The following is a 57,671-nucleotide window of genomic DNA, read 5'->3' as shown; positions in this document are numbered from 1 at the left end:
ATTACTTCATACGGTACTTACTGGACCAGTTAATCAGCATTATACTGGGACAATTTTTCCAAACGCTGATGAACAAAAACTAATTCCTGCTGGAGCGCAAACGATAATTGAGATAATTTCTGGGTTCGTTAATACTTTACTAGGCTATGGTTTAATTGTTTACTTTTTAAGAATCATTCGTGATGAAGAGAAAAGTATATCGGACTTATTTTACTATTTTAAAAGTGGGCATCAATTTATTCGAGCGATTTTAGTTGGATTTTTAGTAGTTGTATTTACAATCCTATGGTCTATATTACTAATAATCCCTGGAATTATTAAGGCTCTAGCTTATTCACAAGTTGGATATATCTTAAAAGATTATCCAGACATGAAACCATTAGATGCAATTACGTTAAGTAGAAAAATGATGTACGGGTATAAATGGAAATTCTTTTTATTAGGACTTTCATTTATCGGTTGGGCTCTATTAGTAATTATTACTTTATTCCTTGCTTCATTTTATGTAGCACCATATTTTTATGCAACACAAGCTCAATTTTATCAAGAAGTAAAAGAAGCATATGAAGTGAAAAAAGAAACGATTTAAATAGTTTTAACGGTAAAGAGCTTAGAGAAACTCTTAAAGTTTTTCTAAGCTCTTTTTTATTTCATTAGTTGGTTTTAAGGATAAATAAATAACAAAGACACTAATGTAAGATGGTTGATTGATACTTATTTGTTTTTATGGTTGTCCTATATAAAATTAAATTTTTAATCAAAATTATGAATTGGGCTTAAATGAAGTTAATAAAAGTGGAAATTTAAACCTTCAAAATTGAATACGTCCACATTCATTGAGTATAATCTATCTATATATATGTACAGAATATAAAAATGACATATTGTACAAACCTACTAATTGGAGCTGGTTATATTGTTTGTTACTGGCGAGCTTGGTACATATCACGTTCGAATAAAAGGCGATGGTAAAGTTACAGTACTTTTAGAATGCGGAATGATGCATACACTTCATCAGTGGAGATATTTACAAGATGAGTTGAGTAAGTATGCCAAAGTGATAACATACGATCGATTAGGGTATGGAAAAAGCGGTATTTGGACGACAGAACGGTCTACAGAGCAACAGGCATTTGAATGTTATGATTTGTTACTAGCATTAAATATTAATAGTCCATTGATTGCTATAGGACATTCTTTAGGTGCATATATTATGTTTCAATTGTCTCGTCTTTTTCCAAATGCAATTCAATCAATGATTTTACTTGATCCTACCCATCCGACACTTGAGGAACATGAGCAGAAAATATATGATAAATTATTGTATCAATTTGCATTAATGATGAAGAAAGCGAATCAAATTAACCTTACTAAGGCCATTCCAAATAAGTTCATACATAAAATAATGAACACGACCCCAGAAAATCAGTCTGAAATAATTAGCTCTATAAAAAGCTTTAAACATTGGAAGACGGTTGTTAGTGAATGGAAAAACTTAAATTATAGTAACAGTCGTATAAAGGAAGCATTAAAAATAAAAATAAATACTCCTTTATTAGTATTAACCGCTTCGAATCAAAGTGGTTTACAATTTAACGCAAAGAAAAAAAAGGAATTACTAAATAAAGTTGAAAAATATCATAAAGAATATTGTGAAACAACGAATCGAGGAAGCCATCATACACTTGAAGGCTATACCCACTCATCTATTTATGGAAATAATGAAGAAAATGCAAAATCAATCAGTCATATTATTAAAAAACAAATTGATTTGTTGTATTAAAAAAGCTGTTTAAGTCAAATGAGACTTTAACAGCTTTTTTCTGTTATTTGAATTAGGACGATTGAGAATTCTTTTGATAGAGGCAGCAATCCCCCAAACTATAAAGGCATCAAATTGATATATATAAAGAATAGTGTTTTTTTAAAAGGAGTTTTAATGTAAGGCAAAACAAATTATTAGAAACATAGGGTATTTTGATTGTTTAAATGTTACTAAACGATCTACTTGATTGTAAATTTGTAATCTTTTGATGATGTTATTCATTAGATAATTTGTTTGTGGAATACTGACAAACTTTAGCAATTTCTTTTTTCAGAATATAAAATATTGAGCAATTAATTGTTTGAAGAAGAAAATTAATTATTAGTTAATAAGTTGCCGATTTGCCGATATTAGCAAAAAAACAGAGTATTTAATTTCTATTTTCCTCTAAGAAAAGGGGGAATATTAAGGTTTTTATAGCATCCTTTTTTATTTTGAGTAGTTGGTTGGAACGGAAGGGTTCTCGACTCCTATGGGAGATGCGGGAAGGCTGAGACCCCGCAGGCAATGCCGAGGAGGCTCAGGTCTCGCCCATTGGTAAGCGAGAAGCCTGTAGTGGAAATCAGCCACATACAGCTTCTTTTACTTTAAAAATATGGCTAATTGATTAACGAGTTCTTTTCTCAACAGAGTTTAAGTTTGTCTAATTAGACATACTTTTTTATTCCAAAAATCAACATTTAAATGTCAGAGCCTTCTTAATTATAAATAGAAAGATTGATGTGTAAAATATTTGGACTTTTATAAATAAAACGAATAAATTACTTGTCCACTCATAGAATGAAAAGAGAATATAGTGCAGGAGATGATATCATGACAAGAAGCTCAGTCCAATCAACGATGAAAAAACATGTTAAAGATTATACGTCACTCTATATTTTTGTTAGTGTGATCTTACTTTTTGGTGTCGTATTTGGAGCAGTCATTGTAAACAGTATGAATGTGAGTCAAAAGCAAGATGTTCTTTCTTTTATCACACATTTTTTTGGACAAGTTAATAATGGAGACTATATTAGTGGAAATGAAGTGTTTGTATCTAGTTATTCTTCACACTTGAAATTTTTGGCATTAATTTGGATTTTAGGAATTTCAATAATTGGGTTACCAATCATTCTCATTTTATTATTTATGAAAGGATTGGTAGTTGGATTTACAGTTGGTTTTTTAGTGAATCAATTAGGTTGGCACGGTATTTTATTAGCATTTTCTTCTGTTTTCCCACAAAATGTAATCGTATTACCATTATATATACTACTGACAGTTTTAGCTGTGCAGCTTTCCATTCGAATGATTCGAAAGCAATTTATTAAAAATGATAATGAACCAATTATGAAACAATTAGTCTCGTATTCAATTGTTTTTGGATTGGTTGCAGTTTGCTTAAGTATTGCAAGTATTATTGAAGCATATGGTTCAACATTTTTTTTAAAAGCGATCTCAGAAATAATTGTCTCAAAAAATTAACAAATAATTTTTGACACTTTCTCTTTCTTTGTTATAATTATTATCAAGTGGCGAGGGAGTGAAAAGAATGGAAGAACGAGTTGAACGAATAAAGAAACAACTACATTTAGCAGGATATAAATTAACACCACAACGGGAATCTACGGTTCGTGTTTTATTAGAGAACGAAGAAGATCACCTAAGTGCAGAAGATGTTTACCTCCTAGTGAAAGAAAAATCGCCGGAAATTGGACTTGCTACTGTTTATCGTACGTTAGAATTACTAACTGAGTTAACAATTGTTGATAAAATAAATTTTGGTGATGGCGTTTCTAGATACGACTTACGACATGAAGGTGCTCAACATTTTCACCATCATTTAATTTGCACAGTTTGTGGAGCAGTAGATGAAATTCATGAAAATCTATTAAGTGAAGTTGAAAAGACAGTTGAAGAACGTTGGAATTTTAAAATTAAAGATCATCGGTTATCATTTCATGGTGTGTGTCATCGATGCCATGATCAAAACGAAGAATAATAAAATGATTTTAATTTAATTAAAAATCATTTTATTTTAATTCCTAAAAAGTGGAGCAGTTTCGAGAAAAGAGTCTGCTCTTTTTCATGTTCTAAAAAAGACGCTTGTAATGATTAAAGGTGATTTTTACGATCAAATGAAGTATGATTTGTCCTATTTTTGCATAGTATGTAGTAATGATGTCTTTACTTCTAGCAAAAAGGTGGTGGTCATATGAAAAAAAGAGCTAGTATCGTTTTTAATGTAATAAAAGTTGCAATTTTATTCATTACTTGTACAATATTATTTTATTTTGCTATTCAATGGATTCATTCTGAATATGAAAATATGCATCGATATGACCGACCAGAAGGCTCAATGTTAAAGGTGGACACTCATCAAAAGGATGGTGCTTTTAACCAATTGGTACGGTTTTATCAAAACGGGGAGTAATGTAATGTGACAACGACTGATAAAACACCTTTTAAAAAAGAATTTGATTTTGCAACTGAGGACTTTATCCATTTTATTCAGGTTGAAAAAGGTTTATCTAAAAATACAATTCTATCATATGGTAAGGACTTAGAGAGCTATGGAAAATATTTAGACGTTGTTGAAAATATAAATGGTCTTTCAAACATAACTAGGATACATATTATTAGTTATTTAAAATATTTAAAGGAAAGAGATTTGACAGCAAGGACAATGGCTCGTCAATTGGCCACAATTCGCTCATTTCATCAATTTTTAATTCGTGAAGTTGATGGGATGAAAGATGATCCTTCACTATTAATCGAAATTCCAAAAGCACCAAAAGTACTTCCAAAGGTTTTATCACTCCAGGAAGTTGAGGCCTTATTAGAAGTACCTGATAGCTCTACATTTGGAATAAGAGATAAGGCAATGTTAGAATTATTGTATGCGACTGGTATGCGTGTATCAGAACTATTATCTTTAAATCTTTCTGATGCAAATTTAACGATGGGGTTTGTTAGATGTTTAGGTAAAGGAAGTAAAGAAAGAATTATTCCTTTAGGTAAACTTGCAATTGAATCAATTGAAAATTATTTAAAAATGGCTCGAAAAGAATTGTCCGGTAAAAAAAGTAATGATGCATTATTTCTAAATCATCATGGAAATAGGATGTCTAGGCAAGGTTTTTGGAAAAACTTAAAAAAACAGGCTGAAAAAGCAAATATTCAGCACGAATTAACTCCACATACTTTACGCCATTCATTTGCAACCCATTTATTAGAAAATGGAGCAGATTTAAGATCGGTCCAAGAAATGCTAGGACATGCAGATATTTCTACGACACAGATCTATACACATGTTACGAAGAATAGACTTAAGGATGTTTATAAAGAGTTTCATCCAAGAGCTTAAATTTAAGCTTTCAGACTGTCCGCCAAGCGCTCGCTTTCTTCGTTGCTTCGCCTGTTGAGCGGTGCTCATTACCGTGTGAGGGTAACTCCGCTCCTCGAAAGAAAAGCGCTCGCAATTAGTCTGGAAATCAAATTTTTAGTATTTTCTACACTCCAAGAGCTTAATTTAAGCTCTTTTTTCTTGGGAAATGATTGTTATATTGCTAAAAGCATAATATATTAAATTAATCATATATAAACTGAACTAGGCGATTTGAGAGGATGAATTAAATGATTACGATTAAGACTGAACGTGAAATTAACTTAATGAATGAAGCCGGGAAAGTATTAGCTGCTACACATAAGGAAATTGCAAAAATGATTAGACCAGGCATTACAACTTGGGAAATCAATCAATTTGTAGAGAAATTTTTAGCAGAAAATGGAGCAAAACCTGAGCAAAAAGGATATAGAGGATATGAATATGCAACATGTGCCTCAATAAATGATGAAATTTGCCATGGATTTCCTCGCAAAAAAGCTTTAAAAGAAGGAGATATTGTTACAATCGATATGGTTGTAAATTTAAATGGAGCACTAGCTGACTCAGCTTGGACATACGGTGTAGGAAATATTTCTAAAGAAAACAAGGATTTGTTAAAGGTAACGGAAGAATGCTTATATAAAGGAATTGAACAAGCGCAAGTTGGTAATCGTTTAGGCGATATCGGCTTTGCAATCCAATCTTATGCTGAATCTTTAGGATATTCTGTTGTGCGTGATTTCACAGGACATGGAATTGGACCGACTTTACACGAAGAACCTTATGTCCCACATTTTGGTATGGCAGGTAAAGGCTTACGACTTCGTGAAGGAATGGTTATTACAATTGAGCCGATGATTAATCTTGGTACTTGGCATTCAACAATGGATGGTAATGGTTGGACAGCAAGAACAAGAGATGCAAAGAACTCAGCGCAATATGAGCACACATTAGCGATCACAAGTAATGGACCAAAGATTTTAACGAAGCAATAAAAGTAAATTATTTACATTGATAATAATCGTGTAAATAAATATAATAAAACTATAAAAAACTAAAACAAACAATGATTAAAAATGAATTAAAATCTATTGACATATTGGACTAGTTAGAATAGTATTATATTATTAATAAACAATCGAATACTCCAAAGGGGAGTAGCGTCAGGAGAGATCCTGAAACAAAGTCGTCATTACATGAGAAGAAATTCTCATCGGCTTTGTTGGCATACATTTGTATGCTCAGCAAGACCTTTGCCGTAGAATTATTACTATTGGCATAGGTCTTTTTATTTTGTAGTCATGGGTACAGGTTGTTTAATAAAATAGTAGTTTTATAAGGGGGAAGAGTCATGGATTTATTAGGCGGATTAAGTATTGGAGTACTATTGAATGTAATTTTTATCGACCTGTTATTAAGCGGTGATAATGCAATTTTAATCGCATTAGCAGCGAAAAACTTACCAGCAGAACAAAAGAAAAAAGCAGTTTTATTTGGTACTATGGGTGCAATTGCTCTTCGTGTCGTATTTGCAGCAGTAATCGTGTATCTATTAAAAATTCCGTTTATTTATGCAGCCGGTGGGTTAATGTTATTATGGATTGCTTTTAAATTATTAGTCGATGACTCTGAACATGGCGATGTTAAAAGTGGTGCAACATTATGGGGAGCAGTTAGAACGATCATCATTGCTGATGCGCTAATGAGTCTTGATAATGTATTAGCTTTAGCAGGTGTATCACATGGTAGCTTAATTGCAATCGTAATTGGTATATTAATTTCAATCCCAATTATTGTTGGTGGAAGCTCATTATTAATGAAAATTATGAACAAATTTCCAATTATTACAACAATTGGTTCAGGTATTTTAGCTTGGACTGCAGCAGGTATGATTACTCATGAAAAAATGATTCACGATGTTTTTGAAAATAAAACAATTATTTATGCATTTAAAATTGTCATGACTGTAATTGTAATTGGAGCTGGTACAATTGTTGCTAGAAGAAAAGCACAAAAGCATCAAGTTGCAAATTCACAAAATCAAACAGCTTAATACATAAAAAGGCCCAGCTTTTATAGCTTGGGCTTTTTTATTTTAGATTAGGTATGTAAGAGTTAAATTTTACATATCATCTTTATTAGCAACTGGATAAAAAAGAAATTTTTTTAAGAATTATTTATGACAATTTACTATAATTCTGGGGAAATATAGTATCAATAGACACAAATTGGAAAATATATTTCTTGAAAAGAATTAGGACAATAAGTATACTTTAGTTGTCAGACATCTGACGGATGATTTTAGTTTCAGTTTGTTTTGATGAGTTAGGAGGAAAACAAATGAATAGAAAATTTAATAGAGTGTTCCTCGTTGTTATGGATTCTGTAGGGATTGGTGAAGCTCCAGATGCAGAAAAATTTAATGATGTTGGTTCAGATACACTAGGTCATATTGCTGAAGAAATGAATGGATTACATATGCCGAATATGGCAAAACTAGGTTTAAGTAATATCAGAGAATTGAAAGGGGTTCCAAAAGCGGATCACCCACTTGCTTATTATACAAAGATGGAAGAATCATCAGTAGGGAAAGACACTATGACTGGCCACTGGGAAATCATGGGTCTACATATTGATAAGCCATTTAGGGTATTTGCAGATGGATTTCCTAAAGAATTAATAAGTGAACTAGAAGGTCATTTTGGCCGTAAAATAATTGGGAATAAACCAGCTTCTGGAACAGAGATTTTAGTAGAACTTGGAGAAGAGCATATGAAAACAGGCGATTTAATCGTTTACACATCTGCTGATTCAGTTTTACAAATTGCAGCCCACGAAGAAGTTGTACCTTTAGAGGATTTATACCGTTATTGTGAAATTGCACGTAAATTAACATTAGATAATCCATACATGATTGGTAGAATTATCGCAAGACCGTTTGTTGGTGAACCTGGAAACTTTAAACGTACACCGAATCGTCATGACTATGCATTAAAACCATTCGGACGTACAGTTATGAATGAGTTAAAGGATGCGAATTTTGACGTAATCTCAATCGGTAAAATAGCAGATATTTTTGATGGTGAAGGAATCACTAAAGCATTACGTACAGTTTCAAATATGGATGGAATGGATAAATTAGTTGATACATTAAAAATGGACTTTACTGGTTTAAGCTTCTTAAATTTAGTTGATTTCGATGCCGTTTTTGGTCATAGAAGAGATCCACTAGGTTACGGTAAAGCGTTAGAAGAGTATGATGCAAGACTTCCTGAAGTGTTTGAACTATTAAAAGAAGATGATTTATTGATGATTACTGCCGATCACGGAAATGATCCAACATATACAGGTACAGATCATACAAGAGAATATGTACCGTTACTAGTTTATAGTAAACAGTTTTCAGAAGGTAAGGAATTAAACATTCCAAAAACTTTTGCAGATGTAGGGGCAACTATAGCTGAAAACTTTAATCTTAAAATGCCATCACATGGATCAAGTTTTTTAGAAAAATTGAGATAAGGTGGAGTTACAAATGAATAAAGAGAATATCGATAAAGCCGCTAGTTTTATAAAAAGTAAAGTTGACAGACAGCCTAAAATTGGATTGATTTTAGGGTCAGGCTTAGGAATACTTGTAGATGAAATTGAAAACCAAGAAAAAATACCGTATCATACGATTCCAGAATATCCTACATCGACTGTAGAAGGACATGAAGGACAATTAGTTTTCGGTACAATTCATGGTATTGAAGTAGTAGCAATGCAAGGAAGGGTTCACTTCTATGAAGGGTACAGTATGGAAAAAGTTACATTCCCAGTACGTATCATGAAAGAACTAGGGGTAGAAAAATTAATCGTAACGAATGCAGCAGGTGGAGTTAACACTTCATTTGAGCCTGGTGATTTAATGTTAATTACAGACCACATTAACTTTACTGGCACAAGCCCATTAATTGGCCCAAATAACCCAGAATTAGGTGTTCGTTTCGTAGACATGTCTTATCCATATGACCGTGAATTAAGAGAGCTTGCAAAAAATGCTGCACAAGAAGTAAATGTTAAGATGCAAGAAGGAGTTTACGCTGCATTAACAGGCCCTTCTTATGAAACACCAGCTGAAATTCGCATGTTTAGAACATTAGGTGCAGATGCTGTTGGTATGTCAACTGTATCTGAGGTTATCGTTGCGCGTCATGCTGATTTAAGAGTACTTGGTATTTCATGTATTTCAAACATGGCAGCAGGTATTTTAGATCAACCTCTAAACCACGAGGAAGTAATCGAAACAACACAAAGAGTAAGAGCATCGTTTTTATCATTAGTAAAAGAAATTATCCGCAAAATCGGTTAATATAAATTTTTTTATTGATGAGTAAATTTACAACATAAAAAAGGACTTCTGCATTACATATGTAGGAGTCACTTTTAATTAGAAGTAATAAACAAAAGAAAGAGGCGTTTCAAAAATGAGAATGGTAGATTTAATTGAAAAAAAACGTGATGGAAAAACTTTAACAACAGAAGAAATTAATTTTGTAATCAATGGGTTTACTGACGGTAGTGTACCTGATTATCAAATGAGTGCTTTTGCAATGGCTGTGTTTTTAAAAGGAATGACTGAAAAAGAATATAGTGATTTAACAATGGCTATGGTTCATTCTGGTGATACAATTGATCTTTCAAATATTGAAGGAATCAAAGTTGATAAGCACTCAACTGGTGGAGTAGGCGATACAACTACACTAGTATTAGGCCCATTAGTAGCTTCATTAGATATTCCAGTTGCTAAAATGAGCGGACGTGGATTAGGTCACACTGGTGGTACAATCGATAAATTAGAAGCTGTTGAAGGTTTCCATGTTGAATTAACAGAAGAAGAATTTACTAAACAAGTAAATGATATTAAATTAGCTGTTATCGGACAAACTGGTGACTTAACGCCTGCAGATAAAAAATTATATGCTTTACGTGATGTAACAGCAACAGTAAACTCGATCCCATTAATTTCTAGCTCAATTATGAGTAAAAAAATCGCTGCTGGTGCAGATGCAATCGTTTTAGATGTTAAAACAGGTGCAGGTGCATTCATGAAAGATATTGAAGATGCACGTGATTTAGCTAAAGCAATGGTAAAAATCGGAAACAACGTTGGAAGACAAACAGTAGCAGTTATTTCAGATATGAGCCAACCATTAGGTCTTGCGATTGGTAATGCATTAGAAGTAAAAGAAGCAATCGACACATTAAAAGGTGAAGGTCCAAAAGATTTAGAAGAATTATGCTTAATTTTAGGTAGTCAAATGGTTGTATTAGCTAAAAAAGCTGAAACATTAGAGGAAGCAAGAGCTAAACTTCTAGAAAACATGAAAAATGGAAAAGCTTTAGAAGTATTTAAAGCATTTTTAGTAGCACAAGGTGGAGATGGCTCTGTAGTAGATGACCCATCAAAATTACCTCAAGCTAAATATGTTCAAGAAGTAGTAGCACAGCAAGATGGTTATGTTTCACAAATCGTTGCTGATGCAGTTGGAACGGCTGCGATGAAACTAGGTGCAGGCCGTGCAACGAAAGAATCTGTCATCGATTTAGCAGTTGGATTAATGCTAAACAAAAAAGTTGGAGATGCAGTTAAAAAAGGCGATTCATTAGTTACTGTTTATTCAAACACAGAAGATATTAGTGAAGTTGAAAAAGACTTACTAGAAAATATTAAAATTTCATCTGAAAAAGTTGAAGAACCTACATTAGTTTATGATTTAATTATGGAAGCATAAGAATTTTAAAAGCTATTCTCTTAAAATGGGAATAGCTTTTTTATTTGTCTACTACATGAGTCATTCTTAGAACAGAATGCAATAAACTTAACCTAGGTATATTGACATCCGGCAATTTTATCCATTTCTTGTTCCATTTCAAGATTTTTGAAAAGGTATTTTATTAAAAAATACAGAATTTAATTATAAAGAAATATTAATGTGAATAAGGAATGAGGTTATTTGATGTCCAAAAAGAGAGTAAAAGCTACAATTGAGCATGAGCATTGGAAAATACTACTTGGGTTTGAAGGAGTAAAAAAGGCAAAAAGTATAGGTGTAAATAATGAATAAAAATAGGCTGGAAGCTTTTAGTGACGGCGTACTCGCGATCATTATAACGATTATGGTCCTAGAAATTAAGATCCCACACAGTCCCGACATACAAGACTTATTAAAAATGTTCCCAACCTTTCTTAGTTATTTATTAAGCTTCATTTATGTCGGTATATACTGGAACAACCATCATCATATGATTCATACTTTGCAAAAGGTAACAGGTCCAATAATGTGGGCAAATCTGCATTTACTTTTCTGGTTATCTCTAATCCCGTTTGCTTCAGGTTGGATGGGAGAAAACCATTATAAGCCTTATCCTACAATGCTTTATGGTGTAGTCCTTTTACTGGCTGCAATAGCATATTTTATATTACAAGGGATCATTATCAAAATAGAGGGAAAGCATTCAAAGCTAAAACTAGCTGTAGGTAATGATTGGAAAGGAAAAGTATCGGTAGTTTGTTATTTAACTGGCGTTTGCACATCATTAATATGGCCTTCGTTCGCTCAAATCATTTATGTAATAGTTGCGATTATGTGGTTATTGCCTGATCGCCGAATAGAGAAGGTTATGCAAGTTAGTAAGTAATTTGCAATGAAGTAACAAGGCTACCTCATAAGTCTTGTTACTTGTCGTGTATTGAAATCATGGCGTTTTTCAGTGGCCTCGGATCGCCGAAGAGGCTCAGGTCTCGCCCCATGGAAAGCGAGAATCCCGTAGTGGAAATCAGCACCATACAACTTCCTTTGCGTTGAAAAAAATTAGTGATTTATTTCAAATTTATGCTCAAAAAAGAAAAAAATTTTCTTATATCATTATTGATTAATATTTAGTATAATTTTAAAGTGCCTCGTTGCATGGGTGGGAGAGGGAGCCAAATAAAGAGAGGAATTTCTTTGAAAAATTTATTGAACAAAAAATTTAATCTTGAAGGTAGCGGTACGACCATTAAAACGGAGATGATTGCAGGTGTTGTTTCATTTTTAACACTTGTTTATATTTTATCCGTTAATAGTACAATTTTGCATGATGCAGGTATACCGTTCCAAGGTGCAATGATTGCCACAATTCTTTCAGCTTTTTTTGGAAGCGTTATGATGGGATTATGGAGTAATTCGCCTTTAGTATTAGTACCAGGAATGGGCATCAACGCATTGTTTACTTATACAATGGTTGGTGAAATGGGAATGAATTGGAAAGAAGCACTTGCTGTAGTATTTATAAGTGGAATCTTATTATTCATTTTATCATTCACAAAATTAATTAAGAAATTAACAACGGCAATTCCATTATCACTAAAAAGTGCAATTACAGTTGGAATTGGGTTTTTCTTAACGTTTATCGGTCTTCAAGCTGGTGGGATTGTTGTAAAAAATGAAAGTACGTTTGTATCGATTGCCAATTTTTCAAACGTCGATGTACTAGCAACAGTTATTACACTAGGGATTGCGATTTATCTATTTATTAAAAATGTACCTGCAAACTTTTTAATCACGGTTATTTTAGGTACGATTATTTCATTCATTTTACATGGTGGAGTTGAAAAAGCACATGATACAACAAAAATTACAATGAAATCTGCAAGTGAAGTTGTCGGACAACTGACCTTTACTCATATGATGAGTTTTCCATTTTGGATTGCAGTATTTTCTCTGACAATGGTTGTATTATTTGAATCAATCGGAATTATTCATGGGCAATTAAGTATGATCAACCAAGAGCATAAGCAACAAAAGGTTGTTCAAGGAACTGCGTTTGGAATCTTATTATCAGGAATACTTGGAACTAGTCCAACAGTAATTGCTGTTGAAGGAAGTGCAGGTATTAGTTCAGGTGGTAGAACAGGACTTACATCTGTTGTAACTGGATTTTTATTTTTAAGCTGTTTATTATTTATGCCATTAATAGCTTATATTCCAACATCTGCGATTGCACCAATCTTAATCATAATCGGTTCATTAATGGTTAAACACATTACAGATATTCAATTGGATGATCCTACTGAGGCAATTCCAGCCTTCTTAATTTTAGCATTCATCCCTTTAACATATAGTATTATTGACGGAATTGCATTTGGTTTTATTGCTTATCCATTAGTTAAAATGGCAGCAGGTAAGAAAACTGAAATCACGCCATATATGGTAGCAATTTCAGCATTATTCTTTGTACGGTTTGCTTTAAACTTTATTGCATAATAAACGGCGCTGGTTCTTATATTGAGAACCAGCGCTTTTTATTTGAAAGATTTAAAGTTAATCAAAAAATTTATTTAATCGTTTATAGAAGAAATAGCCGACTACGGTACCAATTATTAAGCCGATCAAGTAAATAATCGTATTGTTCCCATTCGTAATGGTAGAAGTTAATAAAGCGATTAATGTTGCTGCAAGGTATACAAAAAGAACGTTTACGAATAAAGAGAATTTCTTATACACGAATAATTTTCCGTTATTTACATTCGCATTCCTGTTATAACACAATATACCAATTAGTAAAAAAGCAACAATATAAAGAACGATTATTGTTAAATTTCCATAATCAATAGTTGGATAGTGGACGATGTTTTCATTAAAATCTCTTGAAATTGAGAGAGAGCCTGTTTGATATGGAATAGACCAACTAGTTATACTTTTTTCAAAGTTGTTGTAAGATAGTTCATGGTTAAAAACACCCTTTAGATTTGAATAAATACTAAAGTATATAATACTTGGTGAGAAGATTGTAAAAATAGTGAAGAGCGTTTGAGAAAAATAATGACCTGTAATCGTTCCAATCGCCAGACCAATCGTAAAAAAAGCAATTGTAAAAAGTAAGATGACAGTAAAAATAGTAGCAAATGATGATGCGTCGATATATTTGTGAAGATTAGTAGTGTAATGGATTAATAGTGTTAAAATGATTAAGCTAAAAGTTGCCATTACAATATGAACAATGCCAAAGAACCATTTTGATAGAAAAATCTGCTTAGGTGAGTATGGAAGTGAAAATTGAAAATCAATGCCACCTGTATTTCGTCCGATGCCTATTAATAAGATGCTTAAAATTAAGACAATGATTACTGACATAAATGTTAGCGTACTAAAGTCAGAGATAAATAGATAAGGACTATTCGAATTTGTTAGTAATGCTTTATTTAAATCATCAGTGTTATTATAATAGCCAAAAGGAATGATGATTAGATAGACAAGATATAATAAAATAAGTGCAAGTCGAGATTGTTTAGAATGGATTAGCCATAATGCTTTACTAAACATATAATTCCCCTCCATCGTTTATGAAAAATAAATCCTCTAATGTCAACGGAAGTTCTTCTAAAAGAAGTGGATTTGCCTTTTCCATTTGTTTTATAAATTCATCCTTATTTCCATTAATAATGATAATGGCAACTTTACCAGTTTTAGAGAATACAGAAATTGCTGGGTCTTCTTCAAATTGTTTAGGTAAACCATTTTCAAATGCTACTTGTAGTTTGTAAAATTGGTTCGTACTTTCTTCCATTGTGGAAATTGAATTAATTCTTCCATCTTTAATAAATAAATATTGATCAATTATTTTTTCAAGTTCAGCTAGGTGATGTGATGAGATTAAAACCCCAACCGAGTTTGAGCTAGCATATTCAATGATTAATTGCAAAACAGTACGTTTAACAACTGGATCTAAGCCATTTGTTGGTTCATCTAAAATGACATAATTTGCACCTGTAGAAAAGGTCAATAATAAATAAATTAGTGTTCTCATACCTTTAGAGTATTTACGAAGGGAACCAAAAGGTAAATTATATTTATTTAATGATTCCATAAACGCAAACTTATTGAAGTTAGGATATGAATTTTCATAAATCGTAATAAGTTCATTCACATTATATTGTTTTATGAAGCTAGTAGAATCACTCATATAAGCTATTTGTCTTCTATTAATAGGTGAATCATTTATATCTACATCATTAATTTGAATTGAACCTTCATCAGGTGATAGGATTCCAACAATTGTTCTTAAAAGTGTCGTTTTACCAGCACCATTTCGTCCTATTAAGCCTGTAATTTTGCCTGTTTCTATTTGAAAGTTTAGATTTTTTAACACTTCACGGTCATCAAGTTTTTTACTTAAATGATGGATTTTTAGCAAACTAATCAGCCCCTTTTTTCGAATAAAATTCTTTTACCCAATTATTTATTTCTTCTTCTCTTATTCCATCGGCTAAACATTCAATTAATAAATTAGAAAGTTTATTTTTATATTTTAAAAGTACATCTGATGACACAGCCTCTTTTGATAAACCAATTACGAATGTACCTTTGCCTCTAATTGTTTCAATTACTCCATTTCGCTCGAGTTCCTGGTAGGCTCTACTAACTGTATTTGGATTTATGACTAGAGTAGTTGCTAATTCACGTACAGAAGGAAGTTTATCTCCTTTTACCAAAATATTTCTTAGCATTTGTTCTTTTGTTTGAAGAACTATTTGTTCCCAAAGCGGCAAATTGCTTCTTGGGTCTAAAATAATAATCAAAAGATCACCACCTCAAAAAGTTATAGTGTACTGAGTGTATTAAGTGTATGGGTGTGGTTAATACACTTTACTTATAACATATGTAGTTAAGTATGTAAATAGTTCCATGCTTTCTAATATTTTCATTTGAGTTTGATTAAACTACTTATATTTGGAAAAAATATGTATGAAAAGAATGGAGGGTTATAAATGAAAAAGGTAGTACTAACTCTTTTAAGTAGTGTAATGATCTTTTCATTATCACTACCAAAAGTAAATGCAAGAGAAACACAGAATAGTGATGTAAGTTTGGCAAAAAATGCGTTATCTTCTGTCATTATTGAACAAGATACTGGAAAGATTTTGTATGAAAAAGATGCTAGAAAAGAGCTTCCACCAGCAAGTATGACCAAAATTATGACGATGCTGATTATTATGGAAGAAATTAATAAAGGCAAACTAAAGTTAGACGATAAAGTTATGACGAGTGAACATGCTGCATCGATGGGCGGTTCTCAAATCTTCTTAGAGCCTGGAGAAGAAATGACAGTTAAAGAAATGCTTAAAGGAATTGCAATTGCATCCGGAAATGACGCCTCTGTGGCAATGGCAGAGAAAATTGCCGGAACAGAAGAGGCATTTGTTGGTTTAATGAATAAAAAAGCTAAGGAACTAGGTTTGAAAAATACTCATTTTGAAAATCCAACAGGCCTGCCAGCTCCTGGACATTATTCTTCAGCATATGATATGGCAATTATGGGAAGAGAATTATTAAAATATCCATTGATTACAAAGTTTACTGGAACTTATGAGGATTATTTAAGAAAAGATACAGAAAAACAATTTTGGCTAGTTAATACAAATAAATTAGTTCGTTTTTATCCAGGAGCAGATGGATTAAAAACTGGTTTTACTTCAGAAGCAAAATATTGTTTAACAGCAACTGCGAAAAAGAATAATATGCGAGTAGTTAGCGTAATTATGGGTGCACCAACATCTAAAGAAAGAAACGCCCAAATGACTAATTTATTGGACTATGCGTTTAACCAATATCAAGTAAAACAATTAATTAAACAGGGTGAAAATGTTAATAGGCTAAGTATTAGTAAAGGTAAATCTAAAGACGTAAACGTTGTTACGAAAAGTCCTGTTTCAGTTGTACTTAAAAAGGGTGAAGCTCTTAATAAAATAAAGAAAGATATTAAACTCAACACAAATCTTCAAGCACCAATTAAAAAAGGCCAAGTAGTAGGAGTTTTAGTCGTAAAGCAAGGTAGCAAAGTATTGTCTAAAACAGATTTAGTTGCAAATAAAGCAGTAAAAGAAGCTAGCTGGTATGACTTATTTAAGCGTACAGTTGGAGGATTCAACTAATTTTTTACGACTTATTTCGAGTATGACTAAAAAGATTTGACGTTTTACCACTAGTTTTGTCAGCTTGAAGGAATTCGGTTTAGTTTTAACGAAACTTTCAATAACCGTCAAATAAGGAGGTTATTGTAGTGAGTCTTAATATTGAACTAGAAGTGAAGAATGCAATCCTTTGTGTAAGACTAGCAGGGGAACTTGATCATCACACTGCTGAAGATTTACGTTTACAAGTAAACGAGGTATTAGAGTCACAGACTATCAAACATATTTTATTAAATCTTGAGCATTTAACATTTATGGATAGCTCTGGCTTAGGTGTAATTTTAGGTAGATATAAAGTTATTCGAAATAAAGGTGGAGAAATGGCAGTATGTTCAATTTCGCCATCAATTAAAAGGTTATTTGATATGTCGGGATTATTTAAGATTGTTCATTTAGCTGATGATGAGTCAAATGGACTTAATGTATTGGGGGTGGCATAATGCGAAATGAAATGAACCTTCAATTTTCCGCATTAAGTCAAAATGAATCATTTGCTCGAGTAACTGTAGCTGCATTTATTACACAGCTAGATCCTACTTTAGATGAATTAACTGAAATTAAAACTGTTGTTTCAGAAGCTGTTACAAATGCGATTATTCATGGGTATGAAAATAATCCTGAAGGCATCGTATATATTTCAGTTCTTCTTGAAGATCAGACTGTTACTTTAACAATTCGAGATGAAGGAATTGGTATTGTAGATTTAGATGAAGCAATGCAACCTTTATATACGTCGAAACCAGATTTAGAAAGATCAGGCATGGGGTTTACAATTATGGAGAACTTCATGGATCAATGTGAAGTAGTGTCGACAATTAATGTTGGTACTACGATTACGGTTAAAAAGTACTTATCAAATAGCAATGTTTTGAGTAATTAAGGAGAATCGCCTATGGACGTAGAAGTCAAGCAAGATCAACCCCGTGCGCAGTTAAAGGATAGTGAATTAAAAGCGTTAATTAAGCGTAGTCAGGATGGAGATCAACAGGCTAGAGACAGCATCGTCGGGCACAACATGAGACTGGTATGGTCAGTTGTTCAGCGCTTTATTAACCGCGGATATGAACCAGATGATTTATTTCAGATTGGTTGTATCGGCTTATTGAAATCAGTAGATAAATTTGATTTATCTTATGATGTACGATTTTCTACATATGCTGTTCCGATGATTATTGGAGAAATCCAGCGCTTTATTCGAGATGACGGAACAGTTAAAGTAAGTCGTTCATTAAAAGAAACGAATAATAAGATTCGAAAAGCAAAAGAAGAACTAAGTAAAACGCTTGGAAGAATGCCGACAATTAATGAAATCGCTACTCATATGGAAATTACACCTGAGGATGTCGTACTTGCTCAAGAAGCAAGTAGAGCTCCTTCATCAATTCATGAAACGGTGTATGAAAATGATGGTGATCCAATTACATTGTTAGATCAAATTGCAGATAACCATGAAACAAATTGGTTTGAAAAATTTGCATTAAAAGAAGCGATAAAACAACTTGATGACAGAGAGCGATTAATCGTCTACTTAAGATATTACAAAGATCAAACTCAATCAGAAGTTGCTGAACGATTAGGAATTTCACAAGTACAAGTATCAAGGCTTGAGAAAAAAATTCTCCAACAAATGAAAGACAAAATTAAATAAAAATATTTAGCTAGATATATAAAAGGCTGATGAATCGATATCATCTAAATACGATTCATCAGCCTTTTATTTTGACCACAACTTTTGCTACATACTCTCTATTCCTTGCCTAAGCCTCCATTTGCTACTTTTTTAGTCTCTCCTGCCATTAAGCCATAAAGCTCAGCCCTTAATTTCACTTATATTTTTAAAAAGTTTTCACATACTAGTTGTAATTGAATTCATAAAGCTTTGAAACTGAGGGGAAAGTATGAAAAAGGTATTATATATTAAACTGCTTAATCGAGTTGTTGTACAAGTAGGTAAACGTGTACTTCTAGAAGATATTGCACGCTTACAAGGAATTAATATTGATTTAAGCTCGATTAAAAACATCATTGTACATGAATCAAAGAAGGAGGATGGTACTCATACCGTTATTGATATATTAGAGCTTTTACCGTTGATTCAAGAAGTTGATCCTGATATTTCGTTTGAGCTTGTTGGGGTGACAATGTGTATTTTAGAACTTAAAAATACTGTTTCAAAGGATCGTTTCATACTGTTTTGTTTCGTTTGGATCTTGTTATTTACTGGTTCGTCACTAGCTATTATCTATTTTCACGAAGATGTTAGTATGCAGCAAGTTCAACAACGAATTTACTATATGATTACTGGAGAATATAATCATAAACCTTTATTACTCCAAGTACCTTATTCATTTGGGCTAGGAATTGGGATGATTTTATTTTTTAATCAATGGTTTAAAACTAGATTAAACGAAGAGCCGAGCCCTCTTGAAGTCGAGATGTTTCAGTACCAACGCTCAATGGATGAATATGTGCTAGTAAATGAAAATAAAAAGCCAACTAAGAGCGTGAATACAGATGATTAGAGAGTTGTTTATCGTATTTGTTGGTTTCTCAGGTGGAATTGCGGTTGGTACTGGATTTGTAGCGTTTTTATCAGTCATAGGAATTATACCGAGGCTAACCCAATTAACGAAAACGATTGAAAAGATCCGTGCTTACGAATTTGCCGTTATTTTGGGAGCAATTTTCGGCTGCTGGATTAGCTTGCGAAATACTGTTTTTAATTTGCCTAGTATATTTTCTGTTTTTATTGGGCTTTTAGCTGGAATTTTTATTGGGATGTTGGCAGCAGCTCTAACGGAAGTTTTAAACGTTTTCCCACTTTTAGCTAAACGAATTGGTATTCAAAAAAAAATTGTGTATTTATTAATGGCAATCGCATTAGGGAAAGTTTTTGGATCATTATTTCATTGGATTTATTTTATAGAGTAAAGGGTGTATGAAATGAGTGGAAAATTGAAAGCTAATTATAAAGAGAATATTAAACCATATAAACCTAAAAAACCTGTATTAAAAAATTGTATTAAAGCATTTTTAGTAGGTGGGTTTATTTGTTTTCTAGGTGAGTGTATTACAAAAATCTATATTAACTATTTTAATTTTACTGAAAAAAATGTGGGTGATCCAACGGTAGCTACTCTTGTTTTGATATCAAGCATTCTGACTGGATTAGGAATTTACGATAAAATAGGTCAATTTGCAGGAGCAGGATCGGCTGTTCCTGTAACGGGATTTGCCAATTCAATGACGAGTGCTGCAATGGAGCATAGAAGTGAAGGTCTCGTTTTAGGTGTTGCAACAAATATGTTTAAGCTTGCTGGATGTGTAATAGTATATGGCGTTGTGTCAGCATATGTAGTCGGAATCTTGCGCTATGCGTTCAAAGTATTATTTTAGGAGGTGATTTCCATGGCATTAATTGGGAAGCAAACATGGGAGTTCCAAAACGGTGTTTATGTTCAAGCAAGTGGAACTGCGGTAGGTCCAAGAGAAAATTTAGGTCTACTAGCTGGTAAATTTGATTACGCTTATGAAGATCTTCATTGCAATGAAGATAATTGGGAGTTAGCTGAAAGAGCGTTAATGAGAAACGCTATTTCAACAACACTAAAGAAAGCAAACAAAACGGTAGAAGATATTGATGTATTTCTAGCAGGGGATTTATTAAATCAAAATGTTACAGCGAATTTTATGGCTAGAGAATTGCAGTTGCCATTTTTATGTATGTTCGGAGCATGTTCAACTTCAATGGAAACAACTGCGCTCGGAGCCCAGTTAATCGATAGTGGTTACGCAAAAATGACATTAGCTGCTACAAGTAGTCATAATGCTACTGCAGAAAGACAGTACCGCTATCCAACAGAATATGGTGGGCAAAAACCAGATTCTGCAACATTTACAGTAACAGGAGCAGGTAGTGTGCTTCTTTCGAATAAAAAAAGCAGAATAAAAGTAAAATGTGCCACAATTGGTACAGTTCAAGATTTAGGCTTAACTGACCCATTTGATATGGGGTCAGCAATGGCACCTGCTGCAGCTTATACGATTGTGCAACACTTTAAAGATACTAATACGACTCCTGATGATTATGATTTTATTGTAACAGGTGATCTTTCAGCTGTAGGTGCACCAATTTGTGATCAACTTGTAAGAGAAGAAGGATATGACATGTCTGGTAAATATAATGATTGTGGATTGTTAATCTATGATCGAAAAAACCAAGAAGTATTTGCAGGTGGCAGTGGCTGTGCATGTTCAGCGGTTGTAACGTATGGTCATTTGTTTCAAGAGTTAAATAAAGGTACATATAAACGAATATTAGTAGCTGCAACCGGTGCTCTCTTGAGTCCTACAATGATTCAGCAAAAAGAGTCAATCCCAACAATTTCTCATGCTGTTGTTTTTGAAAGCTGCTAGGAGGTGTTTTAGATGGATTTTGTTAATGCTTTTATAGTAGGTGGATTAATTTGCGTAGTAGGTCAATTACTTTTTGATTTTACAAAATTAACACCTGGTCATGTAATGTGCATATTTGTTGTAATCGGGTCTGTATTAGATGGTTTTGGTATTTACGATAAGTTAATAAAATTTGCAGGTGCAGGTGCAACCGTTCCAATTACAAGTTTTGGACATTCTTTATTACATGGAGCGATGTCGGAGGCAAATGACCATGGATTTATAGGGATCGGTATGGGAATCTTTTCTTTAACTTCTTCTGGAATTTCGGCAGCAATTTTATTTTCATTTATCATCGCACTCATTTTTAAACCAAAAGGTTAATTTATGAAAAAGAAAAGGATCATTATCGTAACCGACGGAGATGTTTATGCACATCGGAGCATTGAGCATTTGGCAAAACAATTTGGCGGATGTACAATCTCGCAATCACAAGGTAATCCCACTAAATTTTCTGGTAAGAAAATGGTCGAAATTATAATGCAAGCACAAAAAGAACCAATATTTGTATTATTTGATGACAGTGGCTTTATGGGTGAAGGTCCTGGAGAAAAAGCTTTAAAACATGTAGCAAGTGATAAACATATTGAAGTTATTGCAGCACTAGCAGTCGCATCAAATACACATCATCAGGAATGGACCAAAGTTGATGTAAGCATTGATAACGAAGGGAATTTAACTGAATACGGTGTGGATAAATATGGTGTACCAGATATAGAGTTAGGAAGAATAAACGGTGACACTGTTTATAACTTAGATCAATTAAATATTCCATTAATTTTAGGGATAGGAGATATTGGTAAAATGGGTGGAAGAGATGATATAGCAATAGGGTCACCAATTACAAGAAAGGCGATTGAATACATCCTTGAGAGGAGTGAGCTCAGCTGACAACGGAAAAGAAGCCAACAAATCTTACGAATAAACTAGTTACAAATGCTCATACATTAAGTGAACGATTAGGTTATGGGGTAAGTTTTGATATTGGAAAACGAGTGATTTTTGTAGATAAAGTAGAAGTCCATCTATATTATGTAAACGGATTAACAGACACAAGTTTTATTCAAAGATTTTTAGACGATTTGATTGGTCTAGAAAAAGTTGAGAAAAATAAATCAATGTTTAAAAATATTGAAGATACGATTGTTCACCAATCAGTGGAGATTGTTTTAACATTTGAAGATGTTATTAAAAAAGTACTATCTGGTTTGATTGTCGTATTAGTAGACGGTGAGGATAAAGGGATTGCGATCGACGTTAGGAGCTATCCGGGGCGTGGTCCAACTGAACCAGATACTGAGCGAGTAGTACGTGGATCACGTGATGGGTTTACAGAAAATATTATTAACAATACTGGCTTAATAAGAAGACGTATTCGCGATGAAAATTTAAGAAATGAAATACTTCAAGTTGGTGAAAGTTCAAAGACAGATGTTTGTATATCATATATTGAAGGAATTGCACATGAAGAACTAGTTACAGAAATACGTGATCGAATTACAGGTATTCATGTAGATGGCCTATCAATGACTGATAAAAAATTAGAGGAATTTATTTTAAAACAAGGATATAACCCATTTCCTCTAGTGAGGTATTCAGAAAGACCTGATGTTATTGCAAACCATATCATTGAAGGGCATGTATGTATTATCGTAGACACGTCTCCAAGTGTAATCATTACACCTGCAACGTATTACCATCATGTTCAACATGCTGAAGAATTCAGACAAACTCCTGCAATTGGAACATTTTTTAGATGGGTTCGATATATTGGGATTTTTATGTCGGTTTTCTTACTACCATTTTGGTTGCTCTTATGTAACTATCCAGAAGTTTTACCAAAATCTTTAGCTTATATTGGACCAAAAGAAACAAGTAATATTCCAATTTATTTACAATTAATCATTGCTGACACGGGGATTGAGTTTCTAAGAATGGCAAGTATACATACTCCAAATGCCGTATCCACATCGATGGGTATTATTGCAGCGGTGTTAATTGGACAAGTCGCAATTGATGTTGGACTATTTCAACCAGAAGTAGTACTATACACGGCAGTTTCAATGATTGGGTCATATGCTACTCCTAGTTATGAGCTTGCTCTTGCAAATAAATTATCCAAATTCTTTATATTAATTTTAACGGCCATACTCGGTGTTAAAGGTTTTATGATTGGTTCAACATTATTAATTCTGTTCTTAGTAAGTCTAAATACTTTAAATACACCATATTTTTGGCCATTTATTCCATTCGACGGTAGAGCCTTCTGGCATTTAGTCATTCGAACAAAAGCTAGTGAAAAACAACATAAAAAAGGTGGGAAAACAATCGGCGATGCGACACTTTGATCATTCAGAATTAAAGAGCAATTAGAAAAACCCGTGGCATTTTATTAGGCCACGGGTTTTTGATTTTTATTTAAAGAAAGAAAGAATCGCATCAAATAAAGCTGAGAAGAAGTCTTTTAGTTTTTGAATAAAAGATTGACCTTCTTTAGTATTTAAGTACTCTGAGATTTTATTTTTTGCCTTTGTTAATTGATTTCCAACTTGATCCCAATTAATATTTAGATCTTTCATTTTCTCAAATAAAGCCATTAAACTAGCTTTTTGATCAGCAGTTAATGTTATGCCAAGATCCTTTGCTAATCGATCAATTAAAGATTTTAATTCATCGGTTGACATGTTTGGATTTTTAGCAAGCGCTTCTTTTACTTTAGCGACTAATTGTACTGCTTTATCATTACCAACTGAATCACCAAGTTCTGCAGTTTTAACCATTTCTTCGTTCGCTACTTTTTTAACATCATCAGGAATAACTTGACCTGAACTTAGCTCGTACGCTTTCATGATCCCAGTTAAAGCAGCTGTCCCAGATACTTCAAATGGTGCTGTAATAATAATATTTGCATCCTTTAAACCAGCTGTAATTAAAGCATTTGTATACATTGAGTTAGTAACCCATGAAATATTATTTGATTGAACGACGATGCCTGTATTTTTTTCACCAATTGTAATCATAGCAGATGAAAGAGCTCGAGTACCAATTTGAGCATTAGGTACAGTACCATCTAAATATTTATGTTCCTCTTGATTTGAAACAGTAACAATTCTAGCATCAGATGGAGCACCCATTTCAGCTAATAATGATTGCTTTTGCGTTTCAGATAAGTTTTGTCCAAGAGTAACGATTGTTTCACCAGGAACAGAATCCGCCAATACCGACAAAGGCATAGCTACTAATCCCATTGATATGGTGAACGCTAATATCTTTCGTTTTAACAAAAAGACACTCCCTTTACAATAATCCAAATTTTACATCTTACTACACTATTATAGTCATTTTAGAAAACTTGTCATTACTTTTTGTTTTTTGTATGATAAGAACAGCGTTACTAGTTTATTCAGTAATGAAAAATATAGGACAATTAAGTCTTATGAAATTGTTGTACATACATAAGGAGGATTTTATTATGAAAAAAGCAAGTATTACATTTGAAAATGGTGAACAACTATTAATCGAATTATTCCCAGAGCATGCACCTGGTACAGTTGAAAACTTTGAAAAATTAATTCGTGAAGGTTTCTACAATGGATTAACATTCCATCGTGTAATTCCTGGTTTCGTATCTCAAGGTGGAGATCCAAACGGTAATGGAACAGGTGGCCCAGGATACAAAATTAAATGTGAAACTGTTGGTAACCCATTAAAACATAAAGCTGGAGCATTATCAATGGCACATGCTGGAAAAGACACTGGTGGAAGCCAATTCTTTATCGTTCACGATCCACAACCACATTTAGATGGAGTACACACTGTATTCGGTCAAGTAATCGAAGGTATGGACACAGTTTTAAGAATGCGTAATGGCGATGTTATGCAAGAAGTTAAGGTTTGGGACGAAGAATAGTCGTATCAAAACTTGAGGCTTGTTAAAGGGCTTCAAATCAAATAAAATCAGCCACAAGGTTAATTCCCTTGTGGTTTTTTTACTTTACAAAGAAATTGAAGAATGAAGTGCCCTTAATATGAAATATTTTTGAAAAATGGATAGAATTACAAATATATTAAGGAATTGAGATAAGTTTGACACAATTACATTCACAAAATTTGATACCATATACATTTAAATAACTTGTGAAGGAGTGAAGTAACGAAATGATTTATAGTCTAAAGGAAAAATAGTGCGATCAGAAAAGACTTTAACACATGAAAATACTTCAGAAGAATTTCCGAACCTTCATTTGACATAAGTGTACCTAAAAGAAAAGTACACTTAGTTGAACTTGAGAATAGTACTACACCTGTTTAAGAATTAAGCGGGTATGTAAGTGGCTTGAAAATGAGTATAAAAAAATAAATTTACAACTTCCCCTTATGAATAAGGAGGTTTTTAAATTCAATGTGATCGATTTTTTAACACAGATTCGCTCATTATATCCATTTTTTATAATAGGTTTGATGATCTATTGCTACTATAAATTAAATAAAATAGTAAACTTTACCCTAAATGTAAAAAATCTAATAATAGGGAAACACATAATAATTTTGAGGAATAATTTTACATCAAGATAGCAGGAGTTAGAATTTTTACCTAATAAAGTTTGGAAAGAGAACTAGTCTAAGAAATTGAAAAACCACAAGTTCATGATACTTGTGGCTTTTGGCATAAACTTAATAAGTAATTAATGTTACTTAATCCAGCATTTACAGTAAATTTAATAACGTTGTTGATAAAAATGCTGATGATAGTAATTCTGATTATATTGATCTCCATATCCCTGCCTGCTTTGTACTTGTTGATTACAATTTTTTGGAGGCCCTATAAATACAGAAGGTTGTAAAGATTCTGTTGCAGTTTTCCATTGGTTTTCATCTAGACAGTAAGTATGCGATACAATGTTTGTTGGGGTTAACTTCAGTAAATCAGAAAATAAAATAACGTCAGGACTAGGTGCATTAAATATTGCTAATAAATGAGTATTGTCAACAGTTGCAATTTCATAGTGCCACCAGCCTTGTGGAACATTTGCAACTTGACCCGGCGTAATTGGGAAATTTAAAAGCTGTTTTGTATAAGGATTCAAAATTGAAACAACCGCAGACCCAGCTATACAATAAACTAATTCAGATGAATTTTGATGATAATGTGGCTCAACAACATTACTAACACTTAAAAAAATATCCAATAAAGATAAATTATCTAAGGAATTCAACTCATTAACGCTTAATTGATTGATTAAATTTTGATTGTCTTTCACAAATGCATTATTTTTATTCAAATCATAAGTATATTGAATACTTGGCGATGTATAATCCAAATCCAACCTCATAATAATCACCCTTTTTTAAAACTCTAACTAAAATTTACTTTATTCAATTAAACAATATTGGTGACAAAAGCCTAAGAGACAGGGATTGAAGTCTTTTATGAGCTCTTAAATTCATTTATTCTTTTCCCGTTACTTATTCCTCCTGTGGCTAAATCCTGTGTTTTGAGACTTGACAGAAAAATGTGTGAATTATATATTTGAAATATTGATATATTTGGAACGATTTTTAGTATTTGTCGTACTATAGAGGGATAATCAATCATATATTATGTATTGATTTAGAGGATATTTTAGAGTTTTAATAATGTTTAAGAGGGGTTAACATGTTAATTAGGTATAAGAAAACATATGAGAAAATTGCAATGGGCCTGCTTTCGTTTATGCCAAATGAGAAGACAGTAAAAATCTTAGTAAATACAATAAAAGAATATGAAACAAATGATGATAATCACTTGTTCCTTTGGAAATTAGACGATATTGTAGGGATTATTGGAATACAATTATTACCAGATAAAGTTATTTTGATTAAACATTTGAGTGTAAACCCTTCATTCCGAAATCAAGGTATAGCAACGTCACTTTACGATGCTATTAGATCTCAATATACTGACTATACAATTGTAACAACACAAGAAATAGCTTCATTTATTGAACATTGTCACACTAGTTTAAAGGTGTTATAAAAAGAAACTCATTACCGTCTATAATAATTCCGTTCTTAACAAGGTTTTGCGCCTAAAAAGCAAGCGCTTGCAACTTGTCTAAAAATCAGTTTTTTGTCAACACAGTAAAAGGTGCTCATTTTATGAGCACCTTTTACTGTGTTGGAATATAAAATAGACATTAGTTAAAACGTTAAGAGATATAATTGAAGTTAAATTTCTAATAATGCCGTTATCTTTTCGTTTTTTAGATTTTTTGTTTGTGGAATACGACCAAACTTTAGTTATGGATATTTTTCAGAATATAAAATATTGATATGTTAATTTTTTGAAGGAGAAATAATATTTTTAGCATATAAATAGACGATTTATCGATATTAGAAAAATAAAAAATAACTGAGGATTAATTTCTACTTTACTCTCAGTGTATGAGGTTTTTAAGGTGGTTTATCGTATGCTTTTATTGATGTAATGGAAATCAACCACATTCGACTTCCTTAAAGGGGAAATTTGTTGATTAATTGACAGGGTCTTTTTTAAACAGCAAAAAAAGTGCTCTTTTTTAAGAGCACCTTTTTAAATTTTTCTTCTTATTTCCAACTGCTTTAATCTTTCCGTTATAACATCTGATCGATCACGAGTTGAATGTTTATTTATTAATTCTTCAGTAAATGTTGAGTAATGTTCTTTTTGATTTTGATAACGCCTGATTAATTCACGGTCATTTAGTGGAAGATCAAAATGTGTGTAATCTGTTTCATTTTGAATAGCTAACTGTAATTCTGAAATGATTTTATTAAAGTGAATAGAGTCAAGTCCGGCCATTGCTAATAAATTTTCATCATTAGAAAATGCAATAACATGACGCATTAATTTCTTTGCACCAGTAAAGTTTCTTCTTCTATAATGATATAATACAACGGATAATCTAATTAAACCTAACCATACTTTTTTATAATCTTCATTTAGCTCAAGCTTCCACTGTTCTTCAAGAATTTCATGACATTCAAAAAAATCATGATCAAAATGGAAATGACATAAGTATTTTATGTATCGTTCATTTTTATTGTAATGGACCAAGTTTTTCACCTCTTTATTACTCAAATTTTAACAGAAATGGAATTATTTAAAAAGAAGAAAGCCTAGAGCTAATGTCTAGGCTTTCACGTTTTGTTTATTCACGGGGTTAAATTAGCAGACGAAAGCACATCCAACAATGATTAATAAAATAAATAATACTACGATTAAAGCAAAGCTTCTGCCGTGGCCGAAACCGCCGAACTCTGGAGAAACAGCACCTTTACTCATGAAATAACCTCCTAACAAAAAAATAATTCTCTTGCACTGATATCTTATGAAATTTATTAGAAATTGGTATAGGCAGAAATCTAAAAATTGTGGAACTATGTAACTTCATTAACGAAAAATCCTTTTCTGCTATATAGTTTTATGAAATAATACTTTATACTGTTAAAGAATATATTTTTATTATGAATGTAAGTTGGTGAGTAGTTTGTGAAGCAATATGAAGTTAAAATTGATGCATTTGAAGGGCCATTAGATTTATTACTTCATTTAATTCAACGATTTGAAATTGATATTTATGATATACCTGTATCTGAAATAACAGATCAATATGTTTCATATATTCATACAATGAAAGAATTAGAATTGGACATTGCAAGTGAGTATTTAGTGATGGCTGCTGAATTACTTGCAATGAAAAGTAAGAGTATTTTACCTAATCATGAAGAACAAGCTGATTGGGATGCGGTACTTGAAGAAGACCCTAGAGAAGAATTAATGAATCGATTAATTATATATAAGCAATTTAAAGAAGCGGCGATTGTATTTCAGGAAAAAGAATCAGAACGTGCGATGATTTTTACCCGAAACCCGGTTGACTTATCAGAATACGGACCTAGCCCAGAAGATATTGTGATGCCGACGGATGTAACGATTTACGATATGTTCGGTGCGCTCCAAAAGCTTTTTAAACGTAAAAAGTTACAAGAGCCGCTACAAACTAAAATCGTACGTGAAGAAATATCGATTGAAAAAAGAATGGATGAAATAATTACCTTCTTAAAAGGTATAAAAAAGCGAACTAATTTCATTAGTCTTTTCCCATATAATGATAAAGAAAGTATTGTAGTAACATTTTTAGCGGTTTTGGAGTTAATGAAAACAAAAGAAATTATCGTAGAACAGGAACAAAATTTTTCAGAAATTTTTCTAACATCACGGGAGGTTTTTGAAGAAAAGCAAGCTGAGGTGTACTTGTAATGGAGCAGGAAAATAATTTTTTAGGTGTTTTAGAAGGTTTATTATTTGTAGCTGGCGATGAAGGGATATCAATCGTTGAGCTATCAGAGACACTAGAACTAAATCAATCAGATGTTCTAGAACTAATTGAAACCCTAAGAAAAGAATATGAACAACCTAATAGAGGTTTACAGATTAGAATTTTAGCAAATCGATATAAACTTACTTCAAAAAGAGAGCATGGTGAGTTTTTCAAAAAATTAGTTGAAAGTCCATCGAATTCTTCGTTATCACAAGCGGCATTAGAAACTTTAGCGATCGTTGCATACCAGCAGCCAATTACGAGAACAGAAATTGAAGATATTCGTGGAGTTAAGACTGAAAAACCAATCCAAACTCTTGTCTCAAAATATTTAATAAAAGAAGTTGGACGAGCTGAAGGTACAGGGCGTGCAATTTTATACGGAACAACTTCCGAGTTTCTAGATTATTTTGGTTTAAAAAATATAAAAGAATTACCACCTTTACCACAAGATTTAAAAATGGAAGAGGTAGAAGCAGAAGCAGACTTGTTTTTTAGTAAATTTGAAAAGGAAGATTAGTTAAAAAATTCTGCAATTATTACCTTATCCTATGTTAAACTAATAGTATGGAAATCTTGGAGGGTGAAAGAATTGTTAATTTATAATTGTCATGGGTATGAATTAGTAAAGGCTCAACCAAATACTTCAGAAGATTTTTTTAATCGCTCTGAAGTTGAATATGAATATAATGGTCAAAAAATTGTAACTTCTGTTTTATATGTAAGATTCTTCGAAGAAAAACTGTCAGAATTTAGTGCGTTGGAAGCAACTAGACTATTTGAAAATGAAAATCTTTCGGTTGATTTTCGCGATATAGTTGCACTTGCATTAATTATTAAAAATCCTGACTATCGAGGAAGAAAGCGAATATATATTAATGAATTAGATCAATTCACAAAAGAGTTACAAGGTGTTGATTTTGATAAAGTAGTAGGCTATGCGAAAAGTATGAAACAAAATTCAAATAAAATTGAAATATCGATCTAAGTTAACGGAGGGAATAAAATGTCGAATAAGATGGTAGAGCATCAATTAAAAATTGTAGGAAATCAATTAGGTATTGTTGGTCTAGAATGTAATTTGTTTTTAAATAAGAATTCTTTACCGTCATTTCAACATGAAGATTCAAAAGTGGATAGTAACTACTTAGAGAAAATCCTGTCGTCACTACGTAGAATTACAGTTTATTGTGAGGACGCAAAGGAAGTGTGTGAGAAAATTTTAAGTGGACAGTTTCATAAAGCAACTGCAGAAAACACATTACATAAAATTTATCACAGATGCATTGCAGAATTTTTCTCTCCTAAAAATGATGCGTGGTATGAAAATAGCCGTGCAGCTTACACAGGTAATCAAGCGATTACTTTTTATAAAGCTGTGCCAACTACCATTCAAGATTTATTTTCGTCATTAGAAAAGGTTTTTCAACAAATGCGTGAAGAACTTGAGTATTATGAAACGGATTACTCAACAAAGCAAATGCAACAATACAAACAGTAATTAGAAAATAGTAAAATGTAAATAGTATGTTTAAGACAAAAGACTAGAAAAAATTTCTAGTCTTTTCATTTTGGTTTAAAACAATAAAAAAATTGGATATTTCTAGAAATTTACATACAGGATAAGTTACAATACAATTGAAATTTCTTTTGTAAGAGAAGAGGATTAGAAATGAAACAAATGTATTCAATAGGACAAAGGACAATCAAAACAGCAATAGGTAGTGGAATATCCCTCTTGGTTGCCGAAACACTCCATCTGCAAAATTATAGTACAGCTGCTGTAGTTACATTATTAAGCATTCAAAATACAAAACGCAGATCGTTTATTGTTGCGATCCAACGATTTGTTGCTTCAGTTATTGCGATGTTAATTGGGTGGATGATGTTTGAGTTTTTGAGTTATACACCATTGACAGTAGTCATTTATTTTCTGTTAACGATTCCTTTATTAGTGACATTAAAACTACAAGAAGGAATCATTCCAAGCTCAGTAATCGTTTTACAAATTTATGTAGGTAATGATAAATCAATTTCATTTTTATTAAATCAAGTAGAAATATTGGCAGTAGGGATCTCGATTGCTTTAATTATGAATACATATATGCCAAGTATTGAGAAGAAAATGATTGAATCACAAAAGAAAATCGAACAAAATTTTAAGATGTTACTTCTTGGGATTGCTTTAAAAATGAAGGGTAAGGATGAAGATTTACAAAATGATTTAATAAATGAAACTAAAGCCCTATTACATACTGCTAAAACATTAGCGTATAGACAAGTTGAAAATAGCTTTATAAAAACGAATTTATACTATATTAATTATTTTGAAATGAGGGAGCGCCAATTTGAAATAATAGCCAACCAAATTATTCCTTTATTAAAAAAAGTTGAGCTAAATTATCCTCATTCAAAAATTGTTGCTGAATTTTTTGAAGACACGGGTGTTTATTTAAAAGAAAAATCGACAGGAATTGAATTATTAGGTGAATTCAATCATATGATGAATGATTTCAGAAAGATGCCTTTACCTGAATCTAGAGATGAGTTTGAGACAAGAGCCAGTTTAATGATGATTGTATACGAACTGGAAAAAGTGATCTCATTAAAAATGGAGTTTTATTCAGAAAATCATACGGCTTTGGAAAAAGCAAATTAATCATCTAATAAATGTGATTCACCTATGTTAATAGCATGAATACAGGTAATAGCTATAATTTTAATGTCATACAATGAAGAGTAGAAGAGAAATTTATTTTCTCTGGTGGAGGTGTATGATGTTAAATCAATCTGAACTCGTCACTTACTTTCGGGAAGTCGAAATATGGTGTGCAAATGTATTACAGTTACTGGCTGAAAGATTTGACCATATTCAAGAAAAGGAATTATTAGAATATAAAATTAAGCTATTATTAAACAGAATGGGAACAACGAGTCATTATGTAGATCAAAATACTTTTTTAGATGAAATTAGTATGGATGTTGACGATATACAAGAACGGTTAATATCGATATTAAATGAAGAAGAGTATGACGATAGCTACGCATATCGTGTAATGGATGTTGAAGAAAAAGTTGGAATTGGTAAGCACGAGCTTCCACCATTACCTTATCCTTATAATGCGCTAGAGCCGTATATATCAAAAGAAATTATGATGCTACATCATGATAAGCATCATAAAAGTTATGTAGATGGTTTAAATAAAGCCGAGATTGAGTTAGAAAAGGCCCGGAAAAATAAACAATATGACTTGATTAAGCATTGGGAAAGAGAGCTTGCATTTCATGGGTCTGGACATTATTTGCATACGATTTTTTGGAATAATTTAAGTAAATCAGGTGGAGGGCAACCTCACGGAGCGCTATTAAAGCAAATTGAAGATGATTTTGGAAGTTATGATGACTTTAAAGAGCATTTTACACAAGCTGCTAAAAAAGTAGAAGGAGTTGGTTGGGCCATTTTAGTTTGGGCACCAAGAGCTAATCGTTTAGAAATTCTTCAAACTGAAAAGCATCAGCTATTTACTCAGTGGGATACAATTCCTTTACTAGTTTTAGACGTTTGGGAACACGCATACTATTTACAATATAAATTTGATAAGGATGCGTACATTACAAATTTTTGGAACATTGTTAATTGGCCAGATGTCAATTATCGATATGATTATGCTAGTCAATTAAAATGGCAACCATTTTACTAAATGCCATACATTATGAAGTGCTTAAATTCGCTAAAGGATTATACCTTAACGGATTTAAGCACTTTTTTTCTTAAAAAAAGTCATTTTTTTATAGTTTAATTCGTAAACTTGTACTAATTAGGACTAACTGTGGAGTTGATGCGAAAGATGAAAAAATGGCTGGTATTAGGAATCATTGGCTTATTTTTAATCGGAATTCTAATTCCGACGAATAATGTTAAAGCATTTGGAGGAGTTAGTGCTAGAAATGCCGTTTTGATGGACCAAAAAACTGGACGAATCTTGTTTGGTAAAAAAATGCATGACTCTGAAAGAATAGCCAGTATTACAAAAATTATGACTGCGCTTTTAGCTGTTGAGTCTGGTAAAATGCAAAATACTGTAACAATTAGTTCAAGAGCAGTTCAAACTGAAGGGTCGTCCATTTATTTAAAACCTGGACAAAAAATTAAGTTAGAGGATTTAGTGTATGGCTTAATGCTTAGGTCAGGGAATGATGCTGCTAATGCGATTGCAGAAGCTGTCGGCGGAAGCATAGAAGGTTTTATTTATATGATGAACGAAAAAGCAAAAGAAATCGGAATGAGTAATACATATTTTAGTAATCCGTCGGGTCTCGATCAGCAAGGAAAAGAACATTACTCATCTGCGTTTGATATGGCGTTATTAACTAGATACGCTATGCAAAATCCTAAATATGCAAAAATAGCTGGGACGAAAGTACATCGTGCGCCGAATACGGCAGAATCTTGGGACTATGTATGGAAAAATAAAAATAAATTACTCACTTTTATGTATAAGTATAGTACTGGAGGTAAAACAGGATTTACTAAAAAAGCAAGAAGAACACTTGTATCAACAGCTTCTAAAAACGGTATGGATTTAATTGTTGTTACTCTCAATGATGGGCAAGATTGGCAAGATCATATGTCGTTATTTGAATATGGATTTAGTCATTATCCTTTAACAAAAGTATTAAGTAAAGGCGGTATAAAGGAAGTAACCAATAAAAAATACAAAGGGCATGTTTATTTAAAGAATGATTTCTCTTATCCGTTAGAAAAGAAAGAGAGAGATCAGGTGAGAATAACCATCGAAATGCAAAAACCTACGAAAAAGAAAATCGCAAACGGTGCAATTGTTGGGAAAGCAATTATTGAATTAGAAGGGGAACAAATTGGGGTTCGAAATATTTTTTATAGTGATAGTAAAGTAAAAGTATTTACGAAAGAAATTATCCAAAATGGAAAAGATGTTCTATTAAGCTTAATGGGAGAGCACTCAGATGGTTAATATCATTTGGGTTGCTCTTACAATAATTGGTTTTATTTTTGCTATGGTCAATGGCACAATGGACGAAGTAAATAAAGCGGTATTCGATGGAGGAAAGCAAGCAATCACCATCATAATTGGACTAGTTAGTGTTCTTGTTTTCTGGTTAGGCTTAATGCGCATAGCAGAAGAATCTGGATTATTAAAGATCTTTTCGAAAATATTTCAACCCTTTTTATCTTTCCTATTTCCGAGAATTCCTAAAAATCACCCAGCACTTGGTTATATTATGTCCAATATGGTCGCTAATTTATTTGGCTTAGGGAATGCTGCAACACCTCTAGGTATAAAAGCAATGGAACAACTGAAATTATTAAATAGAAATAGTAACGAAGCAAGTGATGAGATGATTACTTTTTTAACATTAAATACGAGTGCTATTACACTAATTCCTACAACAGTAATCGGAGTTCGAATGGCGTATCATTCTTCAAATCCGACTGAAATAGTGGGTGTTACAATACTGGCGCAAGTTGTTTCTTTTATTGGGGGACTTGCTGTAAATAGCTATTTTGCAAGTAGGAGAAATCGAAGGGGGAGAAAATAAATGGGATATATGAATGCGGTATCTCTTTATATCATTCCATTTATTATCGCAATAATCTTAATACATGGAACTTGGAAAAAAGTACCTACTTATGAATCTTTTGTAGAAGGCGGAAAAGAAGGAGTAACGATTGCAGTTCAACTCATTCCGTTTTTAGTCGGAATGCTCGTATCTATTTCGATCTTTAGAGCGTCTGGTGCGTTAGAGTTTTGTGTAGAACTTTTACGCCCATTATTAAGTTCGTTAGGTATTCCTGCAGAAGTTTTTCCACTTGCCGTTATTCGCCCAATATCAGGTTCTGCTGCGTTAGGTATTACTTCAGATTTAATTAAAAGCTATGGGCCGGATTCTTTTATTGGAAGGTTAGCTTCGACTATGCAAGGAAGTACAGATACGACTTTATATGTTTTAACAGTCTATTTTGGAGCAGTAGGCATTCGTAAAATGGGAGATGCTTTAAAAGTAGGATTAATTGCAGATGCAATTAGTATTATTTTTTCGATCATTTTTGTCACAATGTTTTTTTCTTAATACAACAAGCAGGCAACTTGAATCAGATTAATCACTATAAAAAGTACTTTAATTCCTATTAATACGGGATAAAAGTACTTTTTTATTGCGCATTCCTTATTAATATCTTATAATACCAATAAGAATAGTTGGTATTAAGACAACATTCAATTTTACCCATGTTGCATATAATGGATTGGAAGAAACTAACCTTTTTTGTAACATAAAGGAGTTTGAAACTATGAAAGTTGTAAAGTCAGTACACGAGCTGATTGGATCAACACCATTGCTTGAAATTACAACATTCCCTTTACCAAAAGGAACGAAACTATTTGCAAAGTTAGAATTCTGTAATCCAGGTGGAAGTGTAAAAGATCGGCTTGGAATGGAATTATTAGAAAGTGCATTTAATGAAGGTAAATTAGAAAAAGGTGGTACAGTAATTGAACCTACCGCTGGTAATACAGGAATTGGTTTAGCATTAGCAGCTATAAAATATGGAGTAAATGCTGTATTCGTCGTTCCTGAAAAATTCAGTTTAGAAAAACAAACTTTAATGAAAGCGCTTGGTGCTAAAATTGTAAACACACCTACAGAAGATGGCATGACAGGTGCTATAAAAAAAGCAAATGAACTTTCAAAAGAAATACCGAATTCTTTTGTACCTTCACAATTTAGTAATGAAGCGAATCCAAGAACGTATTACAAAACATTAGGTCCAGAGCTGGTTGACCAGCTTGATGGGAAAATAGATGTATTTGTTGCAGGTGCTGGAAGTGGAGGAACCTTTACTGGAACAGCTATGTATTTAAAAGATAAATTACAAGGTGTAAAAACAGTTATTGTTGAGCCAGAAGGATCCATATTAAACGGTGGAGAACCTGGATCACATGATACTGAAGGAATTGGAATGGAATTCATTCCTGGGTTTGTAGATACGAACCTTTTTGATGATATTTATACAGTTCTTGATGCGGACGCATTTCGATTAGTAAAAGAACTAGCAATAAAAGAAGGGCTTTTAGTAGGAAGTTCCTCAGGAGCTGCATTATATGCAAGTTTAAAGGAAGCCCAAAAAGCAAAACCAGGGAGTACAATCGTAACGATTTTCCCAGACAGTAGTGAAAGATACTTAAGTAAAAACATATATAGCGAGGGATAAATAATGAAGAAAAAGACGGCGTTAATACACGGGGGAATTAGTAGAGATGAAACAACTGGTGCAGTTAGTGTTCCAATTTATCAAACTAGTACGTATAAACAAGATGCTGTTGGCAAACATAGAGGTTTTGAATATTCCAGAACAGGCAATCCGACACGACATGCTCTTGAAGAGTTAATGAAAGACATTGAGCACGGAGTTGCAGGATTTGCTTTCGCCTCAGGAATGGCGGCAATTCATACTGTTTTTAGTCTATTCAAAACGGGTGATCATATTGTAGTTGGAGATGATGTATATGGTGGTACTTACCGTTTACTGACTAGAGTATTATCGAATTTAGGCGTAACAGCTACATTTGTTGATACAAGTAATATCGCTTTAGTTGAAAATGTTATATCACCAAATACAAAAGCGATTTTTATTGAGTCACCTAGTAATCCATTATTAAAAATTACTGATATTAAAGCAATTGCTAAACTTGCGAATGAATATGAATTAATAACGATTGTAGATAATACATTTGCGACTCCATACTGGCAACAACCACTTACATTAGGTGCTGATATTGTTGTTCATAGTGGTACTAAGTACCTTGGAGGACATAGTGACGTAGTAGCGGGTCTTGCTGTAACGAATAGAGAAGACCTTGCAGAAGAATTAGCATTTTACCAAAACTCAATTGGTGGCGTTTTAGGTCCAAACGATAGCTGGATCCTACAACGTGGTATTAAAACACTTGGAATCAGAATGGAAGAGCATGAAAGAAATACGGAAGCAATTGTTAATTTCTTAACGAATCATCCAAATATAAATAAAGTTTTCTATCCTGGATTATCGACTCACCCAAATCATGAATTAGCAAAACAACAAAGCAGTGGATTTGGTGGCATGTTATCTTTTGAATTAAAAGAAGGTCTAGATCCAGAAGAATTTGTAGGCAAGTTAAAGTGGTTCACTTTAGCAGAAAGTTTAGGAGCAGTTGAAAGTCTTGTAGGAATTCCTTCAAAAATGACACATGCTTCGATTCCAAGGGAAAAACGAATTGCTTCAGGAATTTCTGATGAATTAATTCGATTATCAATCGGTTTAGAAGATATTGAAGATTTAATTGAAGACCTAGAACAAGCATTAATATTTCAAACATCAAAGGTGAGATAAATGGGTAGAGAGTTTTTAGATGTATTTACTGGTTGGGCAGATAGTTACGATTCTTTTGTTCAAGGCCATGACCCAGAATATAAAGAAGCATTTCGACGTTATGATGAAATACTAGGTGAAATTGTTAAAAGAAGTGGAAATAGTATCCTTGAATTTGGAATAGGAACAGGCAATTTAACAAAATTACTTTTTGATGCAGGGAAAACTGTATTTCCAATCGAACCATCTCCTGAGATGAGAATTATCGCTTCAAAAAAATTAGGAGAAACTATTACAATTCACGATGGAGATTTAATTGATTTTCCTAAACCACAAGTACAAATTGATACAATTGTTAGTTCATATGTATTTCATCATCTAACTGATCTTGAAAAATATGAAGCTATTAAAATATATAGCTCATTATTAAATTCAGGTGGGAAAATTGTATTTGCAGATACAATGTTTTTAACTGAAAACGAATATAAAAACGAAATTACAAAAGCAGAACAGGCAAACTTTATCAATTTAAGAGACGATTTAAAAAGAGAATACTATCCATTAATTCCAGTTGTTCGTTCTCATTTTGAAAAAAATGGGTTTGATGTGAAATTCGAACAATATAATGATTTTGTATGGATCGTTGAAGCTACAAAAAAATAGAGAGAAGAAATTTAGGAGGATATAGATTATGCCATCAGTAGAAAGCTTTGAATTAGATCACACAAAAGTAGTAGCACCTTATATTAGACATTGTGGTACACATGCAGTTGGAACAGACGGAGTTGTAACAAAATATGATATTCGTTTTTGCCAACCGAATAAGCAAGCTCTACAACCTGCTACAATCCACACTTTAGAGCACTTATTAGCATTAAACGTCCGAGAAGCAGTACCTGCTGGAGACCCGTTTAAAATTATCGACTTATCTCCGATGGGATGCCAAACTGGATTTTACTTAATTATTGCTGGTACACCAACAATTTCAGAAGTAATCACATTATTACGTAAAACAGCTGAACTAGGATTACAAGTAGAAGAAGTACCAGCTGCGAACGAACTTCAATGCGGCCAAGCGAAACTTCACGACCTTGAAGGCGCAAAAAAATGGTTGAAATATTGGAGCGAGCAATCTGACGAAACATTAGAGAGTGTATTTGCTTAATATGAAAAACGTCATCTAAATTGATGACGTTTTTTTAAAATTTGATAAAAGATTGTTATGCCAACAGCCGAACTGCAAATAAAATGATGGAAACTGCAAATAAAAAAGCCAAAACTGCAAATAAGCCAAGGAATCATTAATAAACGCGAGCGAAACTTACAATAATTAAATAAAATAACAGTGACATCGATTGAAAATTGATCAAAAAGCTTAAATCTATTAAAAATCATTAAAATGCTTTTGATTTTGGATTAATAGTCCAATCTTTTTGTCGCTATTGTTCTCTTTAACCCGCAGGCGCACTAAAGAAGGGTCAAATCTCGCCCAAAAGAAAGAGGTAATTAACCTCATAGAGCTACATTTATCTTTAGAAACATTGTTAATTAATGTTCTTTTTTCAACAGCGAAAAGACGTCACCTAAATCGATGACGTTTCTTTATTACTAATCTATCGGTCTTATTGGATATTGTTAGTTAATTAATCACAAGAAGTAATTTTTCTTTAGGGACAGTAAACTTGATTGATCCGATGTTTTCTTCGATATCTTCAATTGTTGGAATGTCATCGAAGCTTTGGATTGAAATTGCATCATCGAGGCAAAGTAATATGTAAGGATAATTCGTTTCTGTAGAGTCATAGATTAATTTGTATGCTTTTGCAGGTTTATCTGATGTGAAAAAAACATCGCCTAATTTAAACGAACCGACTGAATTATATTTTATGGCAGGATTAAAGGAATAATTCATATAGTAAGCTCCTTTTTCATTTTTACTTATTATATTATTGACGGAATTTTAATAGATTAAACAGCAAACTAGTAATTTGCTTGAATTGTAATAGAAAGTTTATTTTTTTGTGTAACTAACGTGATTTCACCAATCCAATCTTCTATATCACCTAATGTTGGCATAATGTCATAATTTTGGACTAGTTTAGCATCTGATAGTGAAATAAGCACATATGGGAAGTCATCTTCATTTTCTTCAAAAACAAGCATATAGATTGTTTCATGTTTTTTAGTAATCAGTACACTACCTGGCGTTATTATTTTAGAGCGATCAAATGCGGAAGGGTGTTTTAAAGTTAAATTCATTTCTATTACCTCGTTTCTGCAAATCTAGTAAATTATATGATAGATTTTTGAAAATATGAGTAGAAGGTCAGTGGAATCGACTGAGATAAAATGCAGTAAAGTATTAGATTTTTGTTTTATTTTTTTGTTCGTTTCCTTTTAAAAGCTAATTCCTTTTCTTTTCTACTTGTTTTCAATTGTATAAATCTGTATGATGGTTGAAGAGGTGAAATGATCGAATGGAAAGATTACAGAAAGTTATTGCTAGGGCGGGAATTGCTTCTCGTCGTAAAGCAGAAGAGTTAATTAAAGAAGGTAAAGTAAAAGTAAATGGTCAGGTTGTTACAGAGTTAGGTGTAAAAGTGAGCGGTAATGATCGTGTTGAAGTGGAAGAGATTCCTATTGATAAAGAAGAGCCAGTTTACTTCCTTTTATATAAACCATCAGGCGTAATATCAAGTGTGTCAGATGATAAAGGTAGAAAAGTTGTAACAGACTTTTTCCCAATGATTAAACAACGTATTTATCCAATTGGTAGATTGGATTTTGATACATCAGGTATTATTTTATTAACAAATGATGGAGAATTTTCAAATTTACTTCAACATCCAAAATATGAAATAGATAAAGAATATATTGCAAAAGTAAAGGGGATCCCTACTAAGGAGAACTTACGTAAGCTAGAAAGAGGAATTATGCTTGAGGATGGGAAAACTGCTCCTGCTCAAGTTAAGATGATTTCGCTTGATAAAGGCAAAAATACTGCAATTATAAGACTAATCATTCATGAAGGCAGAAACCGTCAAGTTAAGAGAATGCTTGAAGCTATTGGATCTCCAGTTATGAAATTAAAACGTGAGCGATATGCATTTTTAGATTTAACTGGATTAACACCTGGTGATGCAAGAGAACTTTCACCTCATGAAGTAAAAAAAATAAGAGCAATGGCTTCTGCTAAGCCTCGCTAATGCCGAGTCAGACTGTTGATAACACTTTCTTTTTCGAATGTCATCCCTTTTATGAGCTAACTGCTTATATGGTTGGTATTTTGACAAAACTGTGTTTAAATCAGTCTGATATCATATATTAGGACTTATGTCTTCACACTGACTCGGTAAATACCGAGTTTTTTCTTTTCCTTAAAAATGATTAATCCAGTATAAAAAATTGAAAATTTAGTCTTTTTTGAAACATATCAAAATTCTATTCAAGAATAGGAAATAATGATATTCTATCATATGGGGGGAACTGTATATATGAAGAAAAATAGGACGTTAATACGAACAATTATCTTATTAGTTTTGCTTTGTGCAATTGGGTATACTTTTTACATAAATTTCTTTAAGGATGATGAAGTAATTACAAAAGGAAGTAAAGCACCAAACTTTGCAATGACGGAGCTAAGTTCTGGAAAACAATATACTCTTTCGGGTGAAAAAGGAAAAGGTGTAATCGTTAACTTTTGGGGAACATGGTGCGAACCATGTAAGCGTGAAATGCCTTTTATGAACGAAATCTACTTAAAATACAAGGACAAAGGTATTGAATTACTTGCTATGAACGCAGATGAATCGAAATTTTCTGTAGAAAGATTTGTAAGCGATTATAAACTTAAGTTTCCAGTTGGAATTGATAAAGATCAAGAGGTTTTAAATATATATGGTGTAAATCCTTTACCAACATCATTTTTTGTAAGTCCTGATGGGACCATTAAACGAATCGTAACTGGACAAATGACGCCGAGCTCTTTCGAAAGTTATATTAAGGAAATATTGCCAAAATGATGAGTGAGCATTAGTTAGGGGAAATAATATGGAGACTTTTAAATGTGAATGTGGTCATCTTAATCATGTAGGTACTGTAATATGTGAATCGTGTGGTAAACCTCAAGATGAAGGTGCAACGGAATTACTTGATATGCGCTATGAAGGTACTGCTAGAAGGTCAATCGTTAATAATCAAACATTTATCGATAAAGTTTGGACTTTTTTCTCATCTGTAAAGGTGGCAGTCATCATCATAATTATAACTCTAGTAGCAGCAGCACTAGGTACTATTTTTCCGCAACGAGATTTACTACCGCCTACTGCGAATCCAACTACGTATTATCAAGATGAATATGGTATTTTTGGTAAGGTCTACGATGCAATTGGATTAGATAACACTTTTAGCTCTTGGTGGTTTATGTTATTAGTCGCATCGATTGGGATCTCACTTGTGATTTGTAGTTTAGATCGAATTTTACCACTCTATAAAGCGCTAAACAAACAAACGGTTACTAGACATCCAAATTTTTTAAAAAGACAAAAAATGTTTGGTATTAATAGAGTTGATAATATTCCAGAAGAAATTGAAAAAGCTAAAGTTAAGTTACAAAAAAGAGGATATAAAATCCGAGAAGAAAATGGCAATATTTTAGCTGAAAAAGGTCGCTTCTCACGTTGGGGCCCATATGTAAACCACATTGGCTTAATTATCTTTTTGATAGCGGTTATGTTGAGATATGTTCCAGGAATGTACATGGACAAGGCTCTATGGGTTCAAGAAGGTGAATTAAAACCGGTAGTTGGAACGAATCAAAACTATTATATTAAATTAAAAGATTTTCATATGGAAACATATGATAAAAATAAAGAAAGTAAGATCTATAAAAAAGCAATTGAGCGTTATGGAAATGACAAAATTCCAAAAAACTATCAGGCCGATGTTACGCTATATAAAAGACAAGGTAATTTAATACCTGGGGAAGACCCAAAACTTAAAAAAGTTAAGGATTATAGTATCAAAGTTAATGAACCTTTAAAGTTTCAAAACTTTGCTCTATATCAAGTAGACTATCGAATCGGAGAGTTTAGTGCATTTTTATTTACATTACAAAATAAACAAACAGGAGAAAAATTAGGTCCAATTAAAGTTGACTTACAAAATCCTAAACAATTTTATGATTTGAAAAATGGATATAAAGTAGAACTTAAAAATTATTTTCCTGATTTTTATTTTAACTCTGATGGTCAACCTGATACGAAAACAAGAAAACCAGACAACCCAGCATTTGTATTTAAAATGACGACGCCAAAAACGCCAAAAGGTGAAGTAGCTTTCGTTGCGATTAAGCAAAATATTGAACCAAATGGGGAAAATAAGTATAAGATGTCATTTGCTGGAATTGAAACAAAAGATTCAACTGGATTAACTGTTCGAAAAGATTTAACACTATGGCTACTTGCACTTGGTGGAGCGATCTTTATGATTGGTGTTATTCAAGGTATGTATTGGTACCATCGTCGTATTTGGATCCAAAATCAAGATGGGGAAATTTGGATAGCGGCATTTACAAATAAAAACTATTATGGATTAAAGCAAGAGTTGAAGAAAGTGTTGGGAGACACAAAGATTGAAGTTCCTATTGATCAACAAGCTGAGAAAAGCGTTTAATTAGGGGGAAAATATGTACGAGCTAAGTAGTAATTTTTTATTTACCGCGTTTATTTGTTATATTGTAGCTACTTTCTTTTTTGGCGGCTCGATGAAAACAAATGATAATGGTCCTAATAAATGGGGTACTATTGGTATTTCTGTAACGATTATTGGATTTTTATCACAACTTACTTATTTTGTTACTAGATGGATTGCAGCAGGACATGCACCTGTTAGTAATCTATTTGAATTTATTACATTCTTTGGGATGATGTTGATTTTTGCGTTTATTATGATTTATTTCATGTATCGCTTAAATATAATCGGACTTTTCGCATTACCATTGTCGATTATTATCATTGCTTATGCAACAGTATTTCCACATGAAGTTAAGCCATTAGTTCCTTCTTTAAAAAGTTATTGGTTATACATTCATGTAACGACTGCGGCATTAGGAGAAGCTATTTTAGCTATTAGTTTTATTACAGGTCTAATTTATTTAATTAAAAATATCAATCAAAAAGTTTCAAATAAGAAAACATTTTGGTTAGAAGCTGTTTTATACTTCTTAGTAACTGTTGTTGGTTTTATCGTTATTTCAACGGCATTTTCTGCATCAGGCTACGAAGCAAAGTATACTTGGATCAATAAAGATAAAGTTCAAGAAGAAATGGTTTATAATCTACCTTCACTAGTAGGACCTCATAAAGGTGAATTAAAAACAGAAGGTAAATTTGAAGCTCTTGCAGAAGTGCCAGCTATGGTGAATGCTAAAAAATTGAACACAGTAATTTGGTCAATCTTTGCAGGTGCAGCATTATATGCAATTATTCGTTTAATCCTTAGAAAACGAATTGGAGCATTTTTACAGCCTTTTGTTCAGAAGGTAGATAGTGAATTATTAGATGAAATTGGATATCGTGCTGTTGCGATTGGTTTTCCAGTATTCACTCTTGGTGGACTAATCTTTGCCATGATTTGGGCTCAAATTGCTTGGACGAAATTATGGAGTTGGGATCCAAAAGAAGACTGGGCATTAATAACTTGGTTATTCTATGCAGTTTTCCTACATCTTCGTTTTAAACGAAATTGGCAAGGGGAAAAATCTGCATGGCTAGCTGTTATCGGATTTGCGATTATTATGTTTAACTTGATTGCAGTTAACTTAATCATTGCAGGTTTACACTCATACGCATAATAAAAAGATGTGCTAAAAACCCCCGTAAAGGAAATTAATTTTTCCATGGCGGGGGTTTTTCTACGTTAAGAAAAGAAAGTTTAATAAACAATTTCTTAAGGTCTTCGCTGTTTGATTCTGGATTTTTTCACTAATTTATGGAAATAATAAATTAAGAATTATGTAAAAATGTTCACAAATTGTACTAGAATATACGATTTTTATTATGTAAAATTATGAAGAGGGGGTTATATGCATGGAACAAAATATAAAAATATTAATAGCAGATGATGAAGATCGTATTAGACGATTATTGAAAATGTATTTGGAACGTGATGGATATAGTATTGATGAAGCTGATAATGGTGAAGATGCTTTAAATTTAGCATTAAAAAATGAATATTCATTGATTGTACTAGATTTAATGATGCCAAAAATTGATGGAGTTGAAGTTTGTAGGGAATTACGAAAAACTAAAACAACGCCAGTCATCATGCTAACGGCTAAAGGTGAAGAAACAAATCGTGTTCAAGGTTTTGAAGTTGGTACGGATGACTATATCGTTAAACCTTTTAGCCCACGTGAAGTAGTACTTCGAGTAAAGGCTCTATTAAGACGTGCTTCTCCAGTACCGGTGTTTACTTCAGATAATACTTCTGCAAAAGATATAGTAGTGTTTCCGCATTTAACGATCGATAATGATGCTCATAAAGTAATTGTGGCAGGTGAAGATATAAGCTTAACGCCAAAAGAATATGAGTTATTGTTATTTTTAGCGAAATCACCTGAGAAAGTATTTGATCGAGAAACATTGTTAAAATCTGTATGGCAGTACGATTTTTTTGGGGATTTACGAACAGTTGATACACATGTCAAACGACTTCGAGAAAAATTAAGTAAGAGCTCTGAAGATGCTGCAAAAATGATTGTCACAGTATGGGGCGTGGGTTACAAATTTGAAGTAGGTCAGGAGTAATGATTCTAAGAAGTTTAGTTGGAAAGCTTTGGCTTACAATTATATTATTAGTATCCCTTGTGTTATCCTTTCTGACATTTGTCTTAATAGGTTTTTTTGAAAAATTTTATATTGACCTTCAAGTCCAAAATATGAAAGATGACGCTTCGAAAATTGCACAATTAATAGAAAATGGCCAACCAATTTCAAATATTGAATATTTATCAAATAATATTGTGAGTAGGTATTCAAGAGTAATTATTTCGATTGATGGTCAGAAACCGTGGTATTCAAACAATACATATGGAATACAAGATTTACCTTTTAAAGAAATACAAAATGATGATGTATTAGACCAAACACTAACTAAAGATAAAGAGGTTAGTAAAAGACTAGTCTACGGTGAAAATAGTGAAAGGGAAAAATTAGTTGTTGGTGTGCCGTTAAATGCTAATGCAAAAAATGGAGCTGTATTTGTTTACCAAACATTGCAACCTGTTAAAGTAATGATTCACCAAACAACTAATTTTGTTTTGCTCGCTGCATCAATTGGAATCGTATTAACAACATTTTTCTCTTTTTTCCTTTCATCAAAAATTACAGCACCGTTAAGAAAGATGAAAGAAGTTGTGGGTAGTATGACTTCGGGTAATTTTAATGTGAAAGTGCCAATCCATTCAAGTGATGAAATTGGAGAGTTAGCTTACTCATTTAATAAAATGAGTAAACAGTTAAATTTTAATATGAATGCATTAAAGCAAGAAAAAGAAAAGGTTTCTAATATAATTACAAGTATGGTAGATGGTGTTATTTCAATCGATAATGAAGGACGAATTATCACAACAAATCCACCGGCAGAACGCTTTTTAAAAATGCTTAATGATGATTATTTTGAAGAAGAAACCTCGTCACTCGTTTTAACAAAGGAATTACTAGATTTATTTGAATTAGTTGTTGTAAGTGAGAAAAAGCAATTTATTGAATTAAATTTTGATCAAGGTAATTGGCAAGTTTTAATGTCGCCACTTTATAATCAGACAAATATAAGAGGCGTTGTAGCTGTAATCCGAGATGTGACAGAACAAAGGCGTTTGGAGAAGATGAGAAAGGATTTTATAGCTCATGTCTCTCATGAGTTACGTACTCCTATTTCTTTACTACAGGGCTATAGCGAAGCGATTGTAGATGGTGTAGCAGAATCTAAAGAAGAAATGCAAGAGTTGTCACAAATTATTTATGATGAGTCACTTCGAATGGGTAGATTAGTAAATGATTTGTTAGATTTAGCAAGAATGGAAAATGGTTTTACTGAATTGAATCGAGATCATGTCCCATTGATTCAATTTGTAGATCGAATTTTACGTAAGTTCAAAGGGCTAGCAAAAGAAAAAAATATTAAGCTATTTGGTGAAATCGATAATGTTCCACATGTAGATGTATATATCGATGAAGATCGTATGGAGCAAGTTTTTACTAATTTAATTGATAATGCTATTAGACATACAAATGAAAATGGCAGAATAATTGTATCTGTAAGTCAAAATGAAACATCGACAATATTTAGATTCATTGATTCGGGTGCAGGGATTTCAAGTGAAGATTTACCATTTGTGTTTGAACGTTTTTATAAGGCCGATAAAGCTCGTACTAGAGGTAGGAGCGGTACTGGTTTAGGGTTAGCAATTGTTAAAAATATTGTCAATGCGCATGGTGGATCAATCAAGGTTTCAAGTGAGATTGGACATGGAACGACATTTAAAGTGAAAATCCCTCATGATTTACGAATGAACGAAAAAGATGTAGAGTAATCTTGTTTCATATAAAACATTTTTCCTGAGATTTTAGTTTCTAAACTTCAAGTTAAATAAAGTTATGTTTGGACTATTCTTACCTGAGGAAAATAATTGAAATATAGTATTTTACACAACAAATTCTAAATAAAATAATTGAATTCTTACTCGATATATCTTACGATTGAATTAATGAAATATTGATGAGTTTAGTGCAAATATTGCTTAAAAGGGAATCTGGTTACAATCCAGAACTGTCCCCGCAACTGTAATGTGGACGAAACGGCTATCCACTGTTCGAAAAGAATGGGAAGGACGGAGTAGGTTGAAGCAAAGTCAGTAGACCTGCTAAAGTCATCCTTGTTCAATTCTTCGGGGAGTAAGAGTTTGAAGCAGCAGTTGCAAGACTTCTTGTATATGTATGTTGTTTCAGCCCCGTTCATAATGAATGGGGTTTTTTTATGCTTTCCAAAATTTTAGGAGGATTCAAATGAAGAAGTTTTTAGCTAGTTTTATCATGATTATATTGTGTTTAGGTTTATTTGGTTGTACTAATGATACGACACAAAAAAAATCGAATGTAGGTACAAATGAACAAGCTACTTTTCCAATGACGGTTAAAGATGCTACGAAAAAAGAAGTTACGTTAAAAGAAGCGCCTAAAAGAATCGTTTCACTAATTCCAAGTAACACAGAAATCCTTTACTCTATTGGAGAAGGGAAAGAGGTCGTTGGAGTAACAGATTTTGATAATTATCCAAAGGAAGTAAAAAACATTGATAAAGTTGGCGGAAACAATGCTGACATGACTTACAATGTTGAAAAAATTATTTCACTAAAGCCTGATTTAGTATTAGCTCATGAATCAAGTTTAGGAATTTCTGCTGATGGCTTAGAGCAATTAAAACAAGCAGGAATCAATGTGTTTGTCGTTAAAAACGCTGCAACTATTAATGATGTCTATGATACAATTTTACAAGTTGGAGAAATCACCGGTAAAACTAAGCAATCTAAAAAAGTAGTAAGTGGAATGAAAACAAAATTAGATGAAATTAGCAAAAAAACAGCTAAAGCAAGTACAAATCCAAAGGTTTGGCTTGAAATTTCAGGTCCACCAGAAATATATACAGCAGGCAAAGGCACTTTTCTAGATGAAATGATTTCGATTATTCATGCTAAAAATATAGCTGAAAATCAAAAAGGTTGGGTACAGTACAGTGAGGAATCAGCAATAAAAGCAAACCCAGACGTTATTTTAACGACTTATGGTGATTTTACTCCAAACCTAGAAAAAACGATTATAGCTAGAAAGAACTGGCAAACAGTAAGCGCAATCAAAAATAAACGAGTATATGATATTAATGCAGATACAACATCTAGACCAGGTCCAAGACTTGCAGAGGGAGTCGAAGCAATTGCAAAGGCGGTTTACCCAGAGCTTTTTAAATAATACATATTTAATCTTTATCTTTCCAATTATTTTATTAATTTTTCTATTTATTTTAGGGGTTTCGATTGGTTCTACATCGATTCCCTTTTCTTCTATCATTTCTAGCTTTTCGGATGCTATATTTAAAACTAATTATGTTCCAGCAGATATTCAAACAATTGTTATGAATATCCGTGTGCCAAGGGTTTTGTTAGCTGGATTAGTAGGAGCGTGTCTTTCATTAGCTGGAGTCGCGTTTCAAGGTATACTTAAAAATCCATTAGCCGATCCATTTACATTAGGTGTTTCTTCGGGCGCATCTGTAGGAGCAGTGTTTGTTTTATTTTTTCAAATAAGTTTACCAATTGTTACTTACTTTACTTTACCGGTAGTTAGCATTTTATTTGGGTTTGGTACACTATTAATCCTATTATTATTTGTAAGAAAATTAGATCGCTCTTTAAATGTCGAAACAATCATATTAGGTGGAATCATAATCAGTTCATTTTGTTCGGCATTGTTATCATTATTTATTACATTTTCGAATAATGAATTACGTGCAGTTATTGGCTGGTTAATGGGGAATATTGGAAGTAGAGGTATTCAGTATTCTTTAAGTTTACTACCATTTTTAATTGTTTCATTTTTGATTTTATTTAGTCAAAATAGACATCTAGATGCGATGACATTTGGTAGCACAAATGCAAAGAATATTGGTATCGATGTGAAAAAATCTACTTATTTAATTTTGCTAACAGGAAGTATTTTATCTGGTGCAGCTGTAGCGGTATCTGGAACAATTGGGTTTGTAGGGTTAGTTGTTCCGCATTTTACTAGACAGCTTGTCGGTCCACTACATAAAAAATTACTGCCATTATCAATGATAAATGGAGCCATATTTTTAATAGGTTCCGATATTTTATCGAGAGTAGTACTCGCGCCTCGAGAATTACCAATTGGAGTAATTACTTCCTTAATAGGTGCTCCTATGTTTGCGTTTATATTACTATCACTGAAAAGAAATAGAGGAAAAGTATGATTAAAAGTCAAAATATCTCATATTCATATGATGGAATTCATACAGATTTGGATGGACTCACCTATTCGATCAATCAAGGAGAATGGCTAGGAATTATTGGACCTAACGGAAGTGGGAAGTCTACATTTTTAAATATTCTATGTGGACTTTTTAAACCTTCTAAAGGAAATGTTAAGTTAGATGGAGAATTAGTTTCTAGTATGTCTAATAAACAAATAGCTAAAAAGATTGCTGTGTTGTCTCAACAAAATTCCTATACATTTTCATATGAGGTAAAAGAAACCGTGAAATTAGGGCGACTAGCCCACTCTTCTTCTTTTTTTCCTAGTTGGACAGATCATGACGAAACAGCCGTTAGAAGCGCAATGTCAATGACAGGTACTAAGAAGATGGAGAAGAGCTTAATCAATGAAATTAGCGGTGGTGAAAGGCAAAGAGTATTTCTTGCCCAATGCTTTGCACAAGATACCCCATACATTTTTTTAGATGAACCAAGTAACCATTTAGACTTGATGCATACAATTAAAATTTTGGACATGTTAAAGGAATTACAAAAAAATGAGAATAAAACGGTTGTAACCGTCTTCCATGATTTAAATTTAGCAAGTCTTTATTGTGATCGACTATTAGGTTTAAAAGACGGTAAGATTTATATTGAGGGAAAAACAAACTCAGTTTTAACTGAAGACATATTAAAAGGCTTATATGATACTTCTTTTCAAATTTTAGATAACCCTGAAACAAATAAAAAAGTCATTATATATAAGAGTAATGTAATTTAACTTAAATTTATATTGAAAAAAGGAGAGGTTTTTCATGAAAATTTATACAAAAACTGGGGATAAAGGTCAAACGAGTTTAGTAGGTAAACGAGTTGATAAAGATGATTTAAGAGTTGAGTCTTACGGTACAATTGATGAAGTAAATACAATCGTTGGGTACGCAATGACTTATTTAGATCATGAAGATACAAGAGATTTATACAATGCACTACAAAAAATACAACATGAATTATTTGATTGCGGTGGAGACTTAGCAGTCGTTAAGGATAGTATACCTTTTAAAACGACTGAGAAAATGGTTGAAGAACTAGAAACTTTAATCGATGAGTATATGGAAGCAACACCACCATTACAACGATTTATTTTACCTGGTGGATCAAAACCTGCTGCGATCATCCATCAAGCAAGAGCAGTTACTAGACGTGCAGAACGAACAGTCGTTACATTGATGAAACAAGAAAACATACACTTACCAGTATTTTTGTATTTGAATCGACTATCTGACTACTTCTTTGCGCTAGCTAGGTTAATAAATACACGTTTAACGATTAAGGATGTAGAATACGAACGTGGAGCAATTGTATTTCGAACAGATAAAAAATAAATAAAAAGGTAGCGATTGTTTAGTAGAATTTTTCAAAACAATCGCTACTTTTTTGTATAAATCGTTTATTTCAATCATAGAATGATTCAGTGTATCTTTTAGCATTTTAATTTGTCTAGTAATCCGAGTTTCTTATACATATAGAAGAGTTAAAGGATCTGAATGAAAGTTCATGTTAAATGTCAAAAAAAGAGGATCAGGCTATCATAACACAAAATTTTCTTTATAAAGTTAAAAAAACTTTCTTAGTAATCGTCTACTAATGCACAGGGCTGGTCAGAAAACCAAATTTCATGGGTAGGAGGAAAATGATACAATGTTTGATTTTCTTAGAAGATGTTTTTTGATAGTTGTGTTTGTATTAACGATTGGTCTATTGTTTATTGGAGGAAATCGAGAGAAATTAAAGGAAGTAGTTTTAGATAAAAACTTTCACGAATTAAAAATGGTTTCAAATCCTTAAAGTTTAATAAGTTATTGATTGTTTTTAGAACTTCAAATATAAATGTAATTTGCTATTAAATCTGGTAAAGTACATTTATAATGTGAAGTTCTATTTTTGATGTTAAGGAGAAAGAAATGTCTAACATATGGGATCCAGCAATTGTAATGAATGAAGGGTTAGTGAAAGAAATAGTAAAAGAGCAATTCCCTAGAATTACTATAAAAGAAATTAAAAAAATAGGAGAAGGATTTGATAATACTGTTTTTAGCTTAAACAATGAAATCTTACTTAGATTTCCACGCAGAAAAATTGCAGTAACGATCTTAAACGTAGAAAAAAATCTACTCCCGGTAATACATAATCGATTTGAAATGAATACAACCGTGCCAGTACTTGATGGTAAGCCTTCAAAACTATTTCCTTGGCCATATTTAGGTTATAACTATATTTTGGGAAAGCCTCCAACTCGATTGAATAGAAAAGAAAGAATAGCAATGATCGAACCACTCGCAATCTTCTTAAAACAGTTACACTCAATTAATTTAAATGAATTAGTGAAAATTGAACTACCTTACGATGAGCTGAGGAGATTAGATATTAACTTTCGAAAGCCTCAACTAGAAAAATATGTTCAACAAGCAATACGGAACAAATTAATTGTAGATGAACAGAAAATTAACCATTATATTGAAAACTTAGTTGAAATTCATAGTGAGACATCATTAGTGCTTGTTCACGGGGACTTACATTTTAAAAATATTATCGTAAATGAACAAAACCAACTTAAAGGAATAATTGATTGGGGTGACGCTCATATCGGAAAATGTGAGTTAGATTTATCAATTGTATATAGTCTAATTCCGTTTGATCAGAGAGAGTCTTTTTATGAAATTTATGGTAAAGTGTCAGAAGCTTCAAAGAAACTTGCGCAGTTTAAAGCAATTTTTACAACAATTGTACTTTTGGTATATGCACATGATCAAAACGATTATATATTAGTAAATTTTTGCCAAGAAAACCTAAGAAATGCTCTAATTGAATAGGTAGTTTTTTTTATTTACAAACTGTATTTAATTTAGTAACATTAAAAATGTAAATTAATATACGATCTATCTTCGGGGCGGGGTGAGATTCCCCACCGGCGGTAATTAAGCATTGCTTATAAGCCCGCGAGCCTGATTTTTGGGCAGGATCTAGTGCGATTCTAGAGCCGACAGTATAGTCTGGATGGGAGAAGATGGAGGTTCGCAAGTTCAAAAAATTTATCTTTTTGAACGCTTATTTGGCGTGCTGAAAATTCTCCCCTATTTCTATAAATAGGGGATTTTATTTTATTTGCATAATTTAAAATAGTTTTCTTATTTTGATTTGAACTTATAATGCTATTTGCAAATAGTATGCTGCTTAAGCGAACCTTTCATTTTTCTTGATAAGATCGGGAAAAAGGAGAGAGGTAAATGCAACAACGTAACAAAGTAAATATAATGGTGATCGTAGCAATGCTTAGTAGTATTTCATATCTACTAATGTTGATCGAATTCCCAATTCCAATTTTTCCAGATTGGCTAAAACTTGATTTTAGTGAGGTACCAGCTTTAATTGGTGCAATCGTTTTTGGTCCATTTGCTGGCATTGGTGTAGTGTTAATAAAAAACATTCTTCATATTGCGATTAAAGGTACTACGACAGTTGGACTTGGTGAATTAGCTAACTTTATCGCAGGTTTAGTATATATTTTACCTGCTTCGTATTTCTTTCGTAAATATCGCACTATAAAAGGATTAACGATAGGATTAATTGTAGGTACGATCGCAATGACTATAGTTTTAAGTATTTTAAATTATTTTGTGTTATTACCTGCATATGCACATTTCATGCATTATCCACTACCAAATAAAGTCATTGTTGTTTCAATTATGCCATTTAACTTGTTAAAAGGAATTTTAATTATGGTGATAATCTTAGTATTATACCCTAAATTAAAGGTTTGGTTAACTCAAAGAATGAACGTTCATAACGTATAAATAAATTAAAGTGTCTACTAAATTTAGTAGACACTTTTTGTTTTTTGAACCTTATGTGAGCTAATATCTATTAAAGCATACCGTCCTAAGTCTTCGGATTTATGCTTTATCATTAAATTGTTAAATAAAAAAAGCGACGAAATTAATTCGTCGCAGTTTTTACTATTCGAATTTTAAAGCGTCGCCATCGAAAGATTCGTCAGCAACTTTGATTGAATCTGTTGGGCAACCTTCGAATGCATCCATCATGTCATCAACTAAAACGTCTGGAATTTCAACGATTCCTTGGTTATCATCTAGAGTAACGTATGCGATCCCTTCATCATCATAGTCATAGATATCAGGTGCAGCAGCGCCACATGCGCCACATGCGATACAAGTGTCTTTATCAACGATTGTATATTTTGCCATTGTATTGACCTCCCAAATTATTCCCTGTTTTTGTTACAGATACTTTTTTTTGTAATGTACCTGTAAACATTTTAAAACGGTTTCCAAAACTTTTCAATATAATTGTACAAGGTTTTGAAAAAAACGAGAAATGATGAAATCTCAAATAAAATAAATAATGATTTTTATACATAAAAAATGGTTCGGTTGTTGATACATATGATAAGCTAGAAGAAATAATAACTATTTAAAAAAAATGCACAAATATTTTTGTACTACTATTTATTATTTGAAAAAATATTCAAATATATTATTGTTAATAATTATATTCGTGAGGTTTACAATGTTTAAACGATCAATATTGGAAGAAATCATACTTTTTTTAATTCATCGATATAATGGCGAGCGAACTGTTCAAGGTATTTTATATTTATTAAAAGGCAAACAAAGTGCTCAAATTATTCAAGATTCTCATTTTTACAATGTAACATCATTTTTCGGCCTATTTCCATTCCTTACTCAACAGACTATGCAAAACATAATAAATGGTTTAGAAAATATAGGGTATATAAAAATATCTGAACATAAAAATACATATTTATTAAATAAAAATGGGCTAGCTTATATAGAAAATCAAAATTTACAGTTCAAAGAATTCACATTTATAAATGGACTAAGGTTTTCTAGTATTCAAAAAATTTTTTGGAAAAGATTTTCATTGTTCTTTCAAACAATTTCTAACTTAAATATGAATCAAAAGTATTTTAGAGCTGTTAATCAAGATTATGATATCCAAGAATGGGTAAAAAATGTGATTCTAAATTTTGGTGGTAAAAAAACGGAATTAGTTAATTGTTTTTATGAAGACTTACATAAGGCTTTAATGAATTTAAGTGATGATGATGCTTTACTATTTGTTAAGCGTTTATCGGGAGCTAATGCTTATGGAATGACACTAGAACAAACAGCATCTGAAAATAATGAAAGTGTCGAGACGATTTATATTAAATCAATCAACATATTGCACCAAATTCTCACTATTTTAATTGAAAATAAACTTGATTATCCTTTTCTAAGTAAATTTGTTCAAGGTGAAAAAAGTACAAATATAACAAATACTTCGATTGAGACAAAGCGTCTATTTACAGAGGGAAAAACAATTCAAGAAATAGCATCTATTCGTAATTTAAAGCTTAGTACAATTGAGGATCATATCGTAGAGTGTGTATTAAGTGACGAGTTATTTCCAATTGAACAATTTATTACGCCAATTCAATATAGTCTCATAAAAAATAAAATTATTGAGCTCAATACAAGGAAATTAAAAATGATTAAAGAAGCTTTATTAAATGAAGTATCCTATTTTCAAATTCGCATAACACTTGCAAGAATGGGTGATTTACATGGACCTAAATAAAGTTTTATTCGAAAAATTTGGTTATCAGGCCTTTAGGAATAATCAAAAAGAAATCGTTCAAGACTTATTAAACTCAAATGATGTATTAGCGATGCTTCCAACAGGTGGTGGAAAGTCATTGTTGTATCAATTAACTGGGCTACTTTTACCTGGAATTGTTGTGATCGTTTCGCCACTACTTTCACTAATGGAGGACCAAGTCGAACAATTAAAGGCCTTTGGAGATAAGCGAGTCATTGCGTTAAATAGTTTTAGAAGTTTTGATCAAAAAAAATATTTATTAAATAATATAAGTAGCTATAAATTTATTTTTGTTTCGCCTGAAATGCTACAAAATCAATTTTTAATTCAAAAGCTCTCAGCACATAAAATATCATTATTTGTTATTGATGAGGCACATTGTATTTCTCAATGGGGGAACGATTTTAGACCGGAATATAAAACTTTAGGGGAAATAAAGAAGAAATTAAACAATCCGACAGTTTTAGCATTAACAGCAACTGCTAGTGAAAATGTCCGTGAAGAAATAATCGAAACATTAGATTTAAAACATGTACGCAAGTATATTAACTCAGTTAATAGAGAAAATATTGCAATTCAAGTTGATCAAGTGGATTCAGAAATTCAAAAAATCGATAAATTAACGGATTATCTTTCTAAATTAAGAGGTCCAGGGATTGTTTATTGCGGAACAAGATCTACATGTGAAAAAATTTCACATACCATAAAAGAAAAGTTGAATAGTAAAGTTGCATATTACCATGGTGGGATGGAGCATGAACAAAGAATCTTAATCCAACAACAATTTATTAAAAATCAAATTGATATAATTGTATGTACAAGTGCTTTTGGAATGGGAATAAATAAACCGGATGTAAGATTTGTGATTCATTATCAATATCCGACGAATATTGAAAATTATCTTCAAGAAATAGGTCGTGCTGGTCGTGCTGGTGAGCCTAGTATAGCAATTTTACTTGTAGCCGAAGAAGACCACGAATTACCATTAAGACTAATTGATGACGAAATACTTTCAATAAATCAAGTTGAGTCATTTATATCGTATTTAAGAAAATTAGAAGATAATCCGATAAAATTGAATGAGAATTTATTATTAAATTGGAAAACAGTTTTTCAATTTAGTGAAATTCAGTGGACAGTGTTCTATGCTGAAATGGTCAAAAATAAAGTAATTGTAGACGAAAACTTGTATAAAGATCAATTTAATTCTGAGCTTTATGAATCAATTAAAGAATTAATTAACGAAAGGAAAAAAGTAAAATATTTTAAGCTGAAAACGATGATTGATTTTCTTTCTTCCACAACATGTTATCGAGAAAAATATCTTTCTTTTTTTGATGAAATTTTAAATAATAAACCAACTAACTGCTGTAATATTTGTGGTTTATCATTTAAAGATTATTGTTTAAATGATCGTGAGCAAATTGAAAATACAGGGATACTTTCATGGGAACAGGAGTTAAGAAATAAATTGGGGCTGTGAGGAAACGATATGGAGCGTGAATTAAATAATCAAGAAATTCCCGTTAACTACTTAAAGAAAAGTGTCTATAGTACGCAACTTGTC

The 57,671-nt window shown here is 32.3% G+C and carries 64 protein-coding genes and 2 riboswitches (1 of these 66 running past the window's edge); of the genes, 54 read left to right on the top strand and 10 right to left on the bottom strand.

Annotated elements, in window-relative coordinates; translation table 11 throughout:
* The 13 genes from ACFCYN_RS15490 to ACFCYN_RS15430 all read left to right on the top strand — a co-directional run.
* A protein-coding gene (locus tag ACFCYN_RS15490; protein ID WP_172444057.1) for a DUF975 family protein crosses the window boundary here: on the top strand, positions 1-589 show its 3' portion. The gene continues 98 nt to the left of window position 1, outside the view; 589 of the gene's 687 nt are visible here — the last part of the coding sequence; its start codon lies off the left edge, out of view; it ends in the stop codon at positions 587-589.
* 327 nt (positions 590-916) lie between these two features.
* The gene (locus ACFCYN_RS15485) at positions 917-1,783 is read left to right on the top strand and encodes an alpha/beta fold hydrolase (RefSeq protein ID WP_172444058.1); all 867 of its coding nucleotides are present in this window, start codon (positions 917-919) and stop codon (positions 1,781-1,783) included.
* Positions 1,784-2,638: 855 nt separating this feature from the next.
* The gene (gene spoIIM / locus ACFCYN_RS15480) at positions 2,639-3,289 is read left to right on the top strand and encodes a stage II sporulation protein M (RefSeq protein WP_098120961.1); all 651 of its coding nucleotides are present in this window, start codon (positions 2,639-2,641) and stop codon (positions 3,287-3,289) included.
* A gap of 67 nt (positions 3,290-3,356) precedes the next feature.
* Positions 3,357-3,806: a ferric iron uptake transcriptional regulator gene (gene fur / locus ACFCYN_RS15475; RefSeq protein ID WP_056466931.1), complete on the top strand. Its 450-nt coding sequence runs from the start codon at positions 3,357-3,359 to the stop codon at positions 3,804-3,806.
* A 213-nt stretch (positions 3,807-4,019) separates the two neighbouring features.
* On the top strand, positions 4,020-4,238 hold the full coding sequence (locus ACFCYN_RS15470; RefSeq protein ID WP_098120963.1) for a YqzK family protein: 219 nt from the start codon (positions 4,020-4,022) through the stop codon (positions 4,236-4,238).
* 6 nt (positions 4,239-4,244) lie between these two features.
* Positions 4,245-5,171 carry a site-specific tyrosine recombinase XerD gene (gene xerD, locus ACFCYN_RS15465; RefSeq protein WP_172444059.1) on the top strand — a complete coding sequence of 309 codons (927 nt, stop codon included), beginning with the start codon at positions 4,245-4,247 and terminating at the stop codon, positions 5,169-5,171.
* A 269-nt stretch (positions 5,172-5,440) separates the two neighbouring features.
* Complete coding sequence (gene map / locus ACFCYN_RS15460) at positions 5,441-6,187, top strand: type I methionyl aminopeptidase (RefSeq protein ID WP_375950227.1); 747 nt, start codon at positions 5,441-5,443, stop codon at positions 6,185-6,187.
* 356 nt (positions 6,188-6,543) lie between these two features.
* Positions 6,544-7,245: a TerC family protein gene (locus ACFCYN_RS15455; protein ID WP_375950225.1), complete on the top strand. Its 702-nt coding sequence runs from the start codon at positions 6,544-6,546 to the stop codon at positions 7,243-7,245.
* Positions 7,246-7,532: 287 nt separating this feature from the next.
* Entirely contained in the window at positions 7,533-8,714 is a 1,182-nt protein-coding gene (gene deoB / locus ACFCYN_RS15450) for a phosphopentomutase (protein ID WP_172444062.1), read from the top strand.
* Between the two features lie 13 nt (positions 8,715-8,727).
* The gene (locus tag ACFCYN_RS15445) at positions 8,728-9,546 is read left to right on the top strand and encodes a purine-nucleoside phosphorylase (RefSeq protein ID WP_098120968.1); all 819 of its coding nucleotides are present in this window, start codon (positions 8,728-8,730) and stop codon (positions 9,544-9,546) included.
* 115 nt (positions 9,547-9,661) lie between these two features.
* Entirely contained in the window at positions 9,662-10,969 is a 1,308-nt protein-coding gene (locus ACFCYN_RS15440; protein ID WP_172444063.1) for a pyrimidine-nucleoside phosphorylase, read from the top strand.
* Positions 10,970-11,294: 325 nt separating this feature from the next.
* The gene (locus tag ACFCYN_RS15435; protein ID WP_172444064.1) at positions 11,295-11,876 is read left to right on the top strand and encodes a TMEM175 family protein; all 582 of its coding nucleotides are present in this window, start codon (positions 11,295-11,297) and stop codon (positions 11,874-11,876) included.
* Between the two features lie 308 nt (positions 11,877-12,184).
* Complete coding sequence (locus tag ACFCYN_RS15430) at positions 12,185-13,483, top strand: NCS2 family permease (RefSeq protein WP_216854080.1); 1,299 nt, start codon at positions 12,185-12,187, stop codon at positions 13,481-13,483.
* Between the two features lie 57 nt (positions 13,484-13,540).
* Here ACFCYN_RS15430 and ACFCYN_RS15425 read toward each other — a convergent pair whose 3' ends face one another.
* The 3 genes from ACFCYN_RS15425 to ACFCYN_RS15415 are packed head-to-tail and all read right to left on the bottom strand — an operon-like array spanning position 13,541 to position 15,798.
* A complete protein-coding gene (locus ACFCYN_RS15425; protein ID WP_172444066.1) occupies positions 13,541-14,542 on the bottom strand; it encodes an ABC transporter permease subunit in 1,002 nt (333 codons plus the stop codon).
* Positions 14,535-15,413 (bottom strand): ABC transporter ATP-binding protein, encoded by an 879-nt coding sequence (locus ACFCYN_RS15420; protein WP_172444067.1) that lies wholly within the window; start codon positions 15,411-15,413, stop codon positions 14,535-14,537. Before ACFCYN_RS15420 ends, ACFCYN_RS15425 begins: the two co-directional genes overlap by 8 nt.
* A gap of 1 nt (position 15,414) precedes the next feature.
* A complete protein-coding gene (locus tag ACFCYN_RS15415; RefSeq protein WP_098120974.1) occupies positions 15,415-15,798 on the bottom strand; it encodes a GntR family transcriptional regulator in 384 nt (127 codons plus the stop codon).
* 189 nt (positions 15,799-15,987) lie between these two features.
* Here ACFCYN_RS15415 and ACFCYN_RS15410 point away from each other — a divergent pair, with 189 nt between their 5' ends.
* The 11 genes from ACFCYN_RS15410 to ACFCYN_RS15360 all read left to right on the top strand — a co-directional run bounded on the left by ACFCYN_RS15410 (position 15,988) and on the right by ACFCYN_RS15360 (position 23,993).
* Positions 15,988-17,151, top strand: a complete 1,164-nt coding sequence (locus ACFCYN_RS15410; protein WP_172444068.1) for a D-alanyl-D-alanine carboxypeptidase family protein — start codon at positions 15,988-15,990, stop codon at positions 17,149-17,151.
* 128 nt (positions 17,152-17,279) lie between these two features.
* On the top strand, positions 17,280-17,630 hold the full coding sequence (spoIIAA, locus tag ACFCYN_RS15405; RefSeq protein WP_098120976.1) for an anti-sigma F factor antagonist: 351 nt from the start codon (positions 17,280-17,282) through the stop codon (positions 17,628-17,630).
* Positions 17,630-18,070, top strand: coding sequence for an anti-sigma F factor (gene spoIIAB, locus ACFCYN_RS15400; protein ID WP_172444069.1), 441 nt, complete (start codon positions 17,630-17,632; stop codon positions 18,068-18,070). Before spoIIAA ends, spoIIAB begins: the two co-directional genes overlap by 1 nt.
* Before the next feature lie 12 nt (positions 18,071-18,082).
* Positions 18,083-18,838, top strand: a complete 756-nt coding sequence (gene sigF / locus ACFCYN_RS15395; RefSeq protein WP_098120978.1) for an RNA polymerase sporulation sigma factor SigF — start codon at positions 18,083-18,085, stop codon at positions 18,836-18,838.
* A gap of 250 nt (positions 18,839-19,088) precedes the next feature.
* A complete protein-coding gene (locus ACFCYN_RS15390) occupies positions 19,089-19,712 on the top strand; it encodes a stage V sporulation protein AA (RefSeq protein WP_172444070.1) in 624 nt (207 codons plus the stop codon).
* Positions 19,705-20,121, top strand: a complete 417-nt coding sequence (locus ACFCYN_RS15385; RefSeq protein WP_375950221.1) for a stage V sporulation protein AB — start codon at positions 19,705-19,707, stop codon at positions 20,119-20,121. Before ACFCYN_RS15390 ends, ACFCYN_RS15385 begins: the two co-directional genes overlap by 8 nt.
* A 12-nt stretch (positions 20,122-20,133) precedes the next feature.
* Complete coding sequence (gene spoVAC / locus ACFCYN_RS15380) at positions 20,134-20,586, top strand: stage V sporulation protein AC (RefSeq protein WP_375950219.1); 453 nt, start codon at positions 20,134-20,136, stop codon at positions 20,584-20,586.
* A gap of 12 nt (positions 20,587-20,598) precedes the next feature.
* Positions 20,599-21,606, top strand: coding sequence for a stage V sporulation protein AD (gene spoVAD, locus ACFCYN_RS15375; RefSeq protein WP_172444073.1), 1,008 nt, complete (start codon positions 20,599-20,601; stop codon positions 21,604-21,606).
* A gap of 12 nt (positions 21,607-21,618) precedes the next feature.
* The gene (spoVAE, locus tag ACFCYN_RS15370; RefSeq protein WP_098120983.1) at positions 21,619-21,969 is read left to right on the top strand and encodes a stage V sporulation protein AE; all 351 of its coding nucleotides are present in this window, start codon (positions 21,619-21,621) and stop codon (positions 21,967-21,969) included.
* A gap of 3 nt (positions 21,970-21,972) precedes the next feature.
* Positions 21,973-22,536, top strand: coding sequence for a stage V sporulation protein SpoVABEA (gene spoVAEA, locus ACFCYN_RS15365; RefSeq protein WP_375950216.1), 564 nt, complete (start codon positions 21,973-21,975; stop codon positions 22,534-22,536).
* A complete protein-coding gene (locus ACFCYN_RS15360; protein WP_098120985.1) occupies positions 22,533-23,993 on the top strand; it encodes a spore germination protein in 1,461 nt (486 codons plus the stop codon). Before spoVAEA ends, ACFCYN_RS15360 begins: the two co-directional genes overlap by 4 nt.
* Before the next feature lie 66 nt (positions 23,994-24,059).
* Here the strand turns inward: ACFCYN_RS15360 and ACFCYN_RS15355 are convergent, their stop codons facing one another.
* Positions 24,060-24,893 carry a DUF1002 domain-containing protein gene (locus tag ACFCYN_RS15355; protein WP_257131827.1) on the bottom strand — a complete coding sequence of 278 codons (834 nt, stop codon included), beginning with the start codon at positions 24,891-24,893 and terminating at the stop codon, positions 24,060-24,062.
* Positions 24,894-25,117: 224 nt separating this feature from the next.
* Here ACFCYN_RS15355 and ACFCYN_RS15350 point away from each other — a divergent pair, with 224 nt between their 5' ends.
* Positions 25,118-25,555 carry a peptidylprolyl isomerase gene (locus ACFCYN_RS15350; RefSeq protein WP_172444076.1) on the top strand — a complete coding sequence of 146 codons (438 nt, stop codon included), beginning with the start codon at positions 25,118-25,120 and terminating at the stop codon, positions 25,553-25,555.
* 808 nt (positions 25,556-26,363) lie between these two features.
* Here the strand turns inward: ACFCYN_RS15350 and ACFCYN_RS15345 are convergent.
* Positions 26,364-26,978: a cupin domain-containing protein gene (locus ACFCYN_RS15345; RefSeq protein WP_172444077.1), complete on the bottom strand. Its 615-nt coding sequence runs from the start codon at positions 26,976-26,978 to the stop codon at positions 26,364-26,366.
* A gap of 323 nt (positions 26,979-27,301) precedes the next feature.
* Between ACFCYN_RS15345 and ACFCYN_RS15340 the strand changes: the two genes are divergently transcribed.
* Positions 27,302-27,661: a GNAT family N-acetyltransferase gene (locus ACFCYN_RS15340; RefSeq protein ID WP_098120987.1), complete on the top strand. Its 360-nt coding sequence runs from the start codon at positions 27,302-27,304 to the stop codon at positions 27,659-27,661.
* 555 nt (positions 27,662-28,216) lie between these two features.
* Here ACFCYN_RS15340 and ACFCYN_RS15335 read toward each other — a convergent pair.
* Both ACFCYN_RS15335 and ACFCYN_RS15330 read right to left on the bottom strand, forming a co-directional pair.
* Entirely contained in the window at positions 28,217-28,720 is a 504-nt protein-coding gene (locus tag ACFCYN_RS15335; protein ID WP_172444078.1) for a DUF309 domain-containing protein, read from the bottom strand.
* A gap of 111 nt (positions 28,721-28,831) precedes the next feature.
* On the bottom strand, positions 28,832-28,948 hold the full coding sequence (locus ACFCYN_RS15330) for a YjcZ family sporulation protein (RefSeq protein ID WP_098120989.1): 117 nt from the start codon (positions 28,946-28,948) through the stop codon (positions 28,832-28,834).
* A gap of 207 nt (positions 28,949-29,155) precedes the next feature.
* On the opposite strand from ACFCYN_RS15330, the gene ACFCYN_RS15325 reads away from it, so the two are divergent.
* From ACFCYN_RS15325 to ACFCYN_RS15265, 13 genes are all read left to right on the top strand, one after another.
* Entirely contained in the window at positions 29,156-29,926 is a 771-nt protein-coding gene (locus ACFCYN_RS15325) for a segregation/condensation protein A (RefSeq protein ID WP_172444079.1), read from the top strand.
* Positions 29,926-30,507: an SMC-Scp complex subunit ScpB gene (gene scpB / locus ACFCYN_RS15320; RefSeq protein WP_375950214.1), complete on the top strand. Its 582-nt coding sequence runs from the start codon at positions 29,926-29,928 to the stop codon at positions 30,505-30,507. The genes ACFCYN_RS15325 and scpB overlap by 1 nt, the downstream gene beginning before the upstream one ends.
* A gap of 72 nt (positions 30,508-30,579) precedes the next feature.
* Positions 30,580-30,975 carry a hypothetical protein gene (locus ACFCYN_RS15315; protein WP_375950212.1) on the top strand — a complete coding sequence of 132 codons (396 nt, stop codon included), beginning with the start codon at positions 30,580-30,582 and terminating at the stop codon, positions 30,973-30,975.
* Between the two features lie 18 nt (positions 30,976-30,993).
* Positions 30,994-31,488, top strand: a complete 495-nt coding sequence (locus ACFCYN_RS15310) for a DUF3907 family protein (protein ID WP_172444082.1) — start codon at positions 30,994-30,996, stop codon at positions 31,486-31,488.
* Between the two features lie 171 nt (positions 31,489-31,659).
* Positions 31,660-32,646 carry an aromatic acid exporter family protein gene (locus ACFCYN_RS15305; RefSeq protein ID WP_098120994.1) on the top strand — a complete coding sequence of 329 codons (987 nt, stop codon included), beginning with the start codon at positions 31,660-31,662 and terminating at the stop codon, positions 32,644-32,646.
* Between the two features lie 118 nt (positions 32,647-32,764).
* Positions 32,765-33,688, top strand: a complete 924-nt coding sequence (locus tag ACFCYN_RS15300; protein ID WP_172444083.1) for a superoxide dismutase — start codon at positions 32,765-32,767, stop codon at positions 33,686-33,688.
* Between the two features lie 147 nt (positions 33,689-33,835).
* Complete coding sequence (locus tag ACFCYN_RS15295) at positions 33,836-34,981, top strand: serine hydrolase (protein ID WP_375950209.1); 1,146 nt, start codon at positions 33,836-33,838, stop codon at positions 34,979-34,981.
* Entirely contained in the window at positions 34,974-35,567 is a 594-nt protein-coding gene (locus ACFCYN_RS15290) for a nucleoside recognition domain-containing protein (protein WP_172444085.1), read from the top strand. The genes ACFCYN_RS15295 and ACFCYN_RS15290 overlap by 8 nt, the downstream gene beginning before the upstream one ends.
* Positions 35,568-36,098 (top strand): spore maturation protein, encoded by a 531-nt coding sequence (locus tag ACFCYN_RS15285; protein WP_098120998.1) that lies wholly within the window; start codon positions 35,568-35,570, stop codon positions 36,096-36,098.
* Between the two features lie 220 nt (positions 36,099-36,318).
* Positions 36,319-37,239: a PLP-dependent cysteine synthase family protein gene (locus ACFCYN_RS15280; RefSeq protein ID WP_172444086.1), complete on the top strand. Its 921-nt coding sequence runs from the start codon at positions 36,319-36,321 to the stop codon at positions 37,237-37,239.
* A gap of 3 nt (positions 37,240-37,242) precedes the next feature.
* Complete coding sequence (locus ACFCYN_RS15275; RefSeq protein WP_172444087.1) at positions 37,243-38,397, top strand: bifunctional cystathionine gamma-lyase/homocysteine desulfhydrase; 1,155 nt, start codon at positions 37,243-37,245, stop codon at positions 38,395-38,397.
* A complete protein-coding gene (locus ACFCYN_RS15270; RefSeq protein ID WP_098121001.1) occupies positions 38,398-39,039 on the top strand; it encodes a class I SAM-dependent DNA methyltransferase in 642 nt (213 codons plus the stop codon).
* 28 nt (positions 39,040-39,067) lie between these two features.
* Complete coding sequence (locus tag ACFCYN_RS15265) at positions 39,068-39,541, top strand: S-ribosylhomocysteine lyase (protein ID WP_098121002.1); 474 nt, start codon at positions 39,068-39,070, stop codon at positions 39,539-39,541.
* A 474-nt stretch (positions 39,542-40,015) separates the two neighbouring features.
* Here the strand turns inward: ACFCYN_RS15265 and ACFCYN_RS15260 are convergent, their stop codons facing one another.
* The gene (locus ACFCYN_RS15260) at positions 40,016-40,288 is read right to left on the bottom strand and encodes a hypothetical protein (RefSeq protein ID WP_098121003.1); all 273 of its coding nucleotides are present in this window, start codon (positions 40,286-40,288) and stop codon (positions 40,016-40,018) included.
* A gap of 68 nt (positions 40,289-40,356) precedes the next feature.
* Positions 40,357-40,635 (bottom strand): hypothetical protein, encoded by a 279-nt coding sequence (locus tag ACFCYN_RS15255; RefSeq protein WP_098121004.1) that lies wholly within the window; start codon positions 40,633-40,635, stop codon positions 40,357-40,359.
* Positions 40,636-40,853: 218 nt separating this feature from the next.
* On the opposite strand from ACFCYN_RS15255, the gene rluB reads away from it, so the two are divergent.
* The 13 genes from rluB to ACFCYN_RS15190 all read left to right on the top strand — a co-directional run bounded on the left by rluB (position 40,854) and on the right by ACFCYN_RS15190 (position 54,276).
* Positions 40,854-41,582 carry a 23S rRNA pseudouridine(2605) synthase RluB gene (gene rluB / locus ACFCYN_RS15250; RefSeq protein WP_172444088.1) on the top strand — a complete coding sequence of 243 codons (729 nt, stop codon included), beginning with the start codon at positions 40,854-40,856 and terminating at the stop codon, positions 41,580-41,582.
* A 288-nt stretch (positions 41,583-41,870) separates the two neighbouring features.
* Positions 41,871-42,398 carry a thiol-disulfide oxidoreductase ResA gene (gene resA / locus ACFCYN_RS15245; RefSeq protein WP_172444089.1) on the top strand — a complete coding sequence of 176 codons (528 nt, stop codon included), beginning with the start codon at positions 41,871-41,873 and terminating at the stop codon, positions 42,396-42,398.
* A 28-nt stretch (positions 42,399-42,426) separates the two neighbouring features.
* Complete coding sequence (gene resB / locus ACFCYN_RS15240; RefSeq protein ID WP_172444090.1) at positions 42,427-44,049, top strand: cytochrome c biogenesis protein ResB; 1,623 nt, start codon at positions 42,427-42,429, stop codon at positions 44,047-44,049.
* Between the two features lie 13 nt (positions 44,050-44,062).
* Positions 44,063-45,229 (top strand): c-type cytochrome biogenesis protein CcsB, encoded by a 1,167-nt coding sequence (gene ccsB / locus ACFCYN_RS15235; protein ID WP_172444091.1) that lies wholly within the window; start codon positions 44,063-44,065, stop codon positions 45,227-45,229.
* A gap of 235 nt (positions 45,230-45,464) precedes the next feature.
* Positions 45,465-46,184, top strand: a complete 720-nt coding sequence (locus ACFCYN_RS15230) for a response regulator transcription factor (protein ID WP_098121009.1) — start codon at positions 45,465-45,467, stop codon at positions 46,182-46,184.
* Complete coding sequence (locus ACFCYN_RS15225; protein ID WP_172444092.1) at positions 46,184-47,971, top strand: ATP-binding protein; 1,788 nt, start codon at positions 46,184-46,186, stop codon at positions 47,969-47,971. Before ACFCYN_RS15230 ends, ACFCYN_RS15225 begins: the two co-directional genes overlap by 1 nt.
* Positions 47,972-48,146: 175 nt before the next feature.
* Positions 48,147-48,320, top strand: a riboswitch (cobalamin riboswitch).
* 123 nt (positions 48,321-48,443) lie between these two features.
* Positions 48,444-49,403: an ABC transporter substrate-binding protein gene (locus ACFCYN_RS15220; protein ID WP_172444093.1), complete on the top strand. Its 960-nt coding sequence runs from the start codon at positions 48,444-48,446 to the stop codon at positions 49,401-49,403.
* On the top strand, positions 49,369-50,421 hold the full coding sequence (locus ACFCYN_RS15215) for a FecCD family ABC transporter permease (RefSeq protein ID WP_375950202.1): 1,053 nt from the start codon (positions 49,369-49,371) through the stop codon (positions 50,419-50,421). Before ACFCYN_RS15220 ends, ACFCYN_RS15215 begins: the two co-directional genes overlap by 35 nt.
* A complete protein-coding gene (locus ACFCYN_RS15210; protein ID WP_375950200.1) occupies positions 50,418-51,203 on the top strand; it encodes an ABC transporter ATP-binding protein in 786 nt (261 codons plus the stop codon). The genes ACFCYN_RS15215 and ACFCYN_RS15210 overlap by 4 nt, the downstream gene beginning before the upstream one ends.
* A gap of 34 nt (positions 51,204-51,237) precedes the next feature.
* Positions 51,238-51,807 (top strand): cob(I)yrinic acid a,c-diamide adenosyltransferase, encoded by a 570-nt coding sequence (locus ACFCYN_RS15205; RefSeq protein ID WP_098170908.1) that lies wholly within the window; start codon positions 51,238-51,240, stop codon positions 51,805-51,807.
* Between the two features lie 316 nt (positions 51,808-52,123).
* Positions 52,124-52,270 carry a hypothetical protein gene (locus tag ACFCYN_RS15200; protein WP_172444096.1) on the top strand — a complete coding sequence of 49 codons (147 nt, stop codon included), beginning with the start codon at positions 52,124-52,126 and terminating at the stop codon, positions 52,268-52,270.
* A 116-nt stretch (positions 52,271-52,386) separates the two neighbouring features.
* Positions 52,387-53,295, top strand: a complete 909-nt coding sequence (locus ACFCYN_RS15195) for a phosphotransferase (protein ID WP_375950199.1) — start codon at positions 52,387-52,389, stop codon at positions 53,293-53,295.
* 64 nt (positions 53,296-53,359) lie between these two features.
* A riboswitch (FMN riboswitch) is annotated at positions 53,360-53,495 on the top strand.
* A gap of 214 nt (positions 53,496-53,709) precedes the next feature.
* A complete protein-coding gene (locus tag ACFCYN_RS15190; RefSeq protein WP_172444098.1) occupies positions 53,710-54,276 on the top strand; it encodes an ECF transporter S component in 567 nt (188 codons plus the stop codon).
* Between the two features lie 162 nt (positions 54,277-54,438).
* On the opposite strand, the gene ACFCYN_RS15185 is transcribed toward ACFCYN_RS15190, so the two are convergent.
* Complete coding sequence (locus tag ACFCYN_RS15185; RefSeq protein WP_056466764.1) at positions 54,439-54,687, bottom strand: ferredoxin; 249 nt, start codon at positions 54,685-54,687, stop codon at positions 54,439-54,441.
* Positions 54,688-55,009: 322 nt separating this feature from the next.
* On the opposite strand from ACFCYN_RS15185, the gene ACFCYN_RS15180 reads away from it, so the two are divergent.
* The gene (locus ACFCYN_RS15180; RefSeq protein WP_375950196.1) at positions 55,010-56,083 is read left to right on the top strand and encodes a YpbB family protein; all 1,074 of its coding nucleotides are present in this window, start codon (positions 55,010-55,012) and stop codon (positions 56,081-56,083) included.
* Positions 56,070-57,587, top strand: coding sequence for a RecQ family ATP-dependent DNA helicase (locus tag ACFCYN_RS15175; RefSeq protein WP_375950194.1), 1,518 nt, complete (start codon positions 56,070-56,072; stop codon positions 57,585-57,587). Before ACFCYN_RS15180 ends, ACFCYN_RS15175 begins: the two co-directional genes overlap by 14 nt.
* Positions 57,588-57,671: the final 84 nt, after the last annotated feature.

It is taken from the genome of Gottfriedia sp. NPDC056225 (genome assembly GCF_042267765.1).
Classification (GTDB): Bacteria; Bacillota; Bacilli; order Bacillales; family Bacillaceae_G; genus Gottfriedia.
This window is presented reverse-complemented; position numbering and strand designations above follow the sequence as displayed.

What these genes read in the sequence shown, in the direction of transcription:
- spoIIM (WP_098120961.1), top strand. Translation starts at nt 2,639, where the DNA reads ATGACAAGAAGCTCAGTCCAATCAACGATGAAAAAACATGTTAAAGAT.
- fur (WP_056466931.1), top strand. Translation starts at nt 3,357, where the DNA reads ATGGAAGAACGAGTTGAACGAATAAAGAAACAACTACATTTAGCAGGA.
- ACFCYN_RS15470 (WP_098120963.1), top strand. Translation starts at nt 4,020, where the DNA reads ATGAAAAAAAGAGCTAGTATCGTTTTTAATGTAATAAAAGTTGCAATT.
- map (WP_375950227.1), top strand. Translation starts at nt 5,441, where the DNA reads ATGATTACGATTAAGACTGAACGTGAAATTAACTTAATGAATGAAGCC.
- ACFCYN_RS15455 (WP_375950225.1), top strand. Translation starts at nt 6,544, where the DNA reads ATGGATTTATTAGGCGGATTAAGTATTGGAGTACTATTGAATGTAATT.
- deoB (WP_172444062.1), top strand. Translation starts at nt 7,533, where the DNA reads ATGAATAGAAAATTTAATAGAGTGTTCCTCGTTGTTATGGATTCTGTA.
- ACFCYN_RS15445 (WP_098120968.1), top strand. Translation starts at nt 8,728, where the DNA reads ATGAATAAAGAGAATATCGATAAAGCCGCTAGTTTTATAAAAAGTAAA.
- ACFCYN_RS15440 (WP_172444063.1), top strand. Translation starts at nt 9,662, where the DNA reads ATGAGAATGGTAGATTTAATTGAAAAAAAACGTGATGGAAAAACTTTA.
- ACFCYN_RS15435 (WP_172444064.1), top strand. Translation starts at nt 11,295, where the DNA reads ATGAATAAAAATAGGCTGGAAGCTTTTAGTGACGGCGTACTCGCGATC.
- ACFCYN_RS15425 (WP_172444066.1), bottom strand. Translation starts at nt 14,542, where the DNA reads ATGTTTAGTAAAGCATTATGGCTAATCCATTCTAAACAATCTCGACTT.
- ACFCYN_RS15410 (WP_172444068.1), top strand. Translation starts at nt 15,988, where the DNA reads ATGAAAAAGGTAGTACTAACTCTTTTAAGTAGTGTAATGATCTTTTCA.
- spoIIAB (WP_172444069.1), top strand. Translation starts at nt 17,630, where the DNA reads ATGCGAAATGAAATGAACCTTCAATTTTCCGCATTAAGTCAAAATGAA.
- sigF (WP_098120978.1), top strand. Translation starts at nt 18,083, where the DNA reads ATGGACGTAGAAGTCAAGCAAGATCAACCCCGTGCGCAGTTAAAGGAT.
- ACFCYN_RS15390 (WP_172444070.1), top strand. Translation starts at nt 19,089, where the DNA reads ATGAAAAAGGTATTATATATTAAACTGCTTAATCGAGTTGTTGTACAA.
- ACFCYN_RS15385 (WP_375950221.1), top strand. Translation starts at nt 19,705, where the DNA reads ATGATTAGAGAGTTGTTTATCGTATTTGTTGGTTTCTCAGGTGGAATT.
- spoVAC (WP_375950219.1), top strand. Translation starts at nt 20,134, where the DNA reads ATGAGTGGAAAATTGAAAGCTAATTATAAAGAGAATATTAAACCATAT.
- spoVAD (WP_172444073.1), top strand. Translation starts at nt 20,599, where the DNA reads ATGGCATTAATTGGGAAGCAAACATGGGAGTTCCAAAACGGTGTTTAT.
- spoVAE (WP_098120983.1), top strand. Translation starts at nt 21,619, where the DNA reads ATGGATTTTGTTAATGCTTTTATAGTAGGTGGATTAATTTGCGTAGTA.
- spoVAEA (WP_375950216.1), top strand. Translation starts at nt 21,973, where the DNA reads ATGAAAAAGAAAAGGATCATTATCGTAACCGACGGAGATGTTTATGCA.
- ACFCYN_RS15355 (WP_257131827.1), bottom strand. Translation starts at nt 24,893, where the DNA reads ATGGGATTAGTAGCTATGCCTTTGTCGGTATTGGCGGATTCTGTTCCT.
- ACFCYN_RS15350 (WP_172444076.1), top strand. Translation starts at nt 25,118, where the DNA reads ATGAAAAAAGCAAGTATTACATTTGAAAATGGTGAACAACTATTAATC.
- ACFCYN_RS15345 (WP_172444077.1), bottom strand. Translation starts at nt 26,978, where the DNA reads ATGAGGTTGGATTTGGATTATACATCGCCAAGTATTCAATATACTTAT.
- ACFCYN_RS15340 (WP_098120987.1), top strand. Translation starts at nt 27,302, where the DNA reads ATGTTAATTAGGTATAAGAAAACATATGAGAAAATTGCAATGGGCCTG.
- ACFCYN_RS15330 (WP_098120989.1), bottom strand. Translation starts at nt 28,948, where the DNA reads ATGAGTAAAGGTGCTGTTTCTCCAGAGTTCGGCGGTTTCGGCCACGGC.
- scpB (WP_375950214.1), top strand. Translation starts at nt 29,926, where the DNA reads ATGGAGCAGGAAAATAATTTTTTAGGTGTTTTAGAAGGTTTATTATTT.
- ACFCYN_RS15310 (WP_172444082.1), top strand. Translation starts at nt 30,994, where the DNA reads ATGTCGAATAAGATGGTAGAGCATCAATTAAAAATTGTAGGAAATCAA.
- ACFCYN_RS15305 (WP_098120994.1), top strand. Translation starts at nt 31,660, where the DNA reads ATGAAACAAATGTATTCAATAGGACAAAGGACAATCAAAACAGCAATA.
- ACFCYN_RS15300 (WP_172444083.1), top strand. Translation starts at nt 32,765, where the DNA reads ATGTTAAATCAATCTGAACTCGTCACTTACTTTCGGGAAGTCGAAATA.
- ACFCYN_RS15295 (WP_375950209.1), top strand. Translation starts at nt 33,836, where the DNA reads ATGAAAAAATGGCTGGTATTAGGAATCATTGGCTTATTTTTAATCGGA.
- ACFCYN_RS15290 (WP_172444085.1), top strand. Translation starts at nt 34,974, where the DNA reads ATGGTTAATATCATTTGGGTTGCTCTTACAATAATTGGTTTTATTTTT.
- ACFCYN_RS15285 (WP_098120998.1), top strand. Translation starts at nt 35,568, where the DNA reads ATGGGATATATGAATGCGGTATCTCTTTATATCATTCCATTTATTATC.
- ACFCYN_RS15280 (WP_172444086.1), top strand. Translation starts at nt 36,319, where the DNA reads ATGAAAGTTGTAAAGTCAGTACACGAGCTGATTGGATCAACACCATTG.
- ACFCYN_RS15275 (WP_172444087.1), top strand. Translation starts at nt 37,243, where the DNA reads ATGAAGAAAAAGACGGCGTTAATACACGGGGGAATTAGTAGAGATGAA.
- ACFCYN_RS15270 (WP_098121001.1), top strand. Translation starts at nt 38,398, where the DNA reads ATGGGTAGAGAGTTTTTAGATGTATTTACTGGTTGGGCAGATAGTTAC.
- ACFCYN_RS15265 (WP_098121002.1), top strand. Translation starts at nt 39,068, where the DNA reads ATGCCATCAGTAGAAAGCTTTGAATTAGATCACACAAAAGTAGTAGCA.
- ACFCYN_RS15260 (WP_098121003.1), bottom strand. Translation starts at nt 40,288, where the DNA reads ATGAATTATTCCTTTAATCCTGCCATAAAATATAATTCAGTCGGTTCG.
- ACFCYN_RS15255 (WP_098121004.1), bottom strand. Translation starts at nt 40,635, where the DNA reads ATGAATTTAACTTTAAAACACCCTTCCGCATTTGATCGCTCTAAAATA.
- rluB (WP_172444088.1), top strand. Translation starts at nt 40,854, where the DNA reads ATGGAAAGATTACAGAAAGTTATTGCTAGGGCGGGAATTGCTTCTCGT.
- resA (WP_172444089.1), top strand. Translation starts at nt 41,871, where the DNA reads ATGAAGAAAAATAGGACGTTAATACGAACAATTATCTTATTAGTTTTG.
- resB (WP_172444090.1), top strand. Translation starts at nt 42,427, where the DNA reads ATGGAGACTTTTAAATGTGAATGTGGTCATCTTAATCATGTAGGTACT.
- ccsB (WP_172444091.1), top strand. Translation starts at nt 44,063, where the DNA reads ATGTACGAGCTAAGTAGTAATTTTTTATTTACCGCGTTTATTTGTTAT.
- ACFCYN_RS15230 (WP_098121009.1), top strand. Translation starts at nt 45,465, where the DNA reads ATGGAACAAAATATAAAAATATTAATAGCAGATGATGAAGATCGTATT.
- ACFCYN_RS15225 (WP_172444092.1), top strand. Translation starts at nt 46,184, where the DNA reads ATGATTCTAAGAAGTTTAGTTGGAAAGCTTTGGCTTACAATTATATTA.
- ACFCYN_RS15220 (WP_172444093.1), top strand. Translation starts at nt 48,444, where the DNA reads ATGAAGAAGTTTTTAGCTAGTTTTATCATGATTATATTGTGTTTAGGT.
- ACFCYN_RS15210 (WP_375950200.1), top strand. Translation starts at nt 50,418, where the DNA reads ATGATTAAAAGTCAAAATATCTCATATTCATATGATGGAATTCATACA.
- ACFCYN_RS15205 (WP_098170908.1), top strand. Translation starts at nt 51,238, where the DNA reads ATGAAAATTTATACAAAAACTGGGGATAAAGGTCAAACGAGTTTAGTA.
- ACFCYN_RS15200 (WP_172444096.1), top strand. Translation starts at nt 52,124, where the DNA reads ATGTTTGATTTTCTTAGAAGATGTTTTTTGATAGTTGTGTTTGTATTA.
- ACFCYN_RS15195 (WP_375950199.1), top strand. Translation starts at nt 52,387, where the DNA reads ATGTCTAACATATGGGATCCAGCAATTGTAATGAATGAAGGGTTAGTG.
- ACFCYN_RS15190 (WP_172444098.1), top strand. Translation starts at nt 53,710, where the DNA reads ATGCAACAACGTAACAAAGTAAATATAATGGTGATCGTAGCAATGCTT.
- ACFCYN_RS15185 (WP_056466764.1), bottom strand. Translation starts at nt 54,687, where the DNA reads ATGGCAAAATATACAATCGTTGATAAAGACACTTGTATCGCATGTGGC.
- ACFCYN_RS15180 (WP_375950196.1), top strand. Translation starts at nt 55,010, where the DNA reads ATGTTTAAACGATCAATATTGGAAGAAATCATACTTTTTTTAATTCAT.
- ACFCYN_RS15175 (WP_375950194.1), top strand. Translation starts at nt 56,070, where the DNA reads ATGGACCTAAATAAAGTTTTATTCGAAAAATTTGGTTATCAGGCCTTT.